The sequence below is a fragment of the Pseudomonas sp. NPDC088444 genome, from assembly GCF_044900175.1.
Lineage (GTDB): Bacteria > Pseudomonadota > Gammaproteobacteria > Pseudomonadales > Pseudomonadaceae > Aquipseudomonas.
This window is the reverse complement of sequence record NZ_JBJDNK010000008.1, coordinates 115,344-173,014: the sequence shown is the minus strand read 5'-3', so window position 1 is coordinate 173,014 and position 57,671 is coordinate 115,344. Positions and strand designations below refer to the sequence as shown.

The following is a 57,671-nucleotide window of genomic DNA, read 5'->3' as shown; positions in this document are numbered from 1 at the left end:
CGGCCCGAACTTCGGCCAGGCAACCGTCTACACCAACGTGCGCAAGGGGTACACCACCGAGTGCGCCAACGTCGGTCAACTGTTGAAGAACCTGTCGTTCACCTTGCCGATGGAAAGCGGCCTGATGGGCAACATCCTCGACGACAAAATGAAGCCTGAAGCCGCCGCCAAGGCGTGGCTGAAGAAGAACCCGCAAATCCTCGACACCTGGCTGGCGGGTGTCACCACAGTGGACGGTAAACCTGGCCTGGACGCCGCTAAAGCCGAGCTGACTAAGTAACGCGACAGGCAGGCGGGTTCGCCCGCCTGTTGTCCCCTTTTCATCCCGCACGCGGACAATCGATATCATGCTGACTGATCATAAACTCCCCTTAGGCCAGTACATTGCAGGCTTTGTCGAATGGCTGACGCAGCACGGCGCCAGCACCTTCGACGCGATTGCCTCGACACTGGAAGCCATGATCCACGGCCTGACCTCCGGTCTGACCTGGTTCAATCCTTTCGTTCTGATCGGCCTGATTGCTCTGCTCGCCCATTACATTCAGCGCAAGTGGGGCCTGACCGCCTTTGTCGTACTGTCGTTCCTGCTGATCCTGAACCTGGGCTACTGGCAGGAAACCATGGAAACGCTGGCGCAGGTGCTCTTCGCGACCCTGGTGTGCGTCGTGATCGGCGTGCCACTGGGCATCGTCGCCGCACACAAACCCTGGTTCTACACCACCATCCGTCCGGTCCTCGACCTGATGCAAACGGTGCCGACTTTCGTTTACCTGATTCCAACCCTGACCCTCTTCGGGCTGGGTGTGGTGCCGGGTCTGATTTCGACGGTAGTGTTCGCGATTGCCGCGCCTATCCGTCTGACCTATCTGGGCATCTGCGATGTCCCGCAAGAACTGCTCGACGCCGGTAAAGCCTTCGGCTGCTCCCGCCGTCAACTGCTGTCCCGTATCGAACTGCCCCACGCCATGCCAAGCATTGCGGCCGGTATCACCCAGTGCATCATGCTGTCGTTGTCGATGGTGGTGATTGCGGCACTGGTGGGCGCCGACGGCCTGGGCAAACCCGTGGTCAACGCACTGAACACTGCTGATATCGCTCTGGGCTTCGAAGCGGGCCTTGCGATCGTATTGCTGGCGATCATGCTCGACCGTATCTGCAAACAACCCGACGCTAAAGTGAGGGCTGACGCATGAGCATCATCAAATTCGACCAGGTAGACGTCGTCTTCTCCAAAGACCCGCGCGAGGCGCTCAAGCTACTGGATCAGGGCCTTGCGCGGCCAGAAATCCTGAAGAAAACCGGCCAGATCGTCGGTGTCGAGAAAGCCAGTCTGGAAATCAACAAAGGTGAGATCTGCGTATTGATGGGCTTGTCCGGTTCGGGCAAATCCAGTCTGTTGCGCTGCATCAACGGCCTGAACACCGTGAGCCGAGGCTCGCTGTTCGTCGAGCACGAAGGCAAGCAGATCAACATCGCCAACTGCACCCCGGCTGAACTGAAAATGATGCGTACCAAACGCATCGCGATGGTGTTCCAGAAGTTCGCGCTGATGCCGTGGCTGACCGTCCGCGAGAACATCAGTTTCGGTCTGGAAATGCAGGGCCGTCCTGAGAAAGAACGTCGCCAACTGGTGGACGAAAAGCTTGAACTGGTGGGCCTGAGCCAATGGCGCAACAAGAAGCCTGACGAGCTGTCCGGCGGTATGCAGCAACGTGTGGGCCTGGCCCGCGCACTGGCGATGGACGCCGACATTCTGCTGATGGATGAACCGTTCTCGGCACTCGACCCGCTGATCCGCCAGGGCTTGCAGGATGAGTTGCTGGTTCTTCAGAAAAAGCTGCACAAGACCATCGTATTCGTGAGCCACGACCTGGACGAAGCCCTCAAGCTCGGCACCCGGATCGCGATCATGAAAGACGGCAAGATCATTCAGTACAGCGTGCCAGAAGAAATCGTGCTCAACCCGGTGGACGAGTACGTGCGCACTTTCGTGGCCCACACCAACCCGCTGAACGTACTGTGCGGCCGCAGCCTGATGCGCCCGATCAACGATTGCACCCGCATCAACGGCTCCCAAGTGTGCCTCGATCCGGGCGACGATTCGTGGATCGACCTGGCCGATGGCAACACCATCAAAGGCCTGCGCCAGCACGGCACTGCGGTCGATCTGCAAAGCTGGGAACCGGGCCAGGCGGTTGAAAACCTGGGCCGCAAACCCACCGTCGTGCACTCCAACATCGGCATGCGCGAAGCGCTACAGATCCGTTACCACACGGGTAACAAGCTGGTGCTGCAAGAGAACAACCAGCTGGTCGGCATTCTGGGTGACAGCGAGCTGTACCACGCGTTACTGGGCAAGAACCACGGTTAATCGCAGCACACGGATCAACGCGACACCTGCTGATCGTTCCCACGCTCCGCGTGGGAACGCATCCGGGACGCTCTGCGTCCCATGAGGTGACGCGGAGCGTCAAACACGGCATTCCCACGCGGAGCGTGGGAAAGATGATCGAATGTTTAACGGCTCTGGAACGGGGATGTTCGCGGCTTTTTCGCACGCCCATCGGTTTTTGTTGTTTGAACGTTCAATTAAAAAGCAATAGACTGGAGCCCGTTTTTTCAGCCCTTAACGATCACCCGGCGAGCCAAGGAGACCCAACAGATGCCCAAGGTCGGTATGCAACCCATTCGGCGTCAACAGCTGATCCAGGCCACCCTCACAGCGGTGGATCAGGTCGGTATGGGCGACGCCAGCATTGCGTTGATCGCCAAGCTGGCCGGGGTCTCCAACGGCATCATCAGTCACTACTTTCAGGACAAGAACGGCCTGATCGCAGCGACCATGCGCCACCTGATGAACGCGCTGATTATCAACGTCGCCGAGCGCCGCCAGGCCCTGACCGATGACAGCCCGCGGGCGCACCTGAAAGTGATCATCGAGGGCAACTTCGATGCCAGCCAGGTCAACGGCCCGGCGATGAAAACCTGGCTGGCCTTCTGGGCCACCAGCATGCACTCGCCGTCGCTGCACCGGTTACAGCGGATCAACGATCACCGCCTGTATTCGAACCTGTGTTGCCAGTTCCGCCGCGTGTTGTCGCTGGACGACGCACGCACCGCCGCCCGTGGTCTGGCGGCATTGATCGATGGTTTGTGGCTACGCGGCGCGCTTTCGGGCGACGCCTTCGATACCGAACAGGCGCAACAGATCGCTTACGAATACATGGATTTGCAACTGGCAAAAGCGCCGCGCGGCTCGTGACAAGGATGCCCGGCGGCAGAACCGAATCGAGACCGCGTACAGCGTCTCGATCAACGCCCATCACAGACAACTGCGAGGACTCTATGGCCCGTTTCGAACTGCAAAAACTCTACATTGACGGTGGTTACGTCGACGCCAGCAGCGACGCGACTTTCGAAGCCATCAACCCGGCCAACGGCGAAGTCCTCGCCAAGGTCCAGCGCGCCAGCCAGGCGGACGTCGAACGTGCCGTGGTCAGCGCTGAGAAGGGTCAGAAAATCTGGGCTGCGATGACCGCCATGGAGCGTTCGCGCATTCTGCGTCGCGCCGTCGACATCCTGCGCGAACGCAACGACGAACTGGCCGCACTGGAAACCCTGGACACCGGCAAAGCGATCTCCGAAACCAAGTACGTCGACATCGTCACCGGCGCCGACGTGCTGGAGTATTACGCAGGTCTCGTGCCTGCCATCGAAGGCGAGCAGATCCCGCTGCGCGCCTCATCGTTCGTCTACACCCGCCGCGAACCGCTGGGCGTCACCGTCGGTATTGGCGCCTGGAACTACCCGATTCAGATCGCCCTGTGGAAATCCGCGCCAGCACTGGCCGCAGGCAACGCGATGATCTTCAAGCCCAGCGAAGTCACCTCGCTGACCACCCTGAAACTGGCCGAAATCTACACCGAAGCGGGCCTGCCCGATGGCGTGTTCAACGTGTTGACCGGCAGTGGCCGTGAAGTTGGCACCTGGCTGACCGAGCACCCGCGCATCGAGAAAGTCTCGTTCACTGGCGGCACCGACACTGGCAAGAAAGTCATGGCCAGCGCCTCCAGCTCGTCGCTCAAAGAAGTGACCATGGAACTGGGCGGCAAGTCGCCGCTGATCATCTGCGACGACGCCGATCTGGACCGCGCCGCAGACATCGCGATGATGGCCAACTTCTACAGCTCGGGTCAGGTCTGCACCAACGGCACCCGCGTGTTCGTGCCGAGCAGCCTGAAGGCCGCATTCGAAGCGAAGATCGTCGAACGCGTGAAGCGCATCCGCGCTGGCAACCCGCAGGACGACAACACCAACTTCGGCCCGCTGGTCAGCTTCGCCCACATGGAAAGCGTGCTGGGCTACATCACCAAAGGCAAGGAAGAAGGTGCACGCCTGCTGATCGGCGGCGAGCGTCTGACCGACGGCGAATTCGCCAAAGGCGCGTTTGTGGCCCCCACTGTGTTCACCGATTGCACCGACGAGATGACCATCGTCAAAGAGGAAATCTTTGGCCCGGTCATGAGCATCCTCAGCTACGAGACCGAAGAAGAAGTGATCCGCCGCGCCAACGACACCGAGTTCGGCCTGGCTGCCGGCATCGTCACCCGCGACATCACCCGCGCGCACCGCGTGATTCACCAACTGGAAGCAGGCATCTGCTGGATCAACGCCTGGGGCGAATCCGACGCCAAGATGCCGGTCGGCGGCTACAAGCAATCGGGCGTGGGCCGTGAGAACGGCATCAGCTCGCTGGCGCAGTACACCCGCCTGAAATCGGTACAAGTGGAGCTGGGCGATTACACGTCGGTGTTCTGACCTGGAACTCCGGAGCGCCGACTGACGCCATCGCGGATAAATCCGCTCCCACAGAGGAATGCGATCGTACTGAGATCCCCGATCAACCTGTGGAAGCCAGCTTGCTGGCGAAGGCGTCAGGTCAGAGACATCAATGTTGACTGACCCGCCCTGTTCGCCAGCAAGCCGGCTCCCACACTGCTCTGTGTCGAGCCATGAATTCAGGACCGACGCCGATTCTGTGGGAGCCGCCTTGGTGGCGAAAGTGGTTGATCAGCCAACATAGAATTTCCCACAGGTACCGATCGCATCTGCCCTGCCATTACTTTCTAGACGGAGGATCCCATGCCTCAAGAATTCGACTACATCATCATCGGCGCAGGCTCGGCCGGTAACACCCTGGCCACGCGCCTCACCGAAGACGCAGGCGTTACCGTCCTGCTGCTGGAAGCCGGTGGCCCGGATTACCGCGCCGACTTCCGCACGCAAATGCCCGCCGCCCTCGCCTTCCCGCTGCAAGGCCGTCGCTACAACTGGGCGTACGAGACCGATCCCGAGCCGCACATGAACAACCGCCGCATGGAATGCGGTCGCGGCAAGGGCCTCGGTGGCTCGTCGCTGATCAACGGCATGTGCTACATCCGCGGCAATGCCATGGACTACGACGGCTGGGCGAAATTGCCGGGGCTGGAAGACTGGACCTACCTCGACTGCCTGCCCTATTTCCGCAAAGCCGAAACCCGCGACATCGGCCCCAACGATTACCACGGTGGCGAAGGCCCAGTCAGCGTGACCACGCCCAAGGCGGGCAACAACCCGCTGTTCCACGCCATGGTCGAGGCGGGTGTTCAAGCCGGTTACCCGCGCACCGATGACCTCAACGGTTATCAACAGGAAGGCTTCGGCCCGATGGACCGCACCGTCACGCCGAAGGGCCGTCGCGCCAGCACCGCACGCGGTTACCTGGATGTGGCCAAGCAACGCGATACTCTGACCATCGTCACCCACGCCCTCGCCGATCGCATTCTGTTCGACGGCAAACGCGCCGTCGGCGTGGCGTACATGGTCGGCGACAGCGAGACGCGCATCGAAGCCCGTGCACGCAAGGAAGTCATCGTCAGCAGTGGCGCCATCGCTTCGCCGCAACTGCTGCAACGCTCCGGCGTCGGCCCTGCTGCGCTGCTGAACAAGCTCGACATCCCTGTGGTGCACGACCTGCCGGGGGTGGGTGAGAACCTTCAGGACCACCTGGAGATGTACCTGCAATACGCCTGCAAAGAGCCCGTCTCGCTCTACCCGTCATTGCTGTGGTGGAACCAGCCCGCGATTGGCGCCAAGTGGTTGTTCCTTGGCAAAGGCATAGGCGCGAGCAACCAGTTTGAAGCCGGTGGTTTCATTCGCACCCGCGAAGAGTTCGAGTGGCCGAACATTCAGTACCACTTCCTGCCAGTGGCGATTAACTACAACGGCAGTAACGGCGTGCGGGAACACGGCTTTCAGGCTCACGTCGGCTCGATGCGTTCGCCGAGCCGTGGTCGCGTTCAACTCAAGTCGAAGGACCCGCGTGAGCACCCGAGCATCCTGTTCAATTACATGGCGACCGAGCAGGACTGGCAGGAATTCCGCGATGGCATCCGCCTGACCCGTGAAATCATGGCCCAGCCTGCGCTGGACAAATACCGTGGGCGCGAAATCAGCCCCGGCATCGACGTGCAAACGGACGAGCAACTGGACCAGTTCGTGCGCGAACACGCCGAGACCGCGTTCCACCCGTCGTGCTCGTGCAAGATGGGGACCGACGACATGGCCGTGGTCGATAACGAAGGCCGCGTGCATGGCATGCAGGGTTTGCGGGTGGTGGATGCGTCGATCATGCCGATCATCACCACCGGTAACCTCAACGCACCGACGATCATGATGGCCGAGAAAATTGCCGACAAGATCCGCGGTCGCCAACCGTTGCCGCGCAGCACGGCCAAATATTACGTGGCCGGCGATGCGCCAGTGCGGGGCAAACCGATGCGGGAAGTGACCTCGGCCTGAACCCGTCTGATCGTTCCCACGCTCCGCGTGGGAATGCAGCCGTAGACGCTCCGCGCCGCACTCTGGTGACGCAGAGCGTCACAGCATGCGTTACCACGCGGAGCGTGGGAACGATCGACCCCATTCCACATCTATCCCCCGCCGCAGAGCCCTTCCGCGCTATGATTCGAACCGTTGCCCGTCCGAATCGCCAAGGAGCCTTCCTGCATGTTCGACTTCTCCGCTCAACTCAAGCAGCGGTTCGCCGCCTTGCAGAGCAGCGCCCAGTTTTTCTCCCTGCGCTACGTCAAACAAACCAGCCAGCACCTCTCCGTACGCAAAAACGTCCCCGAGCCACCGCAACTGAGCACCGACGAAGGTGCGATGCTGACGGTGCGCATCAACGGCGTCGAAGCTTACGCCGCTACTAATGACATTTCGCAACAGGGCCTACAGGCCGCGCTAGAACGAGCCGAAGCCCAGGCCCGGATGCTCGCGCCCCATTCGTTGCTCGACCTGCGCGAGCACGCCGTCGCCACCAGCCGTGCCGATTACCTGTCGCCTAATCTGAGCAGCGCCTTCCCGTCCCTGAGCGATTGCTACGCCCTGCTCGGCCAGGAATCCGCCTCCGTGCCCAAGGACGAGCGGCTGGTGAACTGGCAAGTCAGCCTCGGCCTGGACAACGTCGAGCAGATCTACCTCAACAGCGCGGGCGCCGAGATTCGTCAGGCACAGCGTTACGTGTACCCCGGCCTGAGCGTCACGGCCTACGACGGCCAGGACAGCCAGACCCGCAGCCTGGGCCGCGATAACTTCGGTCAACAGGGCGGTGCGGAAGTCATCACCTCATGCGGCATCATCGGGGCGGCCGCCAACGTCGCTGATCAGGCGCTGCAATTGATCATGGCGCCGAACACGCCGGCCGGCCCCCGCGACCTGCTGTTGACCCCGGACCAGATGATCCTGCAAATCCACGAATCCATTGGCCATCCGCTGGAGCTGGACCGCATTCTCGGTGACGAGCGCAATTACGCGGGCACCAGCTTCGTCAAAACCAGCGATTTCGGGCATCTGCAATACGGCTCAACGTTGCTCAACGTGACCTTCGACCCGGACATCCCGCAGCAACTGGCGAGCTACGGTTTCGACGACGACGGCACTCAAGCCAGCAAACAGTTCCTGATCAAAGACGGCGTGCTCGAACGCCCACTGGGCGGCGCGCTGTCGCAATACCGCAGCGGCCTGGAGGGCGTTGCCAACAGTCGAGCATGCAGCTGGAACCGCGCGCCGATCGATCGCATGGCCAACCTCAACATCGAGCCGGGCGACCAGACGATGGCGCAACTGATCGGCGGCATCGAGCACGGCATTCTGATGAGCACCAACCGCTCGTGGTCGATTGACGATGCACGCAACAAATTCCAGTTCGGCTGCGAGTGGGGCCAGCTGATCGAGAACGGCGAACTCAAAGGCGTGGTGAAGAACCCGAACTACCGGGCGATTTCCGCGCAGTTCTGGCGCAACCTCAGCGCGGTGGGCGACGCCAGCACGTTCCAGGTGCTCGGCACGCCGAACTGCGGCAAAGGCGAACCCAACCAGGTGGTGCGCGTGGGCCATGCTTCGCCCGCGTGTGTTTTCGCCAACGTTGACGTTTTCGGAGGTGACGCCTGATGTCCCATCAAGTCCAATTTAAGGCACTGGTTGACTGGCTGAACAAGGCCATCACGCCAGGAGAACGCTTTACCCTCAGTTACAACGCCGAGGCGTCGGACTTCATTCGCTTCAACCACGCCAAAGTGCGCCAGTCCGGGCACGTGCAACAAGCCAGCGTGTCCTTCAAGCTGATCACCGACGGTCGTCACGCCAACCTCAATCTCACCTTGTCCGGCGATGATGAAGTGGACGTCCAGCGACTGGCTCACGCGCTACAACAACTGCGCGAAACCCTGACCCTGCTGCCGGTCGATCCCTATCTGCTGCTCAACGATGAGCCATGGCAGAGCACCCACATTCAAGACCTGCCGTTGCCCGACAGCGAGCATGTGGTCGAGCAAATCGCGCAACTGGGTGGAGGGCTGGATCTGGTGGGGATCTACGCCGCTGGGCCGATTTATCGAGGGTTTGCCAGTTCCAATGGCGCGTTTGGCTGGCATCAGGCGAACAGCTTCAATTTCGACTGGAGCCTGTTTCATGAGAATGGCCAGGCGGTAAAAGCCAATTACGCCGGCCACGAATGGAGCGATGAAGCCTTCGCGAAACGCTTTGGTCTGGCGCGTGAACAATTGGCGTTCCTTGGCCAGCCTTCGCACGCCTTGGCACCCGGTCAGTACCGCGCGTACCTGGCTCCGGCAGCGCTTGAAGAAGTCATGGGCATGCTGTGTTGGGGCGGTTTCTCGGCACAATCACTGGCCGATAAAAGCAGCCCGCTACAACGGCTGTACGACGGTCAGGCCACGCTGAATCCGCTGGTCAGTCTGGATGAGCAGGTGACCGGCTCGTTATCTCCAGCGTTTTCGGGCGAGGGCTATCCCCGCTCGGATCTGGCCTTGGTGGTTGAAGGGGCAGCGAAGGATCGACTCGTCGATTCGCGCAGTGCAGCCGAATACGATCTGGTCGCCAACGGCGCCGGTTGGGGAGAGTCGCCCAGCGCGCTGAGCATGAACGGAGGCTCGCTGGCACTGGATGATGTGTTGAAGGCGCTGGGCACGGGGCTGTACATCAGCAACCTCTGGTACCTCAACTTCTCGGACCGCACCGCAGGGCGCATCACCGGCATGACCCGCTTCGCGACGTTCTGGGTCGAAGACGGCAAGATCAAGGCGCCGGTCAGCACCATGCGCTTCGACGACAGTATTTTCAGCCTGCTGGGCGGGGCGCTGGAGCAATTGACGCAAGAAAGGGAACTCATCCTGTCGACGAGCACCTACAGTCAACGTCAGACGGCGTCGAATCTGCTGCCGGGGGCGTTGATCAGCAAGCTGACCCTGACGTTGTAGCCGTTTCCAAGACGTACATAAAACCTGTGGGGGCCGGCTTGCTGGCGAATGCGGCGAATCAGATACATCGACGGTGACTGGCACACCGCATTCGCCACCAAGGCGGCTCCCACAATTCTGTGCCTTGCGCCGACGGGCAACAATCACAAGAAATCATAAGGACCCACGACCTACATGCCGACCACCACCCCGCAACTGGACGCCAGAACCCTGCGCTGGATGCCTTGGGTCATCGCCATCGCCTTTTTCATGCAAAGCCTGGACGGCACGATTCTCAACACGGCGCTGCCATCCATGGCCCGGTCGCTGTCGGAAGACCCGCTGCGCATGCAGTCGGTGATCATCGCCTACATGCTGACCATCGCCCTGCTGATCCCCGCGTCGGGCTGGATTTCCGACCGGTTTGGCATCAAGCGCATTTTCTTCAGTGCGATTCTGTTGTTCAGCTTCGGCTCACTGCTTTGCGCGGCATCCAACTCCCTCGGCATGCTGGTCGCCGCTCGCGTGGTTCAAGGGCTGGGCGGTGCGCTGATGATGCCGGTGGGGCGGCTGATCGTGCTGCGGGCGTATCCGCGAACCGAGTTGGTGCGCACGCTGGGCTTCATCACCACACCTGCGTTGCTCGGCCCACTGCTGGGTCCGACCGTGGGCGGCTGGCTGGTGGAATACCTGAGCTGGCACTGGATTTTCATCATCAATATCCCGGTCGGCATCCTCGGCTGCTTTGCCGTGCGCAAGTTCATCCCGGACCTGCAAGGCGGTGGCCGCACTCGCTTCGATCTGATCGGTTTTGGCCTGTTCGGCGCGTCCATGGTGCTGATCACCATCGCCCTGGAAGGTCTGGGCGAACTGCACCTGCCTCATCTGCGCGTGGTGATGCTGCTGTTTGGTGGCATGGCCTGTCTGGCCGCCTATTGGCTGCGCGCCGGGCATACCGAAGCGCCGCTGTTTTCGGCCTCGTTGTTCCGCACCCGCAGCTTTGCGGTGGGCATTCTGGGCAACCTGTTCGCCCGACTCGGCAGCGGCGCGCTGCCGTTTCTGGTGCCGCTGATGCTGCAAGTCGCGCTGGGCTATTCGCCGTCCCACGCGGGCATGAGCATGATTCCGCTGGCTGTGGCGGCCATGACCGCCAAGCCGCTGGCGACCCAGTTGATCCCGCGTCTGGGCTACCGGGTGATTCTGACCGGCAACACGCTGCTGCTCGGCGCCCTGCTGGCGAGCATGGCGCTGGTGGATGCCGACACGCCGTATTGGGTGCTACTGATTCATCTGGCGCTGCTGGGCGGGGTGAACTCGTTGCAGTTTTCGGCGATGAACGCTGTGACGCTGATCGACCTGGACGACGCCAGTGCCGCGAGCGGCAACAGCTTGCTGTCGGTGGTCGCGCAGTTGTCGTTGAGTCTTGGCGTCGCTTGTGCCGCCGCGTTGCTGGGCGGGTTTACCGACGACGTGAGCAGCGGTGAAGTCAGCAGCGTGCTGGGCGCGTTCCAGTTGACGTTCCTCTGCGTGGGCGTTTTGGCGATGCTGGCGGCGTCGATCTTCCTGCAATTGTCGCCACGTATGCCGCCAGAGAATCCTCCGCGCAAGCCGGAGGTGGAGCCAGAGATTCACGAATAACTCGGTTGTTTTTGTAGGAGCGCTTTCGGGAACCATTTATCGCCCACAGCCCCAAGCCAAGGCCTGCGACCTGATACACTGCGCGACATTTTGTTTTGCAGGCCACCCTTGTGACTAACACCGCGTTCAACTCACTGCCCCTTTCCGCCGCCATGCTGGCTAACCTGGAGTCACTTGGTTATGCCGAGATGACGCCGATTCAGGCGCAGAGCCTGCCGGTGATCCTCAAGGGTATGGACCTGATCGCCCAGGCCAAGACCGGCTCCGGCAAGACCGCTGCCTTCGGCATCGGCCTGCTCAACCCGATCAACCCGCGCTATTTCGGCTGTCAGGCGCTGGTCCTGTGCCCGACCCGTGAACTGGCGGATCAGGTCGCCAAGGAAATCCGCCGTCTGGCCCGTGCTGAAGACAACATCAAGGTGCTGACGCTGTGCGGCGGCGTCGCCTTCGGCCCACAGATTGGCTCACTGGAGCATGGCGCGCACATCATCGTCGGCACACCGGGACGCATCCAGCAGCATCTGCGCAAAGGCTCGCTGGTGCTCGACGGCCTGAACACGCTGATCCTCGATGAAGCCGATCGCATGCTCGACATGGGTTTCTACGACGCCATCGAAGACATCATCCAGCAGACGCCCGAGCGCCGTCAGACCCTGCTGTTCTCGGCCACTTACCCGGTTGGCATCAAGCAACTGGCCTCCAAATTCATGCGCGACCCGCAGACCGTGAAGGTCGAGACGTTGCACGCCGACAGCCAGATCGAGCAGATTTTCTACGAGATCGCTCCCGAGCAACGTCTGGAAGCCGTGGTGAAGGTGCTCGACCACTTCCGTCCGCAGTCCTGCGTCGCGTTCTGCTTCACCAAGCAACAGGTGCAGGACGTAGTCGCTCACCTGCTCGCCAAGGGCATGTCGGCGGTGGCGCTGCATGGCGATCTGGAACAGCGTGATCGCGATCAAGTGCTGGCGATGTTCGCCAACCGCAGCACCTCGGTGCTGGTGGCCACCGACGTCGCTGCGCGCGGTCTGGACATCGACGCGCTGGACATGGTGATCAACGTCGAGCTGGCCCGCGACTCGGAAATCCACATCCACCGCGTCGGCCGTACCGGACGCGCCGGGGAGAAAGGGGTCGCGGTCAGCCTGGTGTCGCCATCGGAAAGCCAACGCGCCCGGGCCATCGAAGAACTGCAAAAAGCCCCGCTCAACTGGCAGCAATACGACCAGTTGCAGCGCAAGGAAGGCGGCAAGCTGCTGCCGCCGATGACCACCCTGTGCATTGGCTCGGGGCGCAAAGACAAACTGCGTCCGGGCGACATTCTCGGCGCACTGACCGGCGAAGCGGGGATTCCCGGCACTCAGGTGGGCAAGATTGCGATTTTCGATTTCCAGGCCTATGTGGCGGTTGATCGCAACATCGCCAAGCAAGCGCTTGATCGATTGAACAAGGGCAAGATCAAGGGCAAATCGTTAAGGGTCCGGATTTTGTAATTCCGGCAATTGATCGTTTGCTGATCGTTCCCACGCTCCGCGTGGGAATGCCGCTCAGGACGCTCCGCGTCCATTAAGGTGACGCAGAGCGTCACGGTATGCGTGCCCACGCAGAGCGTGGGTACGAGCTTATTCCCGAGGACACCGCTTTGCCCGCAACAGACGTTCTGATCATCGGCGCTGGCGCCGCAGGCTTGATGTGCGCTGCCACGGCTGCCAACCGTGGCCGCGAGGTGATGCTGATCGATCACGCCAACAAACCGGGCAAGAAAATCCTCATGTCGGGCGGTGGGCGCTGCAACTTCACCAACATGTACACCGAGCCTGCCAACTTCCTGTCGCAGAACCCGCATTTCTGCAAGTCGGCACTGGCTCGCTACACCCAGTGGGATTTCATCGAACTGGTGGCCAAACACAGCGTGCCGTACCACGAGAAGAAGCTGGGCCAACTGTTCTGCGACAACAAGTCCAGCGACATCCTCGGCCTGCTGCTCAGCGAGTGCGATGATGCGGGCGTGAGCCTGCATATGGACACCTCCGTGCAGACCATCGAGAAAACCGACAGCGGCTACCGGCTGCAAACCACGCAGGGCAAGATCGATTGCACCTCGCTGGTGATTGCCACCGGCGGCTTGTCGATCCCGACACTGGGCGCCACTGGCTTCGGTTATCAAGTGGGCAAGCAGTTCGGCCACACGCTGCTGCCGACCCGCGCGGGCCTGGTGCCGTTCACCATCACCGATCAGCTGAAAGACCTGTGCACTGAACTGTCCGGCACCTCGGTGGATTGTCTGGTCAGCTGCAACGACGCCAGCTTTCGCGAAAACATCTTGTTCACCCATCGCGGCTTGAGCGGCCCGGCGATCCTGCAGATTTCGTCATTTTGGCGACCCGGCGACACGGTGGAAATCAACCTGCTGCCCGATCACGACGCCCACGGCTGGTTGACGGAGCAACAGGCCGAACGTCCGAACAGCGAATTGAAAACCCTACTGAGCGAAGTCTTCACAAAGAAGATGGCCAACCTCATCGCCGAACAGTGGTTCGTTTCCAAGCCGATGAAGCAATACACCCACGCCGAGCTGACGGACATCGCCGGAAAACTGGCGAGCTGGAAGGTGATTCCTGCGGGCACCGAGGGCTATCGCACGGCCGAAGTGACGTTGGGCGGCATCGATACGCGGGAGGTGTCGTCAAAAACCATGGAATCGCTGAAATCGCCAGGGCTGTATTTCATTGGTGAGGTGCTGGACGTGAGTGGCCACCTTGGCGGGTTCAATTTCCAATGGGCCTGGGCATCGGCGTATGCGGCGGCGCAGTTTGTCTAGCTGACACCGCTTATTTTTTGTGGGAGTCGGCTTGCTGGCGAAGGCGGTGGATCAGCAACATACCGAGTGTCTGACATGACGCTTTCGCCACCAAGGGGGCTCCCACAGGAATCGGCGCTAGCCGACGCTTGCGGAATAAATTTTGCTAATCGGATGTACAGCGCGCATTCGGCGCTGTACATATCGTTCAGCAGATTCAGTCGCGAAAAAGGCCGTCCGCGTTCATGGCATCGAAATCGTTGCGCAACACCTTCCGCCGCCTCTGGGCGTTGGACAAGTTTTCCTACAGCGTGCGGGTATTCATCGCGCTGACCGGCAGCATGGCCCTGTGCTGGTATCAAAACGAGATGTCGCTGGTCATCCCGCTGTTCCTCGGGATTATCGCCAGCGCACTGTCTGAAACCGACGACAGTTGGCAAGGCCGCCTCAATGCGCTGGCCGTGACGCTGGTGTGCTTCAGCATCGCGGCGCTGTCCGTCGAGCTGCTGTTCCCCTACCCCGTCCTTTTCATCTGCGCCTTCGCCCTCGCCGCGTTCTGCCTGACGATGCTCGGCGCACTGGGTGAGCGCTACGGAGCTATCGCCTACGCGACACTGATCCTGTCGGTCTACACCATGATTGGCGTGGACCAGCGCGGCGGCGAAGTGACCGATTTCTGGCACGAACCGATGCTGCTGGTGGCCGGTGCCGCGTGGTATGGCCTGCTGTCGGTGCTGTGGCAAATGCTGTTTTCCAACCAGCCGGTGCAACAGGCATTGGCCCGCTTGTTCCGTGAACTGGGTTTGTACCTGAAACTGAAGTCCGAGCTGTTCGAACCGATCCGCACGCTGGACGTCGAAGCTCGCCGCCTGGAGTTGGCCAAGCAGAACGGCAAGGTGGTCGCAGCCCTCAACGTGACCAAGGAAATCATCCTCAACCGCGTCGGCAGCGGACGCCCCGGCTCGAAAGTCAGCCGTTACCTGAAACTGTATTTTTTGGCTCAAGACGTTCACGAACGCGCCAGTTCCTCGCACTACCCCTACAACTCGCTGGCCGAGGCGTTTTTCCACAGCGACGTGCTGTTTCGCTGCCAGCGCCTGCTGCGTCAGCAGGGCAATGCCTGCCGTGACCTGTCGGTGTCGATCCAGTTGCGCCAGCCCTTCGTCTACGACGACAGCTTCGCCCACGCACTGGACGACCTGCGCGCCTCCCTTGAACACCTGCGCATCCAGAGCAACCCGGCGTGGCGCGGCCTGCTGCGCTCTCTGCGCGCACTGGCCAACAACCTCGGCACACTGGATCGTTTGCTCAGTGACGCCAGCAATCCCGACGCACTGGCCGACGCCTCCGACAGCAGCCTGCTGGACCGCTCTCCGCGCAACCTGAAAGACGTCTGGACGCGCCTGCGCTTGCAGCTCACGCCGACTTCGCTGCTGTTCCGCCACGCCCTGCGCCTGCCGCTGGCACTGGTGGTGGGTTACTTGATGCTGCACCTGATCCACCCGTCGCAGGGCTACTGGATCATCCTGACCACGGTTTTTGTCTGCCAGCCGAGTTACGGTGCGACCCGACGCAAGCTGGGGCAGCGCATCATCGGCACCGCACTGGGCCTGACGGCCGGCTGGATTCTGTTCGACCTGATCACCACGCCGATCCTGCAATCGATGTGTGCGGTGCTCGCCGGGGTGGTGTTCTTCGTCAACCGGACCACGCGTTACACCCTGTCGACCGCTGCAATCACCGTGATGGTGCTGTTCTGCTTCAATCAGGTCGGCAATGGCTATGGGCTGTTCCTGCCGCGCTTGTTGGACACCCTGCTGGGCAGTCTGATTGCGGGCCTGGCGGTATTCCTGTTCCTGCCGGACTGGCAAGGCCGTCGACTGAACAAGGTGCTGGCCAATACCCTGTCGTGCAACAGCATTTACCTGCGCCAGATCATGCAGCAATACGCCGCAGGCAAGAGCGACGACCTCGCCTATCGTCTGGCGCGTCGCAACGCCCACAACGCGGACGCTGCCTTGTCTACCACACTGGCCAACATGCTCATGGAGCCAGGGCACTTCCGCAAAGAGGCGGACGTGGGCTTTCGTTTTCTGGTGTTGTCACACACGCTGCTGAGCTACCTGTCTGGCTTGGGGGCGCACCGCGAAACCCAGCTTCCGAGCGAAGTGCGCGAACAACTGATCGAGGGCGCGGGGGCCAATCTGGCGTCCAGCATCGATGAAATCGCCCAAAGTCTGGCGACCCGTCAGCCGGTCGCTGTGCAAAGCGATGCCGAGGAAGCGCTCGCGGCGGACCTGGAACAAATGCCCGAAGAGATCGACGAAGGCCAGCGACTGGTGCAAACGCAGTTGGCGTTGATCTGCCGTCAGCTTGGGCCGCTGCGCACCCTGGCCGCGCACCTGATCAAAGAGCCGGAAAAAGAAGCGGCGGACATCACAGACCGTGCAGCTTGAACAGTTGATCGTAGCTGCCATCGGCCTTCATCGCGGCGATGGCTTTGTCGAAATCGGCGACGATCTTCGCGTGATTGGGGTTCTTCAGGCTCACCAGAATGTGAAGGTTGTTTTCGCTCAGTGATTTGGGCAGGAACTCGACCCCATCACGCACCTCTTCGGATTCGTGGCTGAGCGCAACACGAGCGGCGTATTCGTCCTCGACAGTCAGGTCCACCCGCCCCGCCGCCAACATGCGCGCAGCCGTCGAAAAGCTCGCGACGGGCACCTTCTTCAAATCGACATCGCCGTCGAACGCAGGCGAATAGGCGTAGCTGCGCACCACGGCAATCGAATAGGGATGCAGTTGTTGCAGGTTTTGGTACTGGATGTCTGAGGTTTTACGCTTGAGAAAGCGCAGCCGGTTGATCATGTACTCGCCGGAAAACTCGCCAATGAGCGTGCGCTCTTCGCTGTACCAGGCGTTGATCAGAATGTCGTAACGGCCCTCGCCGACACCATGAATGGCACGTGCCCAAGGCACCTGATCATATTCAACGGTGTAACCGGCGCGAGTCAGCGCGGTGCGAACCAAGTCCGTCGACAGCCCGCCATTGAGCAGAGAAACATCGGAATACGGCGCCCAGGCGTCTCCGGCCATCCGCAGCGTTTGCGCCCAGGCGTCTTGCGCGATCAACAGCATTCCCAGCAAAGCCATGGCTCGAAGCAAACGCAGCATGCTCAAGATCCTTAGGCAGGTGGAAGCCTGCAATTCTGTTCAGCGGCCATCAAGCGACACTGTGACATCCCTGAAGCGAGCGGCGGGCACCGAAACCCGTGAAGTGGCAGTAGCAAGTGGCTTTCATTGAAGACCTCTTGCCGACTTTCCACAACACATAAGCGGCCAATCTGTGTGCCGCAGTTCAAGAAAATCACACGGTGTCCTGATCGCCGTCACAACTGTCATCACTCAGCGGCTTTGGGCTTGCGGTCATATGCGTTTAGTATCCGGCATGGACTTTTTTTCGTGAGCCGGCTTCATGTCTATCAACTGGATTTGCAAACACCATACCGCCCTCAGCAAAGAGCAGCTGTACGCCATTCTAAAGCTTCGCGCGCAAGTGTTCGTGGTGGAGCAGAAGTGTTTCTATCAGGACGTCGACGGGCTGGATTTGCTGGGCGATACCCGCCATTTGATGGCTTGGCAAGATGATGACCTGGTCGCGTACTTGCGACTGCTGGACCCGATCCAGCAAGACGGCGATGTAACCATCGGGCGGGTAGTGACCGCTCCATCAATGCGCAACAAGGGCATGGGCCATGAGTTGATGGTGCAAGCGCTCGAACACGCCGAACGCAACTGGCCGGACCAGCCGATCTACCTCTCGGCCCAAGCGCATCTACAGGGTTACTACAGCCGCTACGGCTTCAATCCGGTGGGCGAGGTGTACGTCGAGGATGGCATTCCGCACATCGGCATGCGTCGGGATCTGGATTGAATTCTCTGGTTAACGCGTAACCAGACTGTGGGAGATTCTATGCTGGCTGGTCAATCGTTTTCGCCACCAGAGGCGGCTCCCACAGAATCAGCGTCAATCACAAATCCAGGGTTCAACACGTATCACTGTGGGAGCCGGCTTGCTGGCTCCCACAGTTTGAGCGTCATTGTGAACTTGATCACGGATACCCCAACACCGCCTTGATCTGCCCCAGATGCTCGGCAATCCAGCGCTTGTCGATCGCGCCCCAATCACGAATCCGATAAGCCCCCGCGTGGTTGCGAGCGCCGTCCTCCTGTTCGAACTCGCATACGATGTCCAGATCCGCCAGCGCCAGCAGGGTGTCCTGCGCGGTGCGTCGTGGCATGCCGGTCACGTCAGTGATCGCCGGGACGCTGGCGGCGATTCCGCTATCAATCAGATACGCCACGTACAGGCGACGATAGAAACTGCTTTTGGTCTTGCTGACGTCCATCGTCAGGTCCTTGTCGATGAAAAGGTGATCAATCCTGCATGTCTCGCCACGTCAGATAAATGCGCAGGTCGAACTCCAACTGGTGATACCCCGGCTGCATGTGCTCGCAGAGTTTGTAGAACGCCTTGTTGTGCTCGGTTTCCTTGAAGTGCGCCAATTCGTGCACGACGATCATTTTCAGAAACTCGGGCGCGGCGTCCTTGAACAGAGAGGCGACGCGGATTTCCTTCTTGGCCTTGAGCTTCCCGCCCTGCACCCGTGACACCGTCGTGTGCAGCCCCAACGCGCGGTGGGTCAGGTCCAGGCGGTTATCGAAAAGTACCTTGTCGATGTTCGGCGCGTTGCGCAGGTGCTCCTGCTTGAGAGCGAGCGCGTAGGCGTACAGCGCCTTGTCGCTCTGGACGTCATGCCGCCCTGGATAGCGTTGTTGCAGGTAGGCGCCCAGCTTGTCCTGGGCGATCAGTTGCCGCACCTGGTCCTGCAGCGACGCGGGGTAGGCCTGCAGGTACTTGAGCGGCGTCACGGCTGTAAAAGTCATGGTCGAATCAATGGGTTCAAAGGGCGTCAGTCTACCGCGTCAATCCTTCTTGAGCAGCGGATGCCTGACCGGCAAGGTAATCGGCTCGACGAAACGCAGCGCTTCCTCCGGCATCATCGGATGGGCCAACAAAAAACCCTGAATGATCTCGCACCCGTTATCTACCAACCATTGATATTGCTCCTGCGTCTCTACGCCTTCGGCAATGACCTCGATGTTCAGCAAACGGCACATGTCGATAATGCTGCGCGCCACGGCCAGATCACGGGGCGAGCTCATCATGCCGCCGATGAAATGCCGGTCGATCTTGAGGGTGTCCAGGTCCAGATTGCGCAGGTGCGCCAATGAGCTGTCGCCCGCACCAAAATCATCCAGCGATACCCGCACGCCAATGTCATGCAGGCTTTGCAATTGTTTGCGGCTGTGAACAAGGTTGTGCACCAGCGACGGCTCGGTGATTTCCACTTCCAGTTGTCGCGGCTTGAGGTTGTGGATGTGGATGGCCCGCTGCAATTCGGCCGCCAGATTGGGCAGGCTGAACTGCGCCGGGCTGACGCTCACGCTGACCACCAGATCGTCCGGGAAGACCCCGTCCCAGCGCTGTCGCTGAGCCGCGCCCTGTTCGTAGATCCAGCCGCCCAGCTTGTTGATCAGGCGGGTCTCTTCCAGCAGCGGAATGAACAGGCTAGACGGCACATCCCCCGCATCAGGATGATTCCAGCGCAACAACGCTTCGAAACCGCGCGTTCGCCCACTGACCACGTTGATTTGTGGCTGATAAACGATCGAGAAATCCTTGCCTTCAATGGCTGTGCGCACGCTTTCTTCCAGCATGAGCCGCGAGCGGGCGCGACCGTTCATGTACTGATCATAGAAACGGTATTGATGGCGACCGGCGCGCTTGGCCTCGTACATCGCGATATCGGAGGCCCGCAGCAGGCCGTCCAGATTGGTACCGCAATCGGGGTACACCGCAATCCCGATACTGACGCCCAGCGTAGCTTCGATGCCGTCGACATGACGCCGCACGGAGATCCGATCGATCAGTTTTTCAGCGACTTTGGCGGCATGTTCAGGGAAATCCAGCCCATCGATGACCACCACGAATTCGTCGCCTCCCATCCGCGCCAGCACATCGTAGGGCCGCAGGCTGTCCTTGAGTTGCTCGGCCACCCAAATCAACACCTGATCGCCAGCGTCGTGCCCCAAGGAGTCGTTGACGTGCTTGAAGCCGTCCAGGTCCAGGTAGAGCACCACCAGGTATTTTCCGGCGTTCTCGTTGCGTACCAGCATCCCTTCGACCGTCTGATAGAAGCCCCGACGGTTGAGCAGCCCGGTCAGCGAATCGGTAACGGCCTGTTGCTCCAGTTGGCTATAGAGATCGCGCACCACCGACATGTCGAGCACGCTCAACACCATCGCTTTCTGCTCTTCCGGCAACGGCGCGCAGGACAGCGCCGCTGGGACTTGTCGCCCTTCAGGGGTACGCAGGATTGCGTCGTGAATGCGGTAGGTGTCGGCGCGACGATAGTGGTGATAGAAGCCCGAATCGGTCCACTCACTGAAGGCGGGCTCTTGCAGGTAGCAACACAAACCGGTGCCGCGCAATTCGCCGTCGGTCATGCCCAGCAATCGACAGATCGCAGGGTTGGCGAAACTGATGATGCCGTCCTCCTTGACCACCAGAATGCCCTCGGCAACGTTCGCCAGCACCGAAGCATTGAAGGCCCGAGCAGACTCCAGTTCGCGACTGAGCTTCTGCAAGGCGCGGCGATTGCTTTGCTGCTCCAGCAGCGCCTGGACCTTGGGCCTGAGAATATTGGGGTCGAACGGCTTGAACAGGTAATCGACCGCCCCGCTGGCATAGCCTTTATGCACAGCGTCGCGGGACTGCTCGTTGGCCGTCAGGAAAATGATCGGGGTCAGACGGGTCCGCTGGCTGCCACGCATCAGGCGCGCGACTTCGAAGCCGTCCATTTCCGGCATTTGAACATCAAGCAAGACCAGATCGACGTCAACGTCCAGAAGCAGACCTAGCGCTTCCATGCCCGAACTGGCCGTAACTATTTCCCAGTCCTGTCGTTGCAGAACCGCCCGCATCGTGACCAGATTCTCTGGATAGTCATCGACTACCAACAAAACTGATTTGCCATTAGATGGCTGGGGTTGCACGCATTCCATGCTGCTACTCATTCACGTTACTGCCTGGTGAGAGGGTTCCGCCCATCGTCCGATAGGCGTTTACTCTAGCCCCGAATCAAAAAAAGTGAAGGAAGGCCACCGTTTTGCCATCCCAAAAACTCGAGCAAGCCGACTAACGGTAACGGCTCTCAAGCGCCGTGCTCACCAGCCCTTCGCCAGAAATGGCGGCACATTGACTGCAGCCATTCGACGGATTCACGTTAACAACCGGTTAGGCGAAACGTATAAGGATCGCCCCTCAAACCCTAGCGCCAGACGCGTTTGCTGGCAATGAGACATAACCGGACGAACGACAAATGATTGATTTGGGAACGTGGAATCTGAGCATTCCAGTGGGCTCGCCCCCCGCCACCATCGAGACGAAACAACTGCTTCAGGGCTACGACGGAAAATATTTCACGTCCAGCGCCTCAAACGTTACATTCTGGGCGCCCGTGACGGGCAGCAAAACCGCCAACGCGATCTACCCGCGCAGTGAACTGCGGGAAACCTGGTCCAACGGCGAGTTGCACAACTGGTTCTACACCGACGCCGACAACTTCCTGAACGCCAGGCTCAAGGTGCTTCAGGTGCCCTCTTCCGGGCGGGTGGTGATTGGGCAGATTCATGTCTACGAGAGCAATCAGCCCCTGCTCAAACTTGAATATCAGTACAAGGACGCCACGCAGGACGGCACCATCGTCGCCAAAGTGCGCTTTCATCCCACCGACAAGAAACCCCGCGTCATCACCATCGCCGAAGGCATCCGCCTCAATGAAACCTTCAAGTACGTCATCCATTTGAACAAGGCGGGATTGTTGACCGTCCGGGCCAACGACATGGTCTGGAACGACCGCATCAGCGCCACTTGGCGTGCTCAACAGCTCTATTTCAAGGCGGGCGTCTACACCCAGGACAACACTGGCTACACCAGCGAAGGTGGCAAGGTGATGTTCTTCAACCTGGATATCGACCACAACAAGGGCTAAAGCCCACACCCGATGTAGGAGAGCGCTTGCTCGCGATGGCGTCGTTGAAAATCACCGGCTCATCTCACCCTGATCGCTGTAGCAGCACGGTTTGCCGGCGGGAGCGTCCGAAAAATCGCCATCGTCGGCAAGCCGTGCGGCTACAGAATCCGTATTACGCAGCTTTGTACTCTTTCTCAGCCGCCTCAAAGCGCGCGACCATGCCTTGCGTCGGGCCTTTGCCCAGCAGACTGAACAGCACAATGGCAACGCTGGCAAAGACGAAGCCCGGAATGATTTCGTACAGGCCCAGCAATTCGAACTGCTTCCACACCACGACCGTGATCGCGCCGGTAAGGATCCCGGCCAGTGCGCCGTTGCGGGTCATGCCTTTCCAGACCACCGAAATCAGCACCACAGGCCCGAACGCCGCACCGAAACCGGCCCAGGCGTAACTCACCAGACCCAATACGCGGTTTTCCGGATTGGCCGCCATGGCGATGGCAATCAGCGCCACCAACAGCACCATCGCACGCCCCACCCACACCAGCTCACGCTGCGAAGCGCCTTTTCGCAGAAAGGCCTTGTAAAAATCTTCGGTCAGGGCACTGGAGCAGACCAGCAACTGACAGCTCAATGTGCTCATCACCGCCGCAAGAATCGCCGACAGCAGCACACCTGCGATCCACGGGTTGAACAACAGCTTCGCCAGTTCGATGAATACCCGCTCGTGGTTTTCCGTGACCGGACCCGCGACGTCCGGGTGAGCAGAGAAATAAGCGATGCCGAAAAAGCCTACGGCAACCGTACCGCCCAGACACAGGATCATCCAGGTCATGGAAATACGACGGGCGTTGGCAATGGACTTGACCGAGTCAGCCGCCATGAAACGCGCGAGAATGTGCGGCTGACCGAAGTAACCCAAGCCCCAGCCCATCAACGAAATGATGCCGATAAAGGTGGTGTTCTTGAGCATGTCAAAACTGCTCGGGTCTTTGGCCTCGATGGCCATGAACGTGGTATCCACGCCGCCAGTCGCCAGCAATACGATGATCGGCGTGAGGATCAGCGCGAAGATCATCAAGGTGGCTTGAACGGTGTCGGTCCAGCTCACCGCGAGGAAGCCGCCAATAAAGGTGTAAGCGATGGTCGCCGCCGCCCCCGCCCACAAGGCGGTCTCATAAGACATCCCGAAGGTGCTTTCGAACAGACGAGCGCCCGCGACAATGCCCGAGGCGCAGTAGATGGTGAAGAACACCAGAATGACGACGGCAGAAATGACTCGCAGCAGGCCGCTGGTGTCTTCGAAACGACTGGAAAAGTAATCCGGCAGGGTCAATGCATCGCCGTTGTGCTCGGTCTGCACCCGCAGACGACCTGCGACGAACAGCCAGTTCAGGTAGGCGCCGATGATCAGCCCGATCGCGATCCAGCTCTCAGACAGACCCGACATGTAAATTGCACCCGGCAATCCCATGAGCAGCCAGCCGCTCATATCCGATGCGCCTGCCGATAGCGCCGTGACGACGCTGCCAAGACTACGACCGCCAAGGATGTAATCCGACAGATTATTGGTGGAGCGATAGGCCATCAGTCCGATAAGGACCATTGCCGCGATGTAGATCACAAACGTGATCAAGGTGGGGTTACTGACGCTCATTGTGTGTCCGTGCGTTGTTTTTATGACAGGGGCAACGGGTTGCACCAAGGGTGCGCATGCTAGCCATCAACACCTCACAGGAGCAACCAGAAAACGATAATGAGTTGCACCTTTTTTGCCCAAAATTCGTAACCGTTCGCTTCTGTAATGCTTTCAGAATGCCGTAAAACCGCCAGCTTTCAATATTCAGCGTCATCTTCGAGCGTTCATGCGCCATCATCGGGCACACCGGAAATATCTTGCAAAAATGGGTTGCACCCGGTTGCACCCTCCTCGACGCACAGCTAATCTTGGCGGCAGCTATAGCCGCATCATCGTGGCTCTTATGAGGACAAAACATGGCGACCACCACTCTGGGTGTCAAACTCGACGACCCGACCCGCGAGCGATTGAAAGCAGCCGCCCAGTCCATCGACCGGACTCCGCACTGGCTGATCAAGCAGGCAATTTTCAATTACCTGGAAAAGCTTGAGAGTGGTGCAACCCTCAATGAACTGAACGGCCTCAGCAAGGACAGCGACGATCAGGGCGACCTGCCGACGGACAGCACCCATCAGGCGTTCCTGGAATTTGCCGAAAGCATCCTGCCGCAATCGGTTTTACGTGCAGCCATTACGTCTGCCTACCGCCGCCCGGAACCCGAGGTGGTGCCTATGCTGCTGGAACAGGCGCGCCTGCCAGCGCCCATGGCGGACGCGGCCCACAAACTGGCCGCCTCTATTGCAGAAAAACTGCGCAACCAAAAGAGCGCCGGAGGCCGCGCCGGTATCGTGCAAGGGTTGTTGCAGGAGTTTTCGCTGTCGTCTCAAGAAGGCGTAGCGCTGATGTGCCTTGCCGAAGCGCTGCTGCGCATCCCGGACAAGGGCACTCGTGACGCACTGATCCGCGACAAGATCAGCACTGGCAACTGGCAACCGCACCTGGGTAACAGCCCGTCGCTGTTCGTCAACGCCGCCACCTGGGGCCTGCTGCTGACCGGCAAACTGGTCAGCACCCATAACGAAGCGGGCCTGACCTCTTCCCTGAGCCGTATCATTGGCAAGTCCGGCGAACCGATGATTCGCAAGGGCGTCGACATGGCCATGCGCCTGATGGGCGAGCAGTTCGTCACCGGTGAAACCATCGCCGAGGCGCTGGCCAACGCGAGCAAGTTCGAAGCCAAAGGCTTCCGGTACTCCTATGACATGCTCGGCGAAGCGGCGCTGACCGAACACGATGCTCAGAAGTACCTGGCCTCCTACGAGCAGGCCATTCACTCCATCGGCAAAGCCTCCCATGGCCGCGGCATTTATGAAGGCCCGGGCATCTCGATCAAGCTCTCGGCACTGCACCCGCGCTACAGCCGCGCCCAGTACGAGCGCGTGATGGACGAACTCTACCCGCGCTTGCTGTCCCTGACCTTGCTGGCCAAACAGTACGACATCGGCCTGAACATCGACGCGGAAGAAGCCGACCGCCTTGAGCTGTCGCTGGATCTGCTGGAGCGCCTGTGCTTCGAGCCGCAACTGACCGGCTGGAACGGCATCGGCTTCGTGATTCAGGCTTACCAGAAGCGCTGCCCTTACGTGATCGACTACGTGATCGACCTGGCGCGCCGCAGCCGTCATCGCCTGATGATCCGTCTGGTGAAAGGCGCGTACTGGGACAGCGAAATCAAACGCGCTCAGGTTGAAGGGCTGGAAGGCTATCCGGTCTACACCCGCAAGGTGTACACCGACGTTTCCTACATCGCCTGCGCCCGTAAATTGCTGTCGGTGCCAGAAGTCATCTACCCGCAATTCGCCACGCACAACGCTCACACTTTGTCGGCGATTTACCACATTGCAGGTCAGAACTATTACCCCGGCCAGTACGAATTCCAGTGCCTCCACGGCATGGGTGAACCGCTGTACGAACAGGTTGTGGGCAAAGTCGCCGACGGCAAACTGAATCGCCCGTGCCGCGTGTACGCCCCTGTCGGCACGCATGAAACCCTACTGGCGTATCTGGTTCGCCGCCTGCTTGAAAACGGCGCCAACACCTCGTTCGTCAACCGCATCGCCGATCAGTCGATCTCGATTCAGGAGCTGGTCGCCGATCCGGTTTCCAGCATCGAACGCATGGCGACACAAGAGGGTGGCTTCGGCCTGCCGCACCCGCGCATTCCACTGCCACGTGACCTGTACGGCAGCGAGCGCGCCAACTCGGCAGGCATCGACATGGCCAACGAACATCGCCTGGCGTCGCTGTCTTCCGCCCTGCTGGCCACGGCCCACAATGACTGGAAAGCCTTGCCGATGCTCGGCAGCCCGGTCAGCGCAGGTGCTACCGCGCCGGTGCTGAACCCGTCCGATCTGCGTGATGTGGTGGGCCATGTTCAAGAGGCTAGCCTGGAAGACGTCGACAACGCCCTGTTCAGCGCCCTGAGCGCAGGCCCGATCTGGCAAGCGACCCCGCCTGCCGAGCGCGCTGCGATCCTCGAACGCGCCGCCGACCTGATGGAAGCTGACATTCAGCCATTAATGGGCCTGCTGGCTCGGGAAGCAGGCAAGACCTTCGCCAACGCCATCGCCGAAGTGCGCGAGGCTGTGGATTTCCTGCGCTACTACGCCGTGCAGGCCCGTAACGACTTCAGCAATGACGCACACCGCCCGCTGGGTCCCGTGGTGTGCATCAGCCCGTGGAACTTCCCGTTGGCGATTTTCAGTGGGCAGGTTGCTGCCGCGCTGGCAGCAGGCAACCCGGTACTGGCCAAGCCTGCCGAACAAACACCACTGGTGGCGGCTCAGGCCGTACGTATTCTGCTGGAAGCCGGTATCCCTGAAGGCGTGGTGCAACTGTTGCCGGGCCGCGGTGAAACCGTCGGTGCACGCCTGGTGGGTGATGATCGCGTGAAAGGTGTGATGTTCACGGGTTCAACCGAAGTGGCGCGCCTGCTACAGCGCAACATCGCGGGCCGTCTGGACGCTCAAGGTCGCCCGATCCCGCTGATCGCCGAAACTGGCGGCCAGAACGCGATGATCGTCGACTCCTCGGCGCTGACAGAACAAGTGGTCATCGACGTCGTGTCGTCGGCCTTCGACAGCGCCGGTCAACGCTGCTCGGCGCTGCGCGTGCTGTGCTTGCAGGAAGATTCCGCAGACCGCGTCATCGAAATGCTCAAAGGGGCCATGGCCGAAAGCCGTCTGGGCAACCCCGAGCGCCTGTCGGTGGACATTGGCCCGGTGATCGACGCCGAAGCCAAGGCCGGTATCGAGAAACACATCCAGGCCATGCGCGACAAAGGCCGCACGGTCTACCAGGTCGCCATCGCCGACAGCGATGAAATCAAGCGCGGCACCTACGTGATGCCGACCCTGATCGAGCTGGAAAGCTTCGACGAACTGCAACGCGAAATCTTCGGACCGGTGCTGCACGTGGTTCGCTACAAGCGCAAAGAGCTGGATCAATTGATCAGCCAGATCAACGCCTCGGGTTACGGCCTGACACTGGGCGTGCACACACGCATCGACGAGACGATTGCCAAGGTGATCGACTCGGTCAATGCGGGCAACATGTACGTCAATCGCAACATCGTTGGCGCCGTGGTCGGGGTGCAACCGTTCGGCGGCGAAGGCCTGTCGGGCACGGGTCCGAAGGCCGGTGGCCCGTTGTACCTGTACCGTTTGCTGTCGACCCGCCCTGCCGATGCTGTGCAGAAATCCTTCGCCACCCGCGACGCCGGGGTTGCACCGGACACTCGCCTGCGCGAAACACTGCTCAAGCCGCTGAATGCATTGAACACTTGGGCAACCAGCCAGCAGCTTTCGGAACTGGAAAGCGTGATCTCGCAGTTCAGCGAACAATCGCAAAGCGGTGTCACCCGTCTGCTCGCGGGCCCAACCGGTGAACGCAACAGCTACACCCTCCTGCCGCGCGAACACGTGCTATGTCTGGCCGATGATGAAGCGGATCTGCTGACGCAACTGGCCGCCGTTCTGGCCGTCGGCAGCAGCGCCCTCCTCCCGGACAACGAGTTGAGCAAGCCTCTCTACAAACGTCTGCCGAAAGAGGTTCAGGCCCGCATCAAACTGGTGAATGACTGGAACAAGGACGACGTCGTGATCGACGCCGTTCTGCACCATGGCGACTCCGACCAGTTGCGCGCCATCTGCGAACAGGTCGCTCAACGCAGCGGCGCCATCGTCGGCGTACACGGCCTGTCCAAAGGCGAAACCGGCATCGCACTGGAGCGCCTGGTGATCGAGCGCGCCCTGAGCGTCAATACCGCTGCGGCTGGGGGTAATGCGAGTTTGATGACGATCGGGTAACGGTCCGAAGCGCAAACCTGTAGGAGCGCGGCTCGCCCCGCGATCTGGCGCGCAGCGGCAGTTAGATCAGTTGATCCGGTATTCCTGACATACCGACGTTGCCTGATTTCGCTGCCGCTGCACGCCGGATCGCGGGACAAGCAGCGCTCCTGCAGTCGTTTGGGCAGTCGCAAAATATGTGTTCGCGCCACTGGCTGCTGACAGATGAACCGCCATTTCCTGCAACACATCCTCCGACTTGTAGCCCCTTTCTTACAGCCCTCTCCCTTTCTTGTGAAGGACATTTCCGAGAAACTCTTACCCGCTTGTGCCACGCGATTTCGATCTCTAGGCTGCGTCCATCGCTGGGAATCAGCGGTCGGGTTTAGCAGCCTGAATCAACTCAATCTGGCACGCAGGACCGCTTTATGGCGGCTTTGCTCGGGGCACGCTCGCGTGCGCTGGTTTTTGCCTATTGGGGCCAGTCTGCTAACCCGTGTCAAAGCCGCCACCCTGTTCCGTTTAGCAGCAGAGCATGGGTGGAACCTCCAATCCAATAGGTATCCGACATGCTGAAAATCACCCCCGATCCACCTGACAGATCCGTCGAAGAAGCCCTCGCCCATGTCTCAGCCCTGTTGCGCTGCGCCACAGCCACCGCCTGCGAGAGCGCCGAAAACCTCATTGGCGTCAAACGCGACCTCGCGTTCTCTGTCGTACACCTGATCGACCTGGCCAGAGCCGTGGTCGACCGCTCGCTCGATCAAATAGAAATACGCTGAACCGCACAAATCTCCTGTAGCAGCCCGGCCGGTGGCGTTCCGATGCCGGCGGCAGTGATCTCAAAGACGCCGCCGCAGGCAAGCCGTGCTGCTACAGATGCCGCGCTCTCAAGAGAGTAAGGCACACACCGGAATTACCGCAGTGAGCGGTCAGCCCACCTCGCGTTCTACCCCTCCATCACCCAAATCAATCTTCCTGTTCACCCCCTCCGCGCCCCCCTAGACTCGTCCGCAATCCAATAAAAGGTAATGCCGCCATGTCCGAGACGCTGCTCAGTTCCCGCAATCTGGCTTTCGAGCTGTATGAAGTGCTGGATGCCGAAGCGTTGACCCGTCGCGAGCGCTTCGCCGAACACAGTCGTGAGACGTTCGATGCGGCGGTCACCACGGCGCGGACGATTGCCGAGAAGTTCTTTGCTCCGCACAACCGCAAGAACGACGAAAACGAACCCCGCTACGAGAACGGCGAAGCGGTATTGATTCCTGAGGTGAAACTCGCCGTCGATGCCTTTCTGGAAGCAGGTTTTCTGAACGCGGCGCGCGATTTCGAGGCGGGTGGCATGCAGTTGCCGACGCTGCTCTCCCAAGCGTGTTTCGCGCATTTCCAGTCGGCCAACGCGGCCTCGGCCTCGTATCCGTTTCTCACCATGGGCGCAGCAAATCTGATCGAGAACTTTGGCAGCGATGAGCAGAAACGGCGCTTTCTTCAGCCGATGATCGAAGGGCGTTTCTTTGGCACCATGGCGCTGACAGAGCCCCATGCCGGATCGTCGCTCTCGGACATCCGCACTCGTGCGGAGCCTGCCGAAGACGGCACTTACCGCCTGCGCGGCAACAAGATTTTCATTTCGGGCGGCGATCACCCGTTGTCGGAAAACATCGTGCATCTGGTGCTCGCGAAACTCCCCGACGCGCCTCCCGGCGTGAAGGGTATCTCACTGTTCATCGTGCCGAAGTTTCTGGTCAACGATGATGGCAGCCTCGGCGCTCGCAACGACGTGGTACTGGCCGGGCTGTTCCACAAGATGGGCTGGCGTGGCACGACATCCACGGCACTGAACTTCGGCGATAACGGCCACTGCACAGGCTATCTGGTGGGCAAGCCGCATCATGGCCTGAGCTACATGTTCCAGATGATGAACGAGGCGCGGATAGGTGTGGGCATGGGCGCGGTCATGCTCGGCTACGCCGGTTATTTGTATTCTCTGGAATACGCCCGTGAACGACCGCAGGGTCGCCTTCCGGACAGCAAGAACCCTGAAAGCCCGCCAGTGATGATCATTCAGCACGCCGATGTGAAACGCATGCTGCTCACTCAGAAAGCTTACGTCGAAGGTTCGTTCGATCTGGGTTTGTACGCGGCGCGCCTGTTTGATGACACCCAGACCGGCGAATCCGAAGAGCAACGCAAGCTAGCGCACGAGTTGCTGGACCTGCTGACGCCCATCGTCAAATCCTGGCCGTCAGAGTTCTGCCTGAAGGCTAACGAGCTGGCGATCCAGATTCTCGGCGGCCATGGCTACACGCGAGAATATCCGGTCGAGCAGTATTACCGCGACAACCGCTTGAACCCCATTCACGAGGGCACACACGGTATTCAGTCCCTGGATCTGTTGGGGCGCAAGCTGGCACAGAACGGCGGTGCTGGACTCAAACAGCTTGTCCGCCTGATCGCCCACACCTGCCAGCGTGCTCAGGAGCATGCAGCGCTCAGCCCGTTGCGCGAGCCTCTGGAGCAACTGGTTGCCCGCCTGCAAGCCGTGACACTGGGTCTGCTGACCGATCTCGCTCAAGGCAAGATCACCGTCACCTTGGCCAACTCGGCGCTGTTTCTAAAAGCCTTTGGCCATTCGGTTATCGGCTGGCGCTGGCTTGAACAAGCGATCCGTGCCCAGGAAGGCTTGCTTCGCGAACAATCGACAGATGAGGCTTTTTACCGAGGCAAACTCGCCGCAGCCCGGTACTTCCTGACGTGGGAGGTACCGGCCTGCCATCACGAGTTAGCCATCCTACAAACGCGGGATGACCTGTGCCTGTCCATGCAGGATCAGTGGTTCTGAGTGGGGAGCACGGTTGGCAACGGGAAGAAAGTTTCCACCAACACCTCTGCCCCCTCCCCGAGCTTTTCGGCGTATTGCTGGCGGCTGAACATCATCCCGGTGCGCAGGTCATAGACAGCTCCCGCAACCTGCTCCATTGCAATCTGCTTCAGTTGCACATGCATGAACCGGTAATGGGCACCGGCCACTTCCTGTATTCGCTGAATTTCGAAGTAGTGGCCCGGCAGGAAGACCGACTCGACCTCATCAGGGCTCGCAGAGAACGGACTGATGGGGGTCGCGCTCAAGTAGTCCTTGGCGGGCAGCTCAAAGACGACAGAGGTGTCGTCGAATGTGATGTCGCCACGATAGGTCTCAGATGACGCCCCTCCCTGGCTGCTCGCGAATACCCGACAGACGTAAGGATTTTCACTGAAAGACGTGACATCGGTATTCACCAACACATCACCGACCTTGAACTTGCCATCGCGAAATACTTGCCCCGAGGTGCCACGATTTCCGCTGCCCCCCCGGTACAGCGTCACGTCGTTGTTGTAGTCAACCTCGGCGAGGTCCTCGACCAAACGAGTGATCACGCCCAGTTGGTCACGTCGCTTACGCTCTCCGGTTCGAAGAAAGACGTTGTAGGCATCCTCGTCCTCTGTGTACAGCGTGATGCTCCTGCCGAACCAGTCATCCACCGTTTTGAACACGCGATGTTTTTCGCCAAAACTGTCGATCACGACGTCATCGCCGTCCGAATCAGTGAATACCTCGTCGTCTTCCTCTGCTTCGTACACGTTCGCCAGCGATTCTTGCCGAAGGTTGCCCACATCGGACAGGCGCCGCTCCTCAGAGAGATTGAACTGCATGTAGATATCCCAGAATTCAGACGACACCGTTTCGAATGGCAATGCCGCACTGCTCACGGCTTCCAGGGGAGCGCCGCCACGCAGTCCAGGACTGCCAACCAACTCCCACTCATTCGCCTCGTTGAACCGAACCAGTTTCGCGCCACTGAAGGAAAATGGGTTTTCCGGATTAACGATGAACCAGAGCTTCAAATCCTGAACGTATTGAACCCGGAAAGGGCGATCATCCAAGCTGATCCATGACTCGCCATTTTCCAGCACATGCACCCCTTGGTAGTGGCTCATGCTTTGGGTGGGCGCCGCATCCGGGAGCGCAACATTACCTTCCAGAGCCTCCAATTGCCCTGCCGGGGTAATGACATCGACTTCAGGAGTGACAAGAGAGGGCACTGGGCGGCGCAGGTCTGCCAACAGCGGCAAATTGAACAACAGATAGATCGAGTTGATGATGGCGCCAATGACTCCAGCTCGCTTCAGACGTGCTGTGCTCCCGTGCAGCGCCTGATCGATATTCAATCCGACGCTGGCAATGCCCGCCCCGATCAACGTCAATGCAACAGGCCACCCGATGGGCGCAAACGCCCCCGCCACTTGAATGAATGCGCCCAGATAGCCGAGCCACATTTGCTTGCGCAACTCGGCGCTGGTGACCAGTTGCTCATGCATGTCCTCGTGCATTTCCTGACGCGCGATGTCCCGCAGGTGCTCAAACGCTCGCGTTGACGTACCTCCCCTCTGGAGGTGGATGGTGATCAATGGGGTACTCGACCTGATGATTTTCTCGGCCAGCTCCATTTGACGCTGACTACCTCGCGCAAAGGAACTGAACAAGGTGCTCCTGGCAGACGGATCATTCAGTCGCGCTTTTACCCAACGCGCCAAGGTCGGCACGTCGTCAAAACAGAGAAAAGCAGGTTGCACATCTGGCCGATAGAGGATTTGCCGCCCTTCTACCCCCCCGATCAACAGCATATTCCGCGAAGCATGACCCGCCAGCTCAAAGGTGTGGACCGACACATCCGGATTTAAGGGCGTGGCGCTTTTCAACATTGACCACGTCACATGGGTAGCGGTCCCACCCGTCACAGCTTTCAGGACGGCTTGAAAATCCTGCGGGGTCAGTTGCTTTCTTCTGAGTTCCAATCCCGCCGCCGCCAGCAACCGGGCTTTGGCGAACGCACAGAAATCATCTGCGTGATGACGCCAGAATGCCTCGACCTTTCGCTTGCACTCGGATGCGAAGTCGAGTGCCCAGAAGTCACGCAGCACGTCGCTGGGCAACATGGGGACCTGATTGCGTTCGTCATATGTCTGCGCGTCGGGGCCAGCCGTATAGAAACCGCCGTAAACATTCAGGTCATCTGACGCGTCCTGATCGGCTGCGCTGAAGCGGTGCATCACCAGCTCAATGAAGTTCAGCGTCTCCGAAGGCTGCCCATTATGCTTCCAGCCCGTGAACGTTTGAGCACTGCTGGATGCCGTTCTGAATCGATGCCAGTAAACCATGGAAGGGTCAACCGACGTTCCTGTGTGCTGCAGAATGATCTTGCTCGCGGCACGCTGAGCCAGCGCGTAAACATCGGGATAATCGGACATGAACGCCGTGACACGCTCACGAAGATTGCGCTCGGTGAGGCCGCCGACCGGAGGGGGTGGAACAATGTGAGTAAACAAAAATATGGCTTCCTGTCTTATGAAACGGAAGCCACTTAAATAATCACCCCCCACATTTCATATGCGGTACTTATTTGTTCAGCAGGTAAATCCAGAAATACCTGGTGCGAGTTGAGCGCCAAAAAGGCATGTCAAAACCTCATGCCCTGGCTTGAACAGTGGGCAAAATAGATTCCAGTTGTTCTTTTTGGCGAAGAACATCATTTCCGACGTCTTCGTCGATAGCGATATGCAACGCTGACAGACCGTCACGGGCAAACGGGGGATTTGCCTTTGACAGCCCACTAATTCAACAGGTTAAATCCTCTGGCACGTCGGCTGCATGGTTGGCCTGCGGCTGCCCTCTTTTTCCACCTTTGTCTGGAGTACCGCCCTTGGATGCCACGACCATCAACAGCCTGTTCCTGATCGGCGCGTTGCTGGTGGGCGCGAGTATTCTGGTCAGTTCGCTGTCGTCGCGACTTGGCATCCCGATTCTGGTGATCATCCTGGCGGTCGGCATGGTGGCGGGCGTCGATGGTGGCGGCATCATCTTCGACAACTACCCGACGGCCTATCTGGTCGGCAACCTGGCGCTTGCGGTGATTCTGCTCGACGGCGGGCTGCGAACGCGGGTGGCGAGTTTCCGTGTGGCGCTGTGGCCTGCGTTGTCGCTGGCTACGATTGGCGTACTCATTACCACCGGTTTGACGGGCATGGTTGCCGCCTGGCTCTTCGACCTCAATATCATTCAAGGCCTGCTGATCGGTGCCATCGTCGGCTCAACCGACGCGGCGGCGGTGTTCTCGCTGCTGGGTGGCAAGGGCCTCAACGAGCGGGTAACCGCCAGCCTCGAAATCGAATCCGGCAGCAACGACCCGATGGCGGTTTTCCTCACCGTGACGCTGATCGACATGCTGTCCAGTGGTCAGACCGGCCTGCACTGGAGCCTGTTGGGGCATCTGATTCAAGAGTTCGGCATCGGCAGCATCATCGGCCTGGGTGGCGGATGGCTGATGCTGCAACTGGTCAACCGCATCAATCTGGCCAACGGCCTGTACCCGATTCTGGTCATCGCGGGCGGTCTGGCCGTCTTCGCCCTGACCAACGCCATTCACGGCAGCGGCTTCCTTGCGGTATACCTGTGCGGTCTGGTGCTGGGCAACAAGCCGATTCGCAGCCGCCATGGCATCCTGCACATGCTCGACGGCATGGCCTGGCTGGCGCAGATCGGCATGTTCCTGGTACTGGGCCTGCTGGTCACGCCCCACGATTTGCTGCCCATCGCTGTGCCTGCGTTGGGCTTGGCGCTGTGGATGATTCTGGTGGCGCGCCCGCTCTCGGTGCTCGCCGGATTACTGCCCTTCCGCGTGTTCCATGGGCGCGAAAAGGCCTTTATCGCCTGGGTTGGCCTGCGGGGCGCGGTTCCGATCATTCTCGCGGTGTTCCCGTTGATGGCCGGTTTACCCCATGCGCAACTGTTCTTCAACCTCGCCTTCTTTATCGTGCTGATCTCACTGCTGGTTCAAGGCACGAGCCTGCCGTGGATGGCGAAATGGCTGAAAGTGACCGTTCCGCCTGATCCTGCGCCCATCTCCCGTGCAGCACTGGAAGTGCACGTGACCAGCGAGTGGGAGTTGTTCGTTTATCGGCTGGGCGCCGAGAAATGGTGCATCGGCGCCGCTCTTCGCGAGCTGAAAATGCCGGAAGGCACCCGGATCGCCGCCCTGTTTCGTGGCCAGCAACTGCTCCATCCGTCGGGTAGTACGGTATTGGAAACAGGCGATTTGCTTTGCGTGATCGGCCACGAACATGACCTTCCAGCCCTCGGCAAGCTGTTCAGCCAGGCACCCCAACGCGGCCTCGACTTGCGTTTCTTCGGTGACTTCGTCCTTGAGGGAGACGCTCAGCTCGGGGCTGTCGCGGCATTGTACGGTTTGAAACTCGACGGTCTGGATTCGAATATGCCGCTGAGCCAGTTCATCATTCAGAAGAATCGCGGCGCGCCAATCGTCGGCGACCAGATCGAATGGAACGGCACAATCTGGACAGTTGCGGTGATGGAAGGGAACAAGATCCTCAAAGTGGGCGTCAGATTCCCCGAAGGAAGCCGCCCGGGTCCCGGGTTGTTCCTCTAAACTGCTCAGCTTCACATTTTGTTGCGTCCTATTTCCTGACTGCTCGACCCGGTGTCTATGTTCTCGTTGCGTACTTTTCTTGCCTCAGCCTTGCTGGGGCTTTGCCTGTTCAACGTCCCGGCGTTTGCCGCTGACACGCCTCCACTTTCCGCCGACGCGGTCCAGCAGAGTCTGGACAAGATCGCCGACCGCAAATTGTCGGCTGATGACCAGAAAGCCCTGCAACAAGTGCTGGAGCAAACTCTCGGCTTCCTGGCCAGCCAGAAAGACAACCAGCAAAAGCTGGAGGACCTGAAGAAGCAACTGGCCGATGCACCACGGCAAACCAGCGAAAACCAGCGCGACCTCATACGGCTCAAGGCCAGCAAAGTTATTCCGGTCGCCCAGCGCTACGCCAACATGGACGTGCCGCAGCTCGAGCAGATGCTCAGCCAGCGCAGCACCCAACAGACCGATTTGCAAAAGGCGTTGAACGACGCCAACAGCATGACCATCAACGCGCAAACCCGTCCGGAGCGGGCGCAGGCCGAGATCAGCAACGCCCAGACGCGCATCCAGACCATCAACGGGATTCTCAAGTCCGGCAAGGACGGCGGCAAAGCCATCAACGCCGACCAGCGTAACCAACTGAATGCTGAGTTGGCGTCGATCAATGCCTTGATCGCCCTGCGCCGTCAGGAATTGGCCGGTAACAGCCAGTTGCAGGACCTGGGCGGCAGTCAGCGCGATTTGTTGACCGAAAAGGTTGCGCGCCAGGATCAGGAAATCCAGGACTTGCAAACCCTCATTAACGACAAGCGTCGCGCGCAGTCTCAGGAAACGGTCGAGCAGTTGTCCATCGAAGCGCAAAAAGCGGGCGGCAGCAGCTTGTTGGCCACCGAAAGTGCGACCAACCTCAAGCTCTCCGATTACCTGCTGCGCGGCACCGACCGCCTCAACGAGCTGACTCAGCAGAACCTCAAGACCAAGACCCAGCTCGACGCGATCACCCAGACCGACGCCGCGCTGGATGAACAGATCAACGTGCTCAGCGGCAGCCTGCTGCTGTCCAAGATTCTCTACAAGCAGAAGCAATCGCTGCCCAAACTCAAAGTCGATAGCGGCCTGGCGGACGAAATCGCCGACATTCGCCTGTATCAGTTTGAGGTCAATCAGCAGCGCGAACAGATGAGCAACCCGACAAATTACGTCGATACTCTGCTCGCCACCCAGAAACCGGAAGACGTCACCCCTGCCCTGCGCAAGACCCTGCTCGATCTGGCCACCACCCGCATCGACCTGCTGGAGCGGCTGAACCGCGAGCTGAGCGCTCTGCTCAACGAATCCATCACCCTGCAACTGAACCAGAAGCAACTGGTCAGCACCGCCATCAACCTGCGCCAGACACTGGACGAGCAGATGTTCTGGATTCCCAGTAACAAACCGCTGGATCTGGAATGGTTCGAGCGCGTTCAGCCGCGTTTGATGAAGCAAATCTCCACCCTGCCGTGGACCTCGACCGTCAGCGAACTGGGCGATGGCTTGACCCAACGCCCATTGATCTTCCTGCCCCTGTTGCTGGTGATCGGTGTACTGACGTGGAAGCGCAAGGCGCTGTACGACAAACTCAATCGCTTGCATGGCGACATCGGCCATTTCAAGCGTGACCGACAGTGGCAAACGCCGCTGGCTATTTTCATCAATATTCTGCTGGCCATGCCGCTCTCGCTGGCACTGGCGTCCTGTGCACTGGCATTGCAGATCGATGCACGCGAACAGAACGTCAATCTGGGCGCGGCCTTGATGCAAATCTCGCTGGCGTGGCTAGTGTTCTACACCGCGTACCGCATCCTGGCGCCGGGCGGCGTGGCGCAGCTGCATTTTCGCTGGGAGAAATCCCAGGTTGAATTTCTGCGCGGCTGGATTCGCCGGTTGGGGCTGGTGGTGCTGGCGCTGGTGACTGTCGTCGCCGTTGCCGAGCATGAGCCTTCGGCGCTGGCCGATGACGTGATCGGCATTGCGGTGGTGCTGACCTGTTACGCGCTGATGACCTGGCTGCTGGGTCGTCTGCTGTTGACCAGCCCGACCCACGAAAACGCCTCGCTGTTCCGCCGAGCGGTGGGCCTGGCCTTCACTGCGCTACCCGTCGCGTTGTTCGTCGCCGTGTGCTTTGGCTACTACTACACCGCACTGAAACTCAGTGACCGCTTGATCGACACCCTGTACCTGCTGATGCTCTGGCTGGTGATCGAAGCCACTTTCGTTCGCGGGCTGGGTGTGGCGGCGCGGCGGCTGGCCTATCAGCGCGCGTTGGCGAAACGTCAGGCAGCCAAGGAAGCGGGAGAAGGCGAAACCCTGGTCGAGGAACCGACGCTGGACATCGAACAGGTCAACCAGCAGTCCTTGCGCTTGATTCGCCTGGCCTTGATCGGCGGCTTCATCGGCGCGCTGTATCTGGTCTGGGCCGACCTGATCACCGTGTTCTCGTACCTGGACAACATCACCCTCTACGAATACACCAGCGGCACGGGCGCCACCATGAGCATGGTGCCGATCAGCCTGGGTGACATGATCGGTGCGCTGGTGATCATCGGTATCACCTTCGTGCTGGCGGGTAACCTGCCCGGTTTGCTGGAAGTCTTCGTGCTGTCGAAGCTGAACCTCAAGCAAGGCAGTTCCTACGCGACGACCACGTTGCTGTCCTACATCATCGCGGGCGTGGGTTTCGTCTCGACGCTGTCAGCGTTGGGCGTGAGCTGGGACAAACTGCAATGGCTGGTCGCGGCGCTGTCGGTGGGCCTGGGTTTCGGCATGCAGGAGATTTTCGCGAACTTCATCTCCGGCATCATGATCCTGTTCGAGCGTCCGGTACGGATCGGCGACACCATCACCATCGGCAACCTGTCAGGCACGGTGAGCAAGATCCGCATTCGTGCGACCACCATTACCGACTTCGACCGCAAGGACATCATTGTCCCGAACAAGACGTTCATCACCGGGCAATTGATCAACTGGTCGCTGACCGACACCATCACCCGCGTCACCCTGAAGCTGGGCGTGGACTACGGCTCGGACCTGGATCTGGTGCGCAAGCTGCTGTTGCAGGCCGCCCGCGAAAACCCTCGCGTCCTTAAAGAGCCTGAGCCGATCGTCTACTTCCTGAACTTCGGCGAGAGCACGCTGGACCACGAACTGCGCATGCACGTACGTGACCTTGGCGACCGCAACCCGGTGCTCGACGAGATCAACCGCTTCATCAACAAGGAATTCAAGAAGCAGCACATCAACATCTCGTTCCGGCAGATGGAGGTGTACCTCAAGAACATGCAGGGCCAAGAGTACAAGATGGTGCCAGTCGAACCGGAACAGAAGACCATCGCCGCACCAGCACCGTCCACCAGCGTGCCTGCCGCGCCGAAAGATGTGCCCGAGCCGCCGGAAGCCAAGCTCGACTGACAGCGTGAATCCCAGCAGAATGCTCGGACATTCTGCTGGAGCTGCGCTGTGAAAGCCCTCGACGAACTGACCTTCGACAATCGTTTCGCCCGTCTGGGCGACACGTTTTCCACGTCCGTCCTGCCTGAACCCATCGCCGAACCCCGCTTGGTGGTCGCCAGCGATGCAGCCTTGGCACTGCTGGATCTTGACCCCGCCCACGCCGAAGAGCCGGTTTTCGCCGAGTTGTTCAGCGGCCACAAACTGTGGGCCGAGGCCGACCCTCGGGCGATGGTTTATTCCGGGCATCAGTTCGGTTCGTACAACCCGCGTCTGGGTGACGGCCGGGGGCTTCTGCTGGGCGAGGTCTTCAACGACGCGGGCGAGCACTGGGACTTGCACCTCAAAGGCGCCGGGCAGACGCCGTATTCGCGCATGGGCGATGGTCGCGCCGTGCTGCGTTCATCGATTCGTGAATTCCTCGCCTCCGAAGCGCTGCATGCGCTGGGCATCCCGACCAGCCGCGCAGGTTGCGTGATCGGCTCAAGCACGCCGGTCTGGCGCGAGACCCAAGAGCGCGCGGCGATGGTGTTGCGTCTGGCCCAGAGCCATGTGCGCTTCGGCAGCTTTGAGTATTTCTTCTACACCCAGCAACACGAGCCACTGAAGCAACTCGCCGACCATGTGCTGGCGCTGCACTACCCCGAATGCGTTGAGCAGCCTGAGCCGTATCTGGCGATGTTCCGCGTGATCGTCGAGCGTCAGGCCGAATTGATCGCCAAATGGCAGGCTTATGGCTTCTGCCACGGCGTGATGAACACCGACAACATGTCGATTCTGGGCATCACGTTCGACTTTGGCCCATTCGCCTTCCTCGACGATTTCGACCAGCATTTCATCTGCAACCACTCCGACCACGAAGGCCGCTACTCCTTCAGCAATCAGGTGCCCATCGGCCAATGGAACCTCAGCGCACTGGCCCAGGCCCTGACGCCATTCGTCGAGGTCGAGCCGCTGCGTGAAGCGCTCGGCCTGTTCTTGCCGCTGTATCAGGCCCACTACCTGGACCTGATGCGCCGCCGCCTGGGCCTGACCACCGCTGAAGACGACGACGCCGACCTCATCGCTCGTCTACTGCAACTGATGCAGAACAGTGGTGTGGATTACAGCCTGTTCTTCCGTCGCCTGGGCGAAGACGCTGCTGACGTCGCAGCTCAAAGCCTGCGCGACGACTTCGTCGACATGCTGGGCTTTGACGCCTGGGCCGATGCCTACAAAGCCCGCATCGCCCGCGACCCCGACAGCACTCAGGAAGACCGCCGCGCCCGGATGCACGCCGTCAACCCGCTTTACGTGCTGCGCAACTACCTGGCCCAACGCGCCATCGAAGCCGCCGAACAAGGCGACTACACCGAAGTTCGTCGCCTGCACCAAGTGCTGTGCAAGCCCTTCGAGGAACAGGCGGGGATGGAAAGTTATGCACAGCGGCCGCCGGATTGGGGGAAGCATTTGGAGATCAGTTGTTCGTCTTAGGTGTCGGCGCGGAATCAGTATCCGATACCGCCGTAGGTTTATCAGAAACAGAGGACGAGGCTGGCGCCTGCGCAGAGTGCTGTTTTACAGACTGCTCACGCTTGGCTTCAGCCTCTTTTCTCTCAGGCATCGCGATGCTCGCCAGAATGTCATACAGATTAAGTCCCCGCTTCGCCAGCTCCGGCGCTTCGTCATTGGGCCGACTCAACTCCAGGCGAATCTTCTCCAACAGTTCTGCTTCGTAATCGCCTGGATAGCAGTCCTGAACCTGCTCGATTTTAGGCAGGCCCCTGTAGAAGTTCAGGACCTCCGTGAGAAAGACCGGGATCTTGCCGGATTGCGCACTTTCTAACTGTGCGCGAGTGACCGCGCCCTTCGCCCATTCGGATTTCAGGCGATGACTTTCAGACCAGGCCGCATGTCGCTCATTGATCGTGTAGCCGCCACTGTCGTCATAAGCGATCAGTGCTAACTGATCACGAGACAGACCTGCAAACGGATTTTTTGCATAACGATCGCCACTAGCGGCTTGGTTGACGTAATCGGTTGCCTGCCTGGCCCTCGCCAGATGTTCAGGATCGTCTGTATCGGGTAGTTCCTGATCGTGTCGATGTTTTCCAAAGCTGTAGCCGTCGAGCGCAAAATCATTTAGCTGCTTCTTTGCATAAGCAGCCAGCTCATCGCGGGTCAGCTCCTGCTCTCGTTTGCTGGATCGAAGAGCACTCTCACTTAACTGTCGAGCGAGAAGAGAAATACTAGTTTTATCCGATTGCTCCTTCGAAGACTCCGGCATATTAACTGCTTCACTGTCAGGCACACTTTCTTTTTCTATCGCCAAACCAACAGGCATTACTGATACGGCACTCACACTTTGGATCATATTGCCTCCCTGCAATGCGCTCTTAAATAGAGCCACCCCTTCGGTGGCCCTACTTAAACTATGCACATCAACGCATGATGAGATTCACGCTCCAATCGTGACTGGAATAATTCACAGAGGTGATACTGATATCGCATCTGGCACCGCCACTCGCGACTGCGCTTTTATTCCACTTGGGCGTTCTGACTCCGCCAGGTGTGGCGTTCATCAGATAGCTGGTCGTGAAACGGCATGACTTGCTTCCTGACTTGTATGTCACCATCGCATAGGTGATGGGCGAGGAGCCTGTAGCCCGGACAATGTAACTTTCAGTACCACCTGCCGGCACATTAGATGGCTTAGGGGAAGCATTCGAGTACGTCGTAGCTTCATTCCGACTACTGCCCGGCTGGTAAACCACAGGCTCCGCCGTGTTATTAATGAAGTTAACGGCTACCTGTGGGGTTGCAACCGCCACTCCTACATTCAGCATCGCGACCGCCGCTATGGAACACTTAATCGGCTTAACACTTTTCATTTTGATCATCCTTTTTTGTTATATCTGAAAAAAGCTAATCAGACATCAGCAATCGCGACAACTACTCGAACGGATAGTCCTTTTAGAACAGACCTGCATTCCCTTGATGCGTACTAAGGCCGGTGAAAAACTTCCATTACATTGACACCGATAACTACCCAGCCATCGGCTTCGAGTTACTGGCTGTTTCACCCTTAGTTGTTGAGTTCGTGAGTGTCGCTGCCGACGCAGTTGACGGAGTCGCAACAGTTGTCTGCACAGGCTTCGCCGCCTTAGCCGCAGCCGCTTCTTTCTGCGCCCATCGCTCATTCCACGACACTGGCGTTGGCGAGGTTCTGGGGGTGAATTTCTTTCTGAGGGTGGGGCTGTTCGGGTCGGTCTTGCTTTTGGCGGGTTCGACAATGCCCGCAATCACATCAAACAGCGTCAGCTTTCGGTCGCCGCCTTGACGCTGAATGAGGCCGGGCATGCTCGGCGCGGATAGGGTCTTGTCACCTTTGATGCGCGACTCAAGGATCGCCTGGGCATCTTTGGGGTAATCCACGGCCTTTTCGATGGCAGGCAGCGATTTGAAGTAACTCAATGCCTCGTTGTAAAACCTTGACGCCTTGCCTGTGCGAATCTGCTCGATCTCGCCCTGAGGGATCGCGACTTTGCGCCAGGCTTCATCCATCTTCTGCACGCCCTGCCATGCCGCACGTCGCTCATTGAGGGTGAAGTTGCCACTGTCGTCGTAGGCGATGTGATTCAGTTGCTCGCGGGACAACTTCTCGAACGGGCTTATGGCGTTCTTGTCCCCCGCGAGGGTGCGCGTGACGTACGCAGAGGCCGCCCGCGCACGATCCAGCAATTCCGGATCAGTGGTATTCGGCACTTCCATCGCTCGGGTGCCGCTGTTGGCCTTGGGCGTTTCCTGGGTGAACGCCTTGATTTGGTTACGCCCATATTGGCCCAGCTCTTCGTAAGTCATCCCTGCATCTCGCTTGGCGGCGCGGGCAGCGCTTTCGTTCAACTGGCTGGCCAGTGTGGAAAAGCTCGTCTTGTCGGTGGCCGTCTTTTGCGTTTTATCCACAGCAGGCTCATTCGCCTTTTCCGCCGTGACGGGCGCGGGCATCTTGTTCGGAAGGATGGCGGCAACGGCAGCCTGAAGGTGATTGATCATCGGCAACTCCCTGACAATGAATGGACAGGGGCCAATGCGGGTGAAGCGGAACGAAACAGCCCCTGACGCGGGAAGCTAATCGGGGTAGCAGGCCAGAGCTAGCTGTGCGAATGGGGGTGGTCTTTCGGATAAAAGCGTCGAAAGGAAAGCCTCTGGAGCAGTGTGTACCGGCGTATCAATACCGCTGCTCAGGGAATGTCCAGCGTCTTCAAATGCGCTGACATCGACGCAGAAACATCAAGCCGCGTTGCACAACGTGATGAGAAACACATTCCGTTTGTTAACAGCTAGTCCGTTAAATCAATAACGCTTAGCACCCTGGAGACGATTTCATTGACAGTAACCTTGTCCAACGTCTCGACAAACCTCGCAGATCCAGTGCGAACACGCTGCTCAAGGTCAAAGCTACGCACTTGATTACACACCGCAACACCGCTGGTCTCGTGTCCTGAAATGACCACACAGAGCCCGGATTGCCGCGCGAAATCACCGCCACTGGTCACCGGGACAGTCATGCAGATACCTAGCGCGTTGATTTGCTGAGCAGTGATGACTACGAATCGATGCCGATCTTTCATCTCCCTCCCCGCCACTGGATTGGGGTCTACCCAATACACATCGCCCTGGCAGGGTGCCTTGCGACGAACCATCAGGTGATCTCCCGCCCGACAGAGTCGCCTTCTCGAGCCCAAGCTGTTTCGTTGTTCAATTCAGCAACGAATTCAGCCCCTTTTAACAGCTCGGTTACCGAATAGCGCTTGCGGATGAGCGGCGGTACAGGCTTGGCGACCAACTCCCCCGCCTCAACGCTCAACTCGACCTCAGATCCAATGTGCAGATCCAGCAACTTCAAAAAAGCAGGGGGGATCGTCATCACCGCCGCGCCGCCCTGACGGCGGATGGTCGAGTTCATTGTCATCGTTTTTCTCTTGTCGGCCATGGTGGATACCTTGTCTATCAGTGCTACAAAAGTAGCACCACGCTCAACCGTTTACGAGCTGCGACAAGACACACGTAGCCTATTCAGCTTGCCTCGCCTATCCAATCCGAAGATACAGCCAGCTCTGTGGGAATTCGCCGATCAGCTACCCAACAACCACACCAACCCCATCGCCACATGCTCTTCGGTGCTGTCCACCAGCGGCAGCGGGCTTTCCACGCCCTCCAGCAGCAGCCCGATTTCCGTACAACCCAGAATCGCGGCCTGTGCACCTTGATCACGCAACTGCTCAAGCACACCGAGGTAGAACGCTCGCGCCGGTTCATGGAATTGGCCCAGGCAAAGCTCGGCAAAGATCACGCGGTCGATTTCGCTCATGGCATCGGCGGTCGGCAGAAGAACGTCGATGTCGAAACGCTCGGCCAGGCGACGTTTGTAGAAGTCTTCCTGCATGGTGAAGCGGGTACCAAGCAATGCAGCGCGGCTGACGCCTCTCGCTTGAAGTGCTTGCCCTACCGCATCGCCGATGTGCAGTAGAGGGATGTCAACGGCGGACTCGATGGCCGCCGCGACTTTGTGCATGGTGTTGGTCGCCAGCAGAATGGCTCCGGCGCCAGCGCGCTCAAGGCCACGGGCGGCATCGGCCAGTTGTTCGCCTGCCAGATCCCACTGTCCGGATTTCTGAAGGGCGGCGATGCCCGCGAAGTCCACGGAGTGCAGCAACAGCGGCGCCGAATGCAGGCCGCCCATTTGGTTGCGCACGCCTTCGTTGAGCCATTTGTAATACGTGGCTGTGGATTCCCAGCTCATTCCGCCCAATACACCGAGGGTTTGCATGTTGTTCTCCGGCTGACAGTCGTCCGCGCAGGCTAGGCGCAAAGGCCAGGACAGGCCAGTGACAGAAGCGCGACAAGCGGGCGGTACAGTCTTTGATCAATCGCTTGATAAACCTGTTTGTCGGCTCCATTTATCGGCTATTGGCCTTCTTTCAGGTGACCCCCATGTCCGAACCGCTTCATATCCCCTGCCCCCACTGCAACGGCCTGAACCGCATTCCCGCCGACCGCCTGGCTGACCAGCCCAAGTGCGGGCGCTGCAAGCATCCGGTGCTGCTGAGCAAGCCGTTCAACCTCAACCAAGGTGATTACGCCAGCCAGATCAAGGGCGACCTGCCGCTGTTGGTGGATGTGTGGGCGGATTGGTGCGGGCCGTGCAAATCCTTCGCGCCGACGTTCGAACAGGCGGCCGCTCAACTGAGCGGGCGTGTGCGTTTGGCGAAGCTGGACAGCGAGGCCAATCAGCAGCTGTCTGCTCAGTTGGGTATCCGGTCGATTCCTAGCCTGATCCTGTTCAAGAATGGCCGCGAAGTGGCGCGCCAGAGCGGTGCCATGCCGTTGCCACAGCTAACAGCTTGGCTGGCCAGCCAAGGGATCTGACCCACCGTAATCGCTCCTTCGACGCTAAATTGTGGGAGCCGCCTTGGTGGCGATAGCGGTGGGCCAGTCGACATCCATGTTCAGGACCAAAGCATTCGCCAGTAAGCCGGTTCCCACAAAGATGCGTGCCGAGCCATCAAGTGATGATCGCCACCGCCCCTGTGGGCGTGTTCTGGATGTGCAGTAGGCCCCGTCTGAAGTTGCATTTTCGTCCCTCAAACCCGAAAGCCGAGGCCTAACGTTAATCACTCTCACAGCTATCCCGAGGCAACGAGCGATGACGGCAGTTATCCGAGAAGGCGACAAAACCAGTACCGGTGGCAGGGTGTTAGCCACATCCGGGAGCTACGTCTGCGAGGATCGCCGTCTGGCGCGCATGGGCGATCCGGTGTGGTGCAAGGTTTGCGAGACAGTCGGGTATATCGCGCAGGGTAACCCGACGTTCATCGATGAGGTGACGCCCGTCGCCACCGATGGTCAGGCCGTGCGCTGCGGATGCCCCAAGGGCGAACACCGCCTGATCGCCAGCCAGCATCAGTTGCAGGCTGACATGCAAGCCACCATCGACATTCCCAAAGATCAGGCCAAAAAGGCGCGAAAACGGGCGAAGAAAATCGCCGCGACACTGAAAGGCGCCCCGTAGCGGCATGGCTTGCCTGCTGTCGTCGCTTCAAGATCGCTGCCGCCGTCAAGGCGGACTGCTAGAGGCGTGCGCGGACCTCGTTATTGCGCGGCGTTGGTTTCCAGCAAATGATGCAGTTCAACGAACTGCTGGCTCAGCTTGTGCCGCGCATCGAGATGAATCAGGGGCAGGCTCGCTTGATGGGACTCGCGCATTTTCACCGAGCTGTTGAGGTACACCGGCAAGACGGGCAACCCCTCGGCAATCAATTCGTCGAGGATTTGCTGCGGCAGGCTCGCCCGCGACTGGAACTGGTTGACGATAATGCCTTCCACCTCCAGGTCCTCATTGTGATCGTCTTTCAGCTCTTCGATCTCTTTAAGCAGACTGTACAGGGCCTGACGAGAAAAGCTGTCGCAGTCAAAGGGAATCAAGACTCGATCTGCAGCGATCAACGCTGAAACGGCATAGAAATTCAACGCAGGCGGGGTATCGAGGTAGATTCGCTCATAATCCTCACCCAACTCGTCCAGCAACTTTCGCAGCTTGTTGATCTTGTGCTTGGCCTCAAGTTTCGGCTGCAAGTCCGCCAGTTCGCCGGTCGCGGTCACGACGTGCAGGTTGTCGAACGGCGTTTCATAAATGTCGACCTGGTTCTTTTTGGCGAACGGCCCGGAAGACAGGGATTGCTTGAAGAACTCGGCAATGCCCATGGGAATCTCGTCACCGGTCAGGCCCGTAAGGTACTGCGTCGAGTTGGCCTGAGCGTCGAGGTCGATCAAGAGGGTCCGGTAACCCTCATTGGCACTGACGGCCGCCAGATTGCACGCGATGCTCGATTTGCCAACGCCGCCTTTCTGATTGAACACCACACGCCGCATTTGCTCACTCCCTGTTGCTGTCTTGCCGTGAAAGTCGCCAAGCGACCTGATGAATGGTCCCGAGTCTAGGCAAACCGCATGACAAGGGCGAGCGTTTACGAATGAAGAGTCAGAATAATCAGACGAATCCTACGTAATCGGGTGAAATATCCGACTTACAAATTGCTACAAATCGCACTCATCGGGATAATGCCCGCCACTCGGTGATAGCGCCGCGCCATGGTTGGTGTCACTTCGGATACTCGAAGCCAGAGGTAAGCCCGCACAGGGGCGGGAAGATAGATCGTGATCAAGTTCAACATCGCACAGTGGCGCGCATGGGCGCCAGGGCTGCCAACCGCCGAAGACTGGCAGCAATGGAGCCAGCATCCGACCGTTCCGGACAATCAGGATGACGCCCCCGATGTCTCGTTCCTGCCCGCCATGCAGCGCCGACGACTCAGCCGCCTGGCCCGAATGGCGTTCAGCGTAGGCTGGCCACTGGCAGAGGGGCACGAGCACCTGCCTCTGGTGTTCGTCTCACGCCATGGTGAAACGCCTCGCACTTTCGACATTCTCAGCGATCTGGCCGCTGACCAACCTTTGTCACCCACGCAGTTCAGTCTGTCGGTGCATAACGCGGTGATCGGCCTGTGGTCGATCCTGCGCGGTGAAACCAGTGAAATGACAGCGCTGGCTGCCGCAGGTGACGGCCTCGAACACGGCGTGATGGAGGCAGCCTCTTTGCTGGCAGAGGGCGCATCTGCCGTTCTGCTGATCATCGCCGAAGAAAACCCGCCGCGTGCCTACGCCCCCTGGATCGACGACGTGCCGTTTCCCTACGCCGTGGGCCTGTTGCTCACCCAGGGCGACGAATGGCAACTGGCATTGAGCGGTGGCGGGTCTAAGGAAAGCGTCCCCCTTCGTGGCGAGTGGCCACACGCGCTCAATCTTTTGCGCGCCCTGTCGACACAACAGAGCGCCCTGCTGCATCCCTGGAAGAATCGGCTATGGAACTGGCAACACAACCGCTGAGCAAAAGTCGCAACGCCTATCACTGGCGCCTGCTGACCACTGCCTTGAGCTTCGCCCTGTTCGGGCTGGGCGGGTTGTGCCTGCGCCTGTTCATTTTCCCGCTGCTGGCCCTGCTACCAGGCGACGCCTTCAGTCACCAGCGTCGCGCCCGCCGCACCATCAGCCGTTTGTTCTGGGCCTTCATCCGTTTCATGGCCAAGGCCGGGGTGTTGACTTATCAGGTCGAAGGCGCAGAGCGCCTGGGTCGTCCGGGGCAAATGATCATCGCCAATCACCCCTCACTGATTGATGTGGTGTTTTTGATTGGTCTGGTCCGTGACGCCAACTGCGTAGTGAAGCAAAGCCTGTGGCAGAACCCCTTCACCCGTGGTCCGGTGCGTGCGACGGGTTATGTGAGCAACGACGGCAGTGCCGAAATGCTGGAAAACGCAGCCGGTCTGCTGCAAACCGGTCAGACATTGATCATTTTCCCGGAAGGCACTCGCACCGAACCGGGCAAGCCGCCGGTTTTCCATCGAGGTGCGGCAGCGATCGCCCTGCGCGGTGCCACCGCCATCACGCCGGTAACGATTCATGTCTCGCCGACCACGCTGACCAAGGCCGAGCCGTGGTACCGCATTCCCCAGCGCCGACCGCACTTTCATTTGCGCGTGGGCCACGATATCGACCCGGCGGCATTTGCCGCGCTTGGCTCGGCACCTGTGGCGTCGCGCAAGCTCAATGATCATCTGCATCACCATTTCATCAAGGAACTCGCCACCGATGAGCGATCTGCATCTGGAAATTAAACAGCTGATCATCGATGCCCTGGGCCTCGAAGACATCAGCACCCATGACATCGGCAACGACCAGACGCTGTTCGGCGAAGGCTTGGGCCTGGACTCGGTCGACGCCCTGGAACTGGGCCTGGCCATTCAGAAACGCTACGGCATCAAGATCGATGCCGACGCCAAAGACACACGCACCCACTTCACCAGCGTCGACAGCCTTGCGGCCTTCGTCAACGCCCGCCTGGTGGCCTGAGGACTGAACATGCAATCCCGTGAAGAGATCTTCGAAACCCTGCGCACTGCATTGGTCGAGCTGTTCGAACTCGAACCCGAGCGCGTCACCCTCGAAGCCAACCTGTATCAAGACCTGGAAATCGACAGCATCGATGCCGTCGACCTGATCGACCACATCAAACGCAAGACCGGCAAGAAAATCGCTGCTGAAGAATTCAAGTCCGTGCGCACCGTGGGTGATGTCGTCGACGCGGTTTACCGCTTGGTAAACGCTGCCGCATGAGTCGCCTGATCGGCCTGATTCTGGTGCTGGCGGGCGTGCTGTATCCGTTCGCCGTGTACTTCGGCATGGAGCATTTTTCGCCCTGGCAGTTCGCGTTGTTGCTCGGCGTGTTGTGGGCGGCCCGTGCGCTGACCGTCGAACGACGCCCGGGAACACTGAGCATGGCGCTGGTCGCGATGGGCTTCTGCCTGCTGCTGGGCGTATGCGACAGCCCGCAATTGTTGCGCTGGTATCCGGTGCTGATCAGCGGATTCATGCTGACGCTGTTCGGCTTGAGCCTGATGCGCGGCATGCCGATGGTCGAGCGACTGGCACGCCTGACCGACCCAGAACTGCCAGAGGTCGCGATTCGCTACACGCGCCAGGTGACGAAAATCTGGTGCCTGTTCTTCCTGTTCAACGGCATCGTCGCTGCTGCGCTGACGCTCTGGGCGCCATTGAGCTGGTGGACGCTGTACACCGGTCTGATCGCCTACGGCCTGATGGGTATTCTGTTCGCCGGTGAGTGGATCGTCCGCCAGCGTGTGCGAGGCCGTGCATGAGCTGGATCAACCTTGAGCACCTGTTGCTTGCCCCACACGCCGAGCGCGTCGTCACCCACGCACCGGCCTTGACCCTGGCGCACCTGCAAAACCGTGCGTTGTCAGTGGCCGGCGCCTTGCAGCAGCAGGGCGTGAAGCAGATTGCGATTCACCTTGAGGACGCTGCCGATCTGGCCGTTGCACTGTTCGCGGCGTGGCGTGCCGAGGTCAGCGTGCTGCTGCCGTCCGACCTGCAAGCACAAACCCGCCAACGCTGGGCACCACAGGTTGATCTGTGGCTGAGCGATGCGCCGGACGACACGCCACTCCACGCTTTGAACACCCCGCCACTGGCACCGGCTCGCCTTGACCTGGACGCCTGCACCTTGAGCCTGTGCACCTCTGGCTCCAGCGGCGAACCCAAACTGATCGAGAAAAAGCTGCGCCAACTGGCCAATGAAGTCACAGCACTGGAACGCTTGTGGGGTGCGGATCTGGGTCATGCCTGCATCATCGGCAGCGTTGCCGCGCAGCATATTTATGGCCTGTTGTTCCGGGTGCTATGGCCGCTGTGTGCGGGTCGTAGCTTCGTACGAAAACAACTGCCCTTCCCCGAAGACCTCCAGCGCGCCAGTCGCGAACATGACGCTTTCGCTTGGGTCGCGAGTCCTGCGCTGCTCAAGCGCATGGGCGACAACCTCGACTGGGCAAGCCTGAGCGCCGTACGCCGGGTGTTTTCCTCGGGCGGCGCGCTGCCCGCTGAAGCGGCAGAAAGCCTTCACCAACGCCTCGATCAATGGCCGACCGAAATTCTCGGCAGTTCGGAAACCGGCGGCATTGCCTGGCGTCAGGGCGACCCACTGTGGCGCGCTTTCGATGATGTGAAGCTGAGCCAGGACGAAGACGGCGCGCTGCGCATCGAGTCGCCGTATCTGCCTGCGGGCCATGTCGAGCAGACCGCCGATGCCGCGCGTTTTTCCGAGGATGGCCGCTTCGAACTGCTGGGTCGTCTGGATCGCATCGTCAAACTGGAAGAGAAACGCATCTCCTTGCCTTTGCTGGAGCAGGCGCTGGCGACCCACGAATGGGTCAGCGAAGCACGGGTGGGTGTGGTTCGCGAGAATCGTGCGTCATTGGGCGCGTTGGTCGTGCTCAGCGACAGCGGCGTGCATGCCTTGCGCAATCAGGGCCGTCGCTCACTGACCAGTGCTTTGCGCCAACACCTGGTGCCCCATTGCGAAGCCCTCGCCCTGCCCCGCCGCTGGCGCTTGTTGAGCCAATTGCCGCTGAACACCCAAGGCAAGTTGCCTCAGACGCAGGTCGAAGCGCTGCTGGTGGCGCCGAGAGTTCAGGAGCCGGAAATCCTGAATCAACAAACCTCTGGTGACGAACTGACGTTGGAGCTGATCGTGCCGCTAGACTTAGCGCACTTCAGCGGGCACTTCCCTGGCACGCCGATTCTGCCGGGCGTGGTGCAAATTGATTGGGCAATTGCTCTCGGCCAGCGCCTGATGGACTTGCCGCCTCGGTTCGCCGGGATGGAAGTGCTGAAATTCCAGCAACTGGTGCGCCCTGGTGACCACATCACCCTGACCCTGCGCTTCGACCAGGAACGCAGCAAGCTGCACTTCGCTTATCGCAACGGCGACGCGGCCTGCTCCAGCGGCCGAATTTTGTGGGGTACAGCGGATGTTTGAAAACTCCTACGGACTCACATACGACAAGGACATCTGTGACCATGCATAACCCCTGCGCCGTCATCCCGGTCTACAACCACGAACTGGCCGTGCCCGCCGTGGTTCGGGAACTGCTCGACGCAGGTCTGCCGTGCGTGCTGGTGGATGACGCCAGCAGCCCGGCGTGCGCTGCGGTGCTCAAGTCACTGGCCGAGCAGGACAACGTGTTTCTGGTGCAGTTACCGGTCAATCAAGGCAAAGGCGGCGCAGTCATGGCCGGTCTTCGCGAAGCCTCGACACTGGGTTTCAGCCACGCCTTGCAAGTCGACGCCGATGGTCAGCACGATCTGAACGACATTCAGGTGTTCCTCGACCAATCCCGCGAACACCCGAAATCGCTGATTTGCGGCTACCCGCAATACGACGCCAGCGTGCCTAAGGGCCGTTTGTATGCGCGTTACCTGACCCACGTCTGGGTCTGGATCAACAGCCTGTCGTTGCAGATTCCCGATTCGATGTGCGGCTTTCGCGTCTACCCGCTCAAGCCGGTGCTGCACCTGATCGACACCGTGAATCTGGGCAAGCGCATGGACTTCGACCCGGAAATTCTGGTGCGCCTGTCATGGCGCAATCAGCCCATGCGCTGGCTGCCGACCAAAGTGCATTACCCGCAGGACGGCCTGTCACACTTCCGCCTGTTTCACGACAACGCGCTGATTTCGAAAATGCACACCAAGCTGTTCTTCGGCATGCTGGCGCGCTTTCCTCTGATCCTCTGGCGTCGGTGGCTGCCGTGAACGAGGCCGAGGACAAGCAACACTGGGCAGAGCACGAAGAGCGCGGCAGTTTCCTGCTGATGAAGCTCACGGCTTGGGGCGTGAAAGTCTTGGGCCGCCGCGTGTTGAGCCCGATTCTGCATTGCATCGTGCTGTATTTTTTCCTGTTCGGCCGTGGCGCCCGTCATAGCGCGACCGAATACCAGCAGCGTCTGGCCGACTGGAGCCAACGCCCCGAACTGCGTCCGACGATCTGGCGCGTGTTCCAGCAATTCATGGCCTTCGCCGATGCCCTGCTCGACAAGCTCGACGTGTGGAACGGCAAGCTGAAGATCGATCAGATCGAGATCGTGGACCACGCCCACCTGCGAGACCAATTGCGCGGTGAGCGAGGCCAGATGCTGGTCGGCGCGCACCTGGGCAACCTCGAAGTCTGCCGCGCGCTGGCCGAGTTGGGTGAGAAGGTCACGATGAACGTGCTGGTTCACACTAAACACGCCGAGCGTTTTAACCGTCTATTAGGGGAGGCAGGCGCTACCAACCTGCGGCTGATTCAGGTCAGCGAACTGGACCCAGCGATCATGCTGCAACTGAGCCAGCGTCTGGATCGCGGTGAGTGGCTGGCGATTGCCGGTGACCGCATTCCGTTGCACGGCGGGCGCAGCGTCAGGGTCGACTTTCTCGGTCACTCGGCGGCCTTTCCCCAAGGTCCCTGGCTACTGGCAGGCCTGCTGAAATGCCCGATCAACCTGATTTTCTGCCTCAAGGGCCAGAGCGGTTATCGCGTGGTGCTTGAACCTTTCGCGGAGGCCATCGAATGGCGCCGCAGTGATCGCCAAAAGGTGATCGCGCAATCCACTCAACGTTACGCCGACCGTCTGGCGCACTACTGCCTGCAAGCGCCGCAGCAGTGGTTCAACTTCTACCCGTTCTGGAAATCCGATGACGAACCCAGCTCCTGAACCGATCATCTTCGGCGAACGCCCTCTGAGCATCGAGGAAGTCCTGGCCCTCTCCAACCGCCAGCGCCCTACCGCGCTGCAAGGCGACAACGAGTACCGCCAGCGCATCGCCAAAGGCGCGCAATTCCTCGATTCGCTGCTGGACAAGGAAGGCGTCATCTACGGAGTGACCACAGGCTACGGCGACTCCTGCGTGGTGGCCGTGCCGTTGCAGCACGTCGAAGCCCTGCCTCGCCACCTGTACACCTTCCATGGCTGCGGGCTGGGCAAGATTCTCGATGCGCAGGCCACTCGTGCAGTCTTGGCGGCGCGCCTGCGCTCGTTGTGCCACGGGGTTTCGGGCGTGCGCGTCGAGTTGCTGGAACGTCTGCAAGCCTTCCTTGAACACGACATCCTGCCGTTGATCCCGGAAGAGGGTTCGGTGGGGGCCAGTGGCGACCTGACGCCACTGTCCTACGTCGCTGCGACCCTGTCCGGCGAGCGCGAAGTGATGTTCAAGGGCGAGCGTCGTCAGTCCGCTGATGTGCATCGCCAACTGGGCTGGGACCCGCTGGTGCTGCGTCCGAAAGAAGCGCTGGCGTTGATGAACGGCACCGCTGTGATGACCGGCCTGGCCTGCCTGGCCTATGCCCGCGCCGATTACCTGCTCAAACTCGCCACCCGCATCACCGCGCTGAACGTGGTGGCTTTGCAGGGCAACCCGGAGCATTTCGACGAGCGTCTATTCGCTGCCAAACCGCATCCGGGTCAAACCCAAGTCGCGGCCTGGCTGCGCAAGGATCTGGCCATCGACGCGCCGACCGCGCCGTTGCATCGCTTGCAGGACCGTTATTCGCTGCGTTGCGCGCCCCATGTGCTGGGTGTGTTGGCCGACAGCCTGAACTGGCTGCGCGGCTTCATCGAAATCGAGCTGAACAGCGCCAACGATAACCCGATCATCGACGCTGAAGCCGAGCGCGTGCTGCACGGCGGGCATTTCTACGGCGGCCATATCGCCTTCGCCATGGACAGCCTGAAAAACCTTGTGGCCAACGTCGCCGACCTGCTGGATCGCCAACTGGCCCTGCTGGTGGATGAGCGCTACAACCATGGCCTGCCGAGCAATCTGTCCGGCTCGCCAGCAGACCGCGCGATGATCAACCACGGCTTCAAGGCCGTGCAGATCGGCGCCAGCGCCTGGACCGCCGAAGCCCTGAAAAACACCCTGCCGGCCAGCGTGTTCTCGCGCTCCACCGAGTGCCACAACCAAGACAAGGTGAGCATGGGCACCATCGCCGCGCGGGATGCGATTCGTGTGCTGGAGCTGACCGAACAGGTTGCCGCCGCCACGTTGATCGCTGCCAACCAGGGCGTCTGGCTGCGCAGCCGCGATGCCGATGCGCGCCCCCTGCCGCCCGTACTCGCTGCCATGCACGAACAACTACGCGAAGACTTTCCTCCCGTCATCGAAGACCGAGCGCTGGAAGGCGAGCTGCGCCTGTGCCTGCAACGCATCGCCGCGCAACACTGGAGGCTGCATGCGTAACAAAGGCGTGATCCACGAAGACACCGAACTGTTGGTGCCATTTTTCGACGTCGACACCATGCACGTCGTCTGGCATGGGCATTACGTGAAATACCTGGAAGTGGCCCGTTGCGCGCTGCTCGACAAACTCGGTCACAACTACACGCACATGCTCGAATCGGGTTACGCATGGCCGGTAATCGACCTGCAATTGCGTTACGTACGCGGCGCGGTGTTCGGCCAGCGCATCAACGTGCGCGCCAGCCTCGTGGAATGGGAAAACCGTCTGAAGATCGACTACCTGATCACCGACATCGCCACCGGCGAACGGCTGACTCGCGCCAGCACCGTGCAAGTGGCGGTGCGGATCGAGGATCGCGAGATGCAATTGGCCTCGCCCAAGGTGTTTGTCGATGCGGTTGAGAGGACGCTGCAATGCTGACGGCCTTTTTTAGGAGCGCGCTTGGTCTGGGCGGCAATCCGACGACGCATAGTGTCAGCCAACGCATCAGCGATTGGTATGCCGCCATCGCGGGCAAGCGCGCTCCTACAGGGGGAGTGTTCGCACTTCTGTTCTTGAGCTTCAACGCCCACGCCTTCGACCTGCAACAGCTCAGCGAGCAACTGGCCAAACCCAGCGTGATCCACGGCGGTTTCGTACAGGAGAAACACCTGCGCTCGCTGCCACAGCCGTTGACCAGCAAAGGCAATTTCGTGTTGGCCAAGGACTACGGTCTGCTGTGGCTGCTGAACACGCCCCTCAAGCAGGATTACCGCATCAACACCGCCGGTATCGCCCGCCGAGACGCCGACGGCAGTTGGCAGATGATCCCCGGCAAGACCGCAGGCGCCGAGCAGAACCGGTTGTTCCTCGCGGTGCTGCAAGGTGACAGCAGCGGCTTGCAGCGGGACTTCGAGCTGCACGTCACGGGTGACGCGCAAGACTGGCACCTGACACTGGTGCCGCGCTCGATGCTGCTGCAACAGATTTTCAAGCAGATCAACATCGACGGCGGCGCCCTGGTGCAGCGCATAGAGCTGCTGGAAACCCAGGGCGACAGCACACTCCTGAAGATGATCGACAGCACCAGCGCCCAGCCGCTGAGCGATGCGGAGCGCGCTGATTTTGCCCATTGAGAAGCTGATGCCACGCCTGTTCCTGATCATTCTGCTGGCGGTACTCGCACTGGCGGGATGGCAATGGCATGCGGGCGCGCCGCTGTCAGCGAACTTGATGGAGCTAGTGCCCGGCAGCAGTCCCGATGCGCTGGAGCTGCGCGCCGAGCAACGCATTCAGGAACCGCTGAACCGCGAGATGCTGGTGCTGGTCGGGCATGCGGACAAACAGCAGGCCATCGATCTGGCCCATCGCATCGGCGATGAATGGCAAGCCAGCGGACTGTTTGAAAAGGTGCAGTGGAACCTGCAAGCCGACCTCCCGGCCCTGCGCCAACAATTGCTGCAAGGCCGTCTGGCGATGCTTTCGGCCGGCGACCGTAACGAGCTGATCGAGCACCCGGATGCCTTCATACAAAAGCGCGTGCAAAGCCTGTTCGACCCCTTCACCGGGTTCAGTCTGGTGCCGAGCCAGGACGACTGGCTGGGCCTGACCGGTCGAATCCAGAACAGCCAGCCCAACCGAGGATCGGTACAACTGGACATCGGCAGCGGCGCGCTGATCGCCAACGCCGACGGCAAGCGCTGGGTGCTGCTGCGAGCACGTACCCATGCTGATGCGTTCGACATGAGCCTGCCGTTGAAGGTCTCGGCATTGCTCGACAAGGCCCGGATTCAAGCATCGAGCAGCGACGCCCAACTACTCGCTGCCAGTGGTTTGCTCTACGCCGCCCACGGCCAGCAACAGGCCACGCAGGAAATAACGTGGGTTGGCGGTGGCGCAACGGTGGGCATTCTGTTGCTGCTCTTACTGGCCTTCAAGCGCTGGCGGGTGTTGCTGGCGTTCATTCCTGTATTGGTGGGCATGCTGTTCGGCGCCACCGCCTGCATTGCGCTGTTCGGCAAGATGCACGTCATGACGCTGGTGTTGGGGTCGAGCCTGATCGGCGTGGCCGTGGATTATCCGTTGCACTACCTCTCCAAAGGCTGGAGCTTGAAACCCTGGCGCAGTTGGCCCGCTTTACGCCTCACACTTTCAGGGCTGAGCCTGAGCCTGGCCACCAGTTGCATCGGCTATCTGGCGCTGGCCTGGACGCCGTTCCCGGCGCTGACCCAGATCGCCGCGTTCTCGGCAGCGGGCCTGATTGGTGCCTACCTGTGCGCCGTGTGCCTGCTGCCTGCGCTGCTCAAGGGCGTAGAACTGCGCCCAGCGCACTGGCCACTCAAGGCCGCGCAGAGGCTGGTCGATTTGCGTACCCGGCTGCTCGCCCGTATCGGCACGCCGGTATTGCTGGGCCTGCTGCTGATCTTCTGCGCAGGAGGCCTCTGGCACCTGACCACCAAGAACGATATCCGCCAGTGGATCGCCGCACCGCCGAGCCTCACCGACGAGGCCCGAGCCGTTGCGCGCATCACCGGTTATCAACCCACCAGCCAGTTCTTTCTGGTGCGTGGCGCGGATCAGCAGCAATTGCTGGAGCGTCAGACCGCACTCAGTGAGCGTCTCGATCAACTGGAGATGTTGAACAAGCTGCAAGGCTATCTCGCGCTGAATCAACTGGTCGCCACGCCTGCCCGGCAGGACGCCACGCGCAAAGCCCTTGATGCCCTGCCACAGCATTGGCAACCGCTGCTGGACCTCGGCGTGCCGCTGGAAGCGTTGACCAAGGAACTGACCACCCTACGCGCCCTG

The 57,671-nt window shown here is 60.0% G+C and carries 46 protein-coding genes (2 of these 46 cut by a window edge); 34 read left to right on the top strand and 12 right to left on the bottom strand.

All coding sequences use genetic code 11. The annotated features are described in order from the left end of the window. The 12 genes from ACI2KB_RS17260 to yccS all read left to right on the top strand — a co-directional run. Positions 1–280: the 3' end of a choline ABC transporter substrate-binding protein gene (locus ACI2KB_RS17260; protein WP_404636395.1), read on the top strand. Its footprint begins 668 nt before the window's first position; the window shows 280 of its 948 coding nt (coding positions 669–948); its start codon lies beyond the left edge, outside the window; the stop codon is at positions 278–280. A gap of 64 nt (positions 281–344) precedes the next feature. Further along, positions 345–1,193, top strand: a complete 849-nt coding sequence (choW, locus tag ACI2KB_RS17255; protein ID WP_404636555.1) for a choline ABC transporter permease subunit — start codon at positions 345–347, stop codon at positions 1,191–1,193. Continuing rightward, positions 1,190–2,371 carry a choline ABC transporter ATP-binding protein gene (gene choV, locus ACI2KB_RS17250; RefSeq protein ID WP_404636394.1) on the top strand — a complete coding sequence of 394 codons (1,182 nt, stop codon included), beginning with the start codon at positions 1,190–1,192 and terminating at the stop codon, positions 2,369–2,371. The genes choW and choV overlap by 4 nt, the downstream gene beginning before the upstream one ends. A 291-nt stretch (positions 2,372–2,662) precedes the next feature. Continuing rightward, entirely contained in the window at positions 2,663–3,262 is a 600-nt protein-coding gene (betI, locus tag ACI2KB_RS17245) for a transcriptional regulator BetI (protein WP_404636393.1), read from the top strand. A gap of 83 nt (positions 3,263–3,345) precedes the next feature. Then, a complete protein-coding gene (betB, locus tag ACI2KB_RS17240; RefSeq protein WP_404636392.1) occupies positions 3,346–4,818 on the top strand; it encodes a betaine-aldehyde dehydrogenase in 1,473 nt (490 codons plus the stop codon). Between the two features lie 324 nt (positions 4,819–5,142). Beyond that, positions 5,143–6,840, top strand: coding sequence for a choline dehydrogenase (gene betA, locus ACI2KB_RS17235; RefSeq protein WP_404636391.1), 1,698 nt, complete (start codon positions 5,143–5,145; stop codon positions 6,838–6,840). A gap of 207 nt (positions 6,841–7,047) precedes the next feature. After that, positions 7,048–8,490, top strand: a complete 1,443-nt coding sequence (locus tag ACI2KB_RS17230) for a TldD/PmbA family protein (protein ID WP_404636390.1) — start codon at positions 7,048–7,050, stop codon at positions 8,488–8,490. Beyond that, positions 8,490–9,815: a TldD/PmbA family protein gene (locus ACI2KB_RS17225; RefSeq protein WP_404636389.1), complete on the top strand. Its 1,326-nt coding sequence runs from the start codon at positions 8,490–8,492 to the stop codon at positions 9,813–9,815. The genes ACI2KB_RS17230 and ACI2KB_RS17225 overlap by 1 nt, the downstream gene beginning before the upstream one ends. Positions 9,816–9,989: 174 nt before the next feature. After that, positions 9,990–11,432: a multidrug transporter subunit MdtD gene (mdtD, locus tag ACI2KB_RS17220; protein WP_404636388.1), complete on the top strand. Its 1,443-nt coding sequence runs from the start codon at positions 9,990–9,992 to the stop codon at positions 11,430–11,432. A gap of 110 nt (positions 11,433–11,542) precedes the next feature. Further along, entirely contained in the window at positions 11,543–12,922 is a 1,380-nt protein-coding gene (gene dbpA, locus ACI2KB_RS17215) for an ATP-dependent RNA helicase DbpA (protein ID WP_404636387.1), read from the top strand. Between the two features lie 149 nt (positions 12,923–13,071). Beyond that, positions 13,072–14,250 carry an NAD(P)/FAD-dependent oxidoreductase gene (locus ACI2KB_RS17210; RefSeq protein ID WP_404636554.1) on the top strand — a complete coding sequence of 393 codons (1,179 nt, stop codon included), beginning with the start codon at positions 13,072–13,074 and terminating at the stop codon, positions 14,248–14,250. Positions 14,251–14,474: 224 nt separating this feature from the next. Continuing rightward, positions 14,475–16,685 carry a YccS family putative transporter gene (gene yccS, locus ACI2KB_RS17205; RefSeq protein WP_404636386.1) on the top strand — a complete coding sequence of 737 codons (2,211 nt, stop codon included), beginning with the start codon at positions 14,475–14,477 and terminating at the stop codon, positions 16,683–16,685. Here the strand turns inward: yccS and ACI2KB_RS17200 are convergent. Then, entirely contained in the window at positions 16,666–17,403 is a 738-nt protein-coding gene (locus ACI2KB_RS17200) for a substrate-binding periplasmic protein (RefSeq protein WP_404636385.1), read from the bottom strand. The genes yccS and ACI2KB_RS17200 overlap by 20 nt on opposite strands. A 301-nt stretch (positions 17,404–17,704) precedes the next feature. Here ACI2KB_RS17200 and ACI2KB_RS17195 point away from each other — a divergent pair, with 301 nt between their 5' ends. Continuing rightward, complete coding sequence (locus ACI2KB_RS17195) at positions 17,705–18,163, top strand: GNAT family N-acetyltransferase (protein ID WP_404636384.1); 459 nt, start codon at positions 17,705–17,707, stop codon at positions 18,161–18,163. Positions 18,164–18,341: 178 nt separating this feature from the next. Here ACI2KB_RS17195 and ACI2KB_RS17190 read toward each other — a convergent pair whose 3' ends face one another. From ACI2KB_RS17190 to ACI2KB_RS17180, 3 genes are read right to left on the bottom strand one after another with little or no spacing between them, the layout of a single operon-like run. Beyond that, positions 18,342–18,638, bottom strand: a complete 297-nt coding sequence (locus tag ACI2KB_RS17190) for a helix-turn-helix domain-containing protein (RefSeq protein WP_404636383.1) — start codon at positions 18,636–18,638, stop codon at positions 18,342–18,344. Positions 18,639–18,666: 28 nt separating this feature from the next. Then, positions 18,667–19,161: a YgjP-like metallopeptidase domain-containing protein gene (locus tag ACI2KB_RS17185; protein WP_404636553.1), complete on the bottom strand. Its 495-nt coding sequence runs from the start codon at positions 19,159–19,161 to the stop codon at positions 18,667–18,669. Positions 19,162–19,215: 54 nt separating this feature from the next. Further along, complete coding sequence (locus ACI2KB_RS17180) at positions 19,216–21,357, bottom strand: putative bifunctional diguanylate cyclase/phosphodiesterase (protein WP_404636552.1); 2,142 nt, start codon at positions 21,355–21,357, stop codon at positions 19,216–19,218. 317 nt (positions 21,358–21,674) lie between these two features. On the opposite strand from ACI2KB_RS17180, the gene ACI2KB_RS17175 reads away from it, so the two are divergent. Beyond that, positions 21,675–22,346, top strand: a complete 672-nt coding sequence (locus tag ACI2KB_RS17175) for a polysaccharide lyase family 7 protein (protein ID WP_404636382.1) — start codon at positions 21,675–21,677, stop codon at positions 22,344–22,346. Between the two features lie 154 nt (positions 22,347–22,500). On the opposite strand, the gene putP is transcribed toward ACI2KB_RS17175, so the two are convergent. Then, positions 22,501–23,985 carry a sodium/proline symporter PutP gene (gene putP, locus ACI2KB_RS17170; RefSeq protein WP_404636381.1) on the bottom strand — a complete coding sequence of 495 codons (1,485 nt, stop codon included), beginning with the start codon at positions 23,983–23,985 and terminating at the stop codon, positions 22,501–22,503. A gap of 338 nt (positions 23,986–24,323) precedes the next feature. Between putP and putA the strand changes: the two genes are divergently transcribed. The 3 genes from putA to ACI2KB_RS17155 all read left to right on the top strand — a co-directional run bounded on the left by putA (position 24,324) and on the right by ACI2KB_RS17155 (position 31,095). Next, positions 24,324–28,274 (top strand): trifunctional transcriptional regulator/proline dehydrogenase/L-glutamate gamma-semialdehyde dehydrogenase, encoded by a 3,951-nt coding sequence (gene putA / locus ACI2KB_RS17165; RefSeq protein ID WP_404636380.1) that lies wholly within the window; start codon positions 24,324–24,326, stop codon positions 28,272–28,274. A 548-nt stretch (positions 28,275–28,822) separates the two neighbouring features. Then, positions 28,823–29,035, top strand: a complete 213-nt coding sequence (locus tag ACI2KB_RS17160) for a DUF6124 family protein (protein ID WP_404636379.1) — start codon at positions 28,823–28,825, stop codon at positions 29,033–29,035. A 257-nt stretch (positions 29,036–29,292) separates the two neighbouring features. Further along, positions 29,293–31,095 (top strand): acyl-CoA dehydrogenase, encoded by a 1,803-nt coding sequence (locus ACI2KB_RS17155; protein WP_404636378.1) that lies wholly within the window; start codon positions 29,293–29,295, stop codon positions 31,093–31,095. Here ACI2KB_RS17155 and ACI2KB_RS17150 read toward each other — a convergent pair. Then, a complete protein-coding gene (locus ACI2KB_RS17150; RefSeq protein ID WP_404636377.1) occupies positions 31,083–33,620 on the bottom strand; it encodes a dermonecrotic toxin domain-containing protein in 2,538 nt (845 codons plus the stop codon). The two genes, ACI2KB_RS17155 and ACI2KB_RS17150, sit on opposite strands and share 13 nt — an antisense overlap. Before the next feature lie 374 nt (positions 33,621–33,994). Between ACI2KB_RS17150 and ACI2KB_RS17145 the strand changes: the two genes are divergently transcribed. From ACI2KB_RS17145 to selO, 3 genes are read left to right on the top strand one after another with little or no spacing between them, the layout of a single operon-like run. Further along, a complete protein-coding gene (locus ACI2KB_RS17145; protein ID WP_404636376.1) occupies positions 33,995–35,737 on the top strand; it encodes a potassium/proton antiporter in 1,743 nt (580 codons plus the stop codon). Positions 35,738–35,794: 57 nt separating this feature from the next. Next, the gene (mscK, locus tag ACI2KB_RS17140) at positions 35,795–39,172 is read left to right on the top strand and encodes a mechanosensitive channel MscK (protein ID WP_404636375.1); all 3,378 of its coding nucleotides are present in this window, start codon (positions 35,795–35,797) and stop codon (positions 39,170–39,172) included. 48 nt (positions 39,173–39,220) lie between these two features. Continuing rightward, positions 39,221–40,684 (top strand): protein adenylyltransferase SelO, encoded by a 1,464-nt coding sequence (gene selO, locus ACI2KB_RS17135; RefSeq protein ID WP_404636374.1) that lies wholly within the window; start codon positions 39,221–39,223, stop codon positions 40,682–40,684. Here selO and ACI2KB_RS17130 read toward each other — a convergent pair. The 5 genes from ACI2KB_RS17130 to ACI2KB_RS17110 all read right to left on the bottom strand — a co-directional run bounded on the left by ACI2KB_RS17130 (position 40,668) and on the right by ACI2KB_RS17110 (position 45,020). After that, on the bottom strand, positions 40,668–41,564 hold the full coding sequence (locus ACI2KB_RS17130; RefSeq protein WP_404636373.1) for a hypothetical protein: 897 nt from the start codon (positions 41,562–41,564) through the stop codon (positions 40,668–40,670). The two genes, selO and ACI2KB_RS17130, sit on opposite strands and share 17 nt — an antisense overlap. Positions 41,565–42,235: 671 nt before the next feature. After that, positions 42,236–43,243, bottom strand: coding sequence for a hypothetical protein (locus ACI2KB_RS17125; RefSeq protein WP_404636372.1), 1,008 nt, complete (start codon positions 43,241–43,243; stop codon positions 42,236–42,238). A 287-nt stretch (positions 43,244–43,530) separates the two neighbouring features. Beyond that, a complete protein-coding gene (locus ACI2KB_RS17120) occupies positions 43,531–43,893 on the bottom strand; it encodes a type II toxin-antitoxin system PemK/MazF family toxin (RefSeq protein ID WP_404636371.1) in 363 nt (120 codons plus the stop codon). Further along, a complete protein-coding gene (locus tag ACI2KB_RS17115) occupies positions 43,893–44,183 on the bottom strand; it encodes an AbrB/MazE/SpoVT family DNA-binding domain-containing protein (protein ID WP_404636370.1) in 291 nt (96 codons plus the stop codon). The genes ACI2KB_RS17120 and ACI2KB_RS17115 overlap by 1 nt, the downstream gene beginning before the upstream one ends. A gap of 141 nt (positions 44,184–44,324) precedes the next feature. Continuing rightward, on the bottom strand, positions 44,325–45,020 hold the full coding sequence (locus ACI2KB_RS17110) for an aspartate/glutamate racemase family protein (protein WP_404636369.1): 696 nt from the start codon (positions 45,018–45,020) through the stop codon (positions 44,325–44,327). Between the two features lie 164 nt (positions 45,021–45,184). Here ACI2KB_RS17110 and trxC point away from each other — a divergent pair, with 164 nt between their 5' ends. Then, a complete protein-coding gene (gene trxC, locus ACI2KB_RS17105; RefSeq protein WP_404636368.1) occupies positions 45,185–45,619 on the top strand; it encodes a thioredoxin TrxC in 435 nt (144 codons plus the stop codon). A 277-nt stretch (positions 45,620–45,896) separates the two neighbouring features. Next, on the top strand, positions 45,897–46,262 hold the full coding sequence (locus ACI2KB_RS17100) for a PAAR domain-containing protein (protein ID WP_404636367.1): 366 nt from the start codon (positions 45,897–45,899) through the stop codon (positions 46,260–46,262). An 80-nt stretch (positions 46,263–46,342) separates the two neighbouring features. Here the strand turns inward: ACI2KB_RS17100 and ACI2KB_RS17095 are convergent, their stop codons facing one another. Next, positions 46,343–47,122: a ParA family protein gene (locus ACI2KB_RS17095; RefSeq protein WP_404636366.1), complete on the bottom strand. Its 780-nt coding sequence runs from the start codon at positions 47,120–47,122 to the stop codon at positions 46,343–46,345. Positions 47,123–47,407: 285 nt separating this feature from the next. On the opposite strand from ACI2KB_RS17095, the gene ACI2KB_RS17090 reads away from it, so the two are divergent. The 12 genes in view from ACI2KB_RS17090 to ACI2KB_RS17035 are tightly spaced (at most 59 nt apart) and all read left to right on the top strand, a layout consistent with a single transcriptional unit that may run on beyond the window. Further along, positions 47,408–48,136 carry a beta-ketoacyl synthase chain length factor gene (locus tag ACI2KB_RS17090; protein WP_404636365.1) on the top strand — a complete coding sequence of 243 codons (729 nt, stop codon included), beginning with the start codon at positions 47,408–47,410 and terminating at the stop codon, positions 48,134–48,136. Next, positions 48,112–48,924 carry a lysophospholipid acyltransferase family protein gene (locus ACI2KB_RS17085; protein ID WP_404636364.1) on the top strand — a complete coding sequence of 271 codons (813 nt, stop codon included), beginning with the start codon at positions 48,112–48,114 and terminating at the stop codon, positions 48,922–48,924. The genes ACI2KB_RS17090 and ACI2KB_RS17085 overlap by 25 nt, the downstream gene beginning before the upstream one ends. Further along, positions 48,899–49,159, top strand: coding sequence for a phosphopantetheine-binding protein (locus tag ACI2KB_RS17080; protein WP_404636363.1), 261 nt, complete (start codon positions 48,899–48,901; stop codon positions 49,157–49,159). The genes ACI2KB_RS17085 and ACI2KB_RS17080 overlap by 26 nt, the downstream gene beginning before the upstream one ends. A 9-nt stretch (positions 49,160–49,168) precedes the next feature. Further along, positions 49,169–49,423, top strand: a complete 255-nt coding sequence (locus ACI2KB_RS17075; protein WP_404636362.1) for an acyl carrier protein — start codon at positions 49,169–49,171, stop codon at positions 49,421–49,423. Further along, positions 49,420–49,965 carry a hypothetical protein gene (locus tag ACI2KB_RS17070; protein WP_404636361.1) on the top strand — a complete coding sequence of 182 codons (546 nt, stop codon included), beginning with the start codon at positions 49,420–49,422 and terminating at the stop codon, positions 49,963–49,965. The genes ACI2KB_RS17075 and ACI2KB_RS17070 overlap by 4 nt, the downstream gene beginning before the upstream one ends. After that, positions 49,962–51,641 carry an AMP-binding protein gene (locus ACI2KB_RS17065; protein WP_404636360.1) on the top strand — a complete coding sequence of 560 codons (1,680 nt, stop codon included), beginning with the start codon at positions 49,962–49,964 and terminating at the stop codon, positions 51,639–51,641. The genes ACI2KB_RS17070 and ACI2KB_RS17065 overlap by 4 nt, the downstream gene beginning before the upstream one ends. A 41-nt stretch (positions 51,642–51,682) precedes the next feature. Next, a complete protein-coding gene (locus tag ACI2KB_RS17060) occupies positions 51,683–52,417 on the top strand; it encodes a glycosyltransferase family 2 protein (RefSeq protein WP_404636359.1) in 735 nt (244 codons plus the stop codon). A gap of 59 nt (positions 52,418–52,476) precedes the next feature. Then, on the top strand, positions 52,477–53,358 hold the full coding sequence (locus ACI2KB_RS17055) for a glycosyl transferase (protein ID WP_404636551.1): 882 nt from the start codon (positions 52,477–52,479) through the stop codon (positions 53,356–53,358). Then, the gene (hutH, locus tag ACI2KB_RS17050; RefSeq protein WP_404636358.1) at positions 53,339–54,883 is read left to right on the top strand and encodes a histidine ammonia-lyase; all 1,545 of its coding nucleotides are present in this window, start codon (positions 53,339–53,341) and stop codon (positions 54,881–54,883) included. The genes ACI2KB_RS17055 and hutH overlap by 20 nt, the downstream gene beginning before the upstream one ends. After that, the gene (locus ACI2KB_RS17045) at positions 54,876–55,304 is read left to right on the top strand and encodes an acyl-CoA thioesterase (RefSeq protein ID WP_404636357.1); all 429 of its coding nucleotides are present in this window, start codon (positions 54,876–54,878) and stop codon (positions 55,302–55,304) included. The genes hutH and ACI2KB_RS17045 overlap by 8 nt, the downstream gene beginning before the upstream one ends. Then, positions 55,298–55,999: an outer membrane lipoprotein carrier protein LolA gene (locus ACI2KB_RS17040; RefSeq protein ID WP_404636356.1), complete on the top strand. Its 702-nt coding sequence runs from the start codon at positions 55,298–55,300 to the stop codon at positions 55,997–55,999. The genes ACI2KB_RS17045 and ACI2KB_RS17040 overlap by 7 nt, the downstream gene beginning before the upstream one ends. Further along, positions 55,971–57,671, top strand: partial view of an MMPL family transporter gene (locus tag ACI2KB_RS17035; RefSeq protein WP_404636355.1) — the 5' portion only. It continues 657 nt past the right edge of the window; 1,701 of the gene's 2,358 nt are visible here — the first part of the coding sequence; the start codon lies at positions 55,971–55,973; its stop codon lies beyond the right edge, outside the window. The genes ACI2KB_RS17040 and ACI2KB_RS17035 overlap by 29 nt, the downstream gene beginning before the upstream one ends.

Bases quoted from the DNA above. Each gene is read 5' to 3' on its own strand.
- trxC (WP_404636368.1), top strand. From the start codon at position 45,185: ATGTCCGAACCGCTTCATATCCCCTGCCCCCACTGCAACGGCCTGAAC.
- ACI2KB_RS17060 (WP_404636359.1), top strand. From the start codon at position 51,683: ATGCATAACCCCTGCGCCGTCATCCCGGTCTACAACCACGAACTGGCC.
- ACI2KB_RS17125 (WP_404636372.1), bottom strand. From the start codon at position 43,243: ATGATCAATCACCTTCAGGCTGCCGTTGCCGCCATCCTTCCGAACAAG.
- ACI2KB_RS17130 (WP_404636373.1), bottom strand. From the start codon at position 41,564: ATGATCCAAAGTGTGAGTGCCGTATCAGTAATGCCTGTTGGTTTGGCG.
- ACI2KB_RS17110 (WP_404636369.1), bottom strand. From the start codon at position 45,020: ATGCAAACCCTCGGTGTATTGGGCGGAATGAGCTGGGAATCCACAGCC.
- ACI2KB_RS17230 (WP_404636390.1), top strand. From the start codon at position 7,048: ATGTTCGACTTCTCCGCTCAACTCAAGCAGCGGTTCGCCGCCTTGCAG.
- mdtD (WP_404636388.1), top strand. From the start codon at position 9,990: ATGCCGACCACCACCCCGCAACTGGACGCCAGAACCCTGCGCTGGATG.
- mscK (WP_404636375.1), top strand. From the start codon at position 35,795: ATGTTCTCGTTGCGTACTTTTCTTGCCTCAGCCTTGCTGGGGCTTTGC.
- ACI2KB_RS17190 (WP_404636383.1), bottom strand. From the start codon at position 18,638: ATGGACGTCAGCAAGACCAAAAGCAGTTTCTATCGTCGCCTGTACGTG.
- betI (WP_404636393.1), top strand. From the start codon at position 2,663: ATGCCCAAGGTCGGTATGCAACCCATTCGGCGTCAACAGCTGATCCAG.
- ACI2KB_RS17225 (WP_404636389.1), top strand. From the start codon at position 8,490: ATGTCCCATCAAGTCCAATTTAAGGCACTGGTTGACTGGCTGAACAAG.
- ACI2KB_RS17195 (WP_404636384.1), top strand. From the start codon at position 17,705: ATGTCTATCAACTGGATTTGCAAACACCATACCGCCCTCAGCAAAGAG.
- ACI2KB_RS17065 (WP_404636360.1), top strand. From the start codon at position 49,962: ATGAGCTGGATCAACCTTGAGCACCTGTTGCTTGCCCCACACGCCGAG.
- ACI2KB_RS17115 (WP_404636370.1), bottom strand. From the start codon at position 44,183: ATGGCCGACAAGAGAAAAACGATGACAATGAACTCGACCATCCGCCGT.
- ACI2KB_RS17080 (WP_404636363.1), top strand. From the start codon at position 48,899: ATGAGCGATCTGCATCTGGAAATTAAACAGCTGATCATCGATGCCCTG.
- ACI2KB_RS17070 (WP_404636361.1), top strand. From the start codon at position 49,420: ATGAGTCGCCTGATCGGCCTGATTCTGGTGCTGGCGGGCGTGCTGTAT.
- ACI2KB_RS17095 (WP_404636366.1), bottom strand. From the start codon at position 47,122: ATGCGGCGTGTGGTGTTCAATCAGAAAGGCGGCGTTGGCAAATCGAGC.
- ACI2KB_RS17100 (WP_404636367.1), top strand. From the start codon at position 45,897: ATGACGGCAGTTATCCGAGAAGGCGACAAAACCAGTACCGGTGGCAGG.
- ACI2KB_RS17040 (WP_404636356.1), top strand. From the start codon at position 55,298: ATGCTGACGGCCTTTTTTAGGAGCGCGCTTGGTCTGGGCGGCAATCCG.
- ACI2KB_RS17055 (WP_404636551.1), top strand. From the start codon at position 52,477: ATGAAGCTCACGGCTTGGGGCGTGAAAGTCTTGGGCCGCCGCGTGTTG.
- ACI2KB_RS17160 (WP_404636379.1), top strand. From the start codon at position 28,823: ATGCTGAAAATCACCCCCGATCCACCTGACAGATCCGTCGAAGAAGCC.
- yccS (WP_404636386.1), top strand. From the start codon at position 14,475: ATGGCATCGAAATCGTTGCGCAACACCTTCCGCCGCCTCTGGGCGTTG.
- ACI2KB_RS17175 (WP_404636382.1), top strand. From the start codon at position 21,675: ATGATTGATTTGGGAACGTGGAATCTGAGCATTCCAGTGGGCTCGCCC.
- ACI2KB_RS17045 (WP_404636357.1), top strand. From the start codon at position 54,876: ATGCGTAACAAAGGCGTGATCCACGAAGACACCGAACTGTTGGTGCCA.
- hutH (WP_404636358.1), top strand. From the start codon at position 53,339: ATGACGAACCCAGCTCCTGAACCGATCATCTTCGGCGAACGCCCTCTG.
- betA (WP_404636391.1), top strand. From the start codon at position 5,143: ATGCCTCAAGAATTCGACTACATCATCATCGGCGCAGGCTCGGCCGGT.
- ACI2KB_RS17120 (WP_404636371.1), bottom strand. From the start codon at position 43,893: ATGGTTCGTCGCAAGGCACCCTGCCAGGGCGATGTGTATTGGGTAGAC.
- ACI2KB_RS17075 (WP_404636362.1), top strand. From the start codon at position 49,169: ATGCAATCCCGTGAAGAGATCTTCGAAACCCTGCGCACTGCATTGGTC.
- putP (WP_404636381.1), bottom strand. From the start codon at position 23,985: ATGAGCGTCAGTAACCCCACCTTGATCACGTTTGTGATCTACATCGCG.
- betB (WP_404636392.1), top strand. From the start codon at position 3,346: ATGGCCCGTTTCGAACTGCAAAAACTCTACATTGACGGTGGTTACGTC.
- putA (WP_404636380.1), top strand. From the start codon at position 24,324: ATGGCGACCACCACTCTGGGTGTCAAACTCGACGACCCGACCCGCGAG.
- ACI2KB_RS17155 (WP_404636378.1), top strand. From the start codon at position 29,293: ATGTCCGAGACGCTGCTCAGTTCCCGCAATCTGGCTTTCGAGCTGTAT.
- ACI2KB_RS17200 (WP_404636385.1), bottom strand. From the start codon at position 17,403: ATGCTGCGTTTGCTTCGAGCCATGGCTTTGCTGGGAATGCTGTTGATC.
- choV (WP_404636394.1), top strand. From the start codon at position 1,190: ATGAGCATCATCAAATTCGACCAGGTAGACGTCGTCTTCTCCAAAGAC.
- ACI2KB_RS17085 (WP_404636364.1), top strand. From the start codon at position 48,112: ATGGAACTGGCAACACAACCGCTGAGCAAAAGTCGCAACGCCTATCAC.
- ACI2KB_RS17180 (WP_404636552.1), bottom strand. From the start codon at position 21,357: ATGGAATGCGTGCAACCCCAGCCATCTAATGGCAAATCAGTTTTGTTG.